The following is a 56,579-nucleotide window of genomic DNA, read 5'->3' on the forward strand; positions in this document are numbered from 1 at the left end:
ACTTCATCCCAACGACTTACGTCAGCAATCGTAACCGCCAACTCCGCCACCCATTCCTGGGCTCCAGGGACAAAAAACCGCGACCAACCTCAACTCCGTGTTACCGGAGCCAGTCCGTCGCGACAGGCCGGTTTTTAGGCCGATGGCCGCGGGATGTCAAACCCTTTTTTTCACATTTGTGAAACAGGCAACGATCTTTTAACAAACTGGCGGATACTCTTGATTTTTCGGGAATATTTTGGCACTAAAGGAGCCTGAATATGGATATGACCAGAAAAAAAATATATCGGGCGGATCGGTTTTTAAAACCGTCACTGCCCCGATACGGGTGAAGCTATACACCCATGCTCTTTAAAGGGGATTTTGAGCGAATGATGTTGCGCGGAATCGCAGTCGCCACGGTTTTGATCGCGGGCGCGGTTATCAATTTGAAGTACACCGACGGCATCGCCGCCGTACCGTCCCCCGACGAAACCGTCGTGGATGGAGGATACGGCCCTGGCAGCCTCGCACCGGATGTGCGCCTGGGCACCGCGCCGATGTCGATCGGCAATGCGGCCGCCGCCGCCGCGCTCGATGCGTTGAAAAGCGCGCGCCCGTCTGCCCTTGCCCTTGCCGCCCCTTCTTTAGATGACGCCGACATCCAGGTTGCGCCGTCTACCTATCAAACCCAAATCAGCATCAAGTCCGGCGACACCTTGAGCAAAGCTTTGCGCCGCGCCGGGGCCCAGCCCCAGGATGCCGAAGCCGCGATCCGCTCGCTCAAAGGCCTCTACGATCCGCGCACGCTGAAAGCCGGGCAGCATATCGATGTAACGTTTGCGCCGTCCGGCGTGGAAGGTGAAGCGGATCGTTTCCGTGGTTTTGAAATTCCCCTCGATTACGCCACGCGTATTGCCGTGGCGCCTGCGCCGCAAGGCGGTTTCCAGGCCCATGAAATCGAGCGCGCTCTCAACACGCAAAACGCCCGTGCCCAAGGGGTGATCGATTGGAGCCTGTTTCAGGCCGGATCGGACGCCGGCGTACCCGCAAGCGTGATGGCCGAATTGGTGCGTGCATTTTCTTGGGACGTCGACTTCCAGCGCGACATCCGCACCAACGACGATTTTGAACTCATGTACGAACGCAAGATCGATGAGGACGGCAAGGTCGTGCACAACGGTAAGATCGTCTATGCCGCACTGACGCTGTCGGGCGAGCGCAAGGCCATCTATATGCATACGCTGAAAGACGGCACCACCGATTACTTCGACGAAAAGGGGCAAAGCGCGAAAAAAGCCTTGATGCGCACGCCCATTGACGGTGCGCGCCTATCATCGTCGTTCGGCAAACGCAAACATCCGATCTTGGGCTACACCAAGCTGCACACCGGCACCGATTTCGCCGCGCCGCCGGGCACGCCCATCTATGCGGCGGGCGATGGCACCATCGACACGGCCGGTTGGAACGGCGGGTACGGCAAGTACGTGCGCATTCGCCACAATTCCGAATATTCCACCGCCTACGCTCATATGAAAGCCATCAAGTCCGGCATCGGCAAAGGCAAGCGCGTGCGCCAAGGTCAAATCATCGGCTACGTCGGCACCACCGGGCGTTCAACCGGGCCACACCTGCATTATGAAATCATCCGCAACGGCAAGAAGGTCAACCCCATGCGGGTCAAAATGCCGTCGGGGCAAAAGCTCAAGGGGTCCGAACTGGCCCGCTTTGAAGACACCCGCGAAGCCTTGAAAAACCAGTGGGCCTCGCTCGGCACCCAGGATCAACACGTCGCCCAACGTTAACCCTCCTGTTTTCCTTGTCCATCCGGCCAAAAATACTTTTTTTCTTGTTCAAGTCCGTCAATATACTCACATATAATACAAAATGATGTGAGAGACGGCTTGTACACGCCTATGATGGCGTAGTTTTCATACTCTACTCTGGAATATAATTCCCACCGGTGACTAGGAGTTCGACAATGCAATTCACCATCAAGCAGAAACTTATCGGCATCGGTGTTGTATCCGTTTTGTCGCTGATCATTTTGGCTGGGATTGCGTTTTATGCCCAAACCCAGGTGTCGAATGCCTCTGGTCTGAACGAGATCCGCCAAGCGCAAATCCGCAACGTCAACGAGATGCGCCGGGCGACGCAGGGAATCATGCTCGCCGCCATGGACACGTTGGTGGACAAAGCCGAGGGCACGATCATGCCCGAGCGGCGCGAAATCATGGAAACCAATATCAAGTTCCTCCGCGAACGCGTGCGACAGATTATCGACGATGCCGACACCCAAGAAGAACGCGACATCGCAGCTGGACTCGGCACTTTGATCGACGGACTCGAAAAGGGTGTTCTGGGTGATTTGCAGGACCTCTTGGTGCGCAATGCCTCCGATGACGAATTCGCCATGTTGGATGACGTGCTCGACGAAAACGGCGTCGGCCTCGATGAAAAGCTTGGTCTGTTCGCCAAATCGGTCGAGGACGAAGTCGCCGAAGCGACCGCGCAAATGCACGATGCCTTGTCCTTTTCACAGATGCTGATCACCATCGCCATCATCATCGGCATTGTTGCATTGGGGGTTTTGCTCTTTGTCATCACCCGTTCAATCACCGGGGCATTGTACGGGATGACGGACGCCATGCTTCAATTGGCCGATGGCAATAAAGGCATCGAAATTCCCGCCGTCGGCCAAACCGATGAAATCGGCCAAATGGCCGATGCGGTGCAAGTCTTCAAAGACAACATGATCAAGGCCGATCGCTTGGCCGAGGAACAAGCCCAAGCCCAAGCCCAACGCGAACAACGCGCCAAGAACATCGAACAGATGACCCAAGATTTCGATGCTAACATCAGCGGCATGCTGAATATGGTTTCGTCTGCTTCGACCGAACTGCAATCCACCGCACAGACCATGAGTTCCACCGCCGACCAAACCAGCCATCAGGCCACCAACGTGGCGGCTGCGGCGGAAGAAGCCTCTACCAATGTTCAGACCGTGGCCTCGGCGGCGGAAGAGCTGTCGAGCTCGATTTCCGAGATCTCGCGTCAGGTGTCTCAGTCCACCCAGGTTGCGGGCGCGGCGGTGGCCGAAGTCGACGGCGCCAATCAAAAGGTCCAAGGCCTGGCCGAAGCCGCCAACAAAATCGGCGAGGTGGTGGCGTTGATCACCGACATCGCCGACCAGACCAACCTGCTGGCGCTCAACGCCACCATCGAAGCGGCGCGCGCGGGCGAAGCGGGCAAAGGCTTCGCCGTGGTGGCGTCCGAGGTCAAGAACCTCGCCAACCAGACCGCCAAGGCGACCGAGGAAATCTCCAACCAGATCGGCGGCATCCAAGGCGCAACCCAGGACGCGGTGCAGGCCATCGGCTCGATCGGCGGCATCATCAACCAGATCAACGAGATCACCTCGGCGATCGCGGCGGCGGTCGAAGAACAAGGCGCGGCCACCCAGGAAATCGCCCGCAACGTCGAACAGGCCTCCAGCGGCACATCGGAAGTCAGCTCCAACATTACGTTGGTCACACAGGCGGCTTCCGAAACCGGGGCATCGTCAACAGAAGTCCTGGATGCGGCCGCGGAGCTGTCTCGTCAGGCGGAGACCTTGCGTTCTCAGGTCGACACCTTCATCACCGACATCAAAAACGCTTAAGCCATCGTTTGATGCACAATTGAAAAGCGAGGGGCGTTCCCCTCGCTTTTTTTATGCACATGCCCCCGCTTGCAATTTCAACGCCCAGCACGTACCACCAGACAGACGTAATTTGACCGGGGTAACACCATGAGCGTCCAACTTTCATACCAAGATCTGGGCAGCGGCGAGCCGATCGTTATTTTGCATGGCCTGTTCGGATCCAAACGCAATTGGAGCGCCATCGCCAAGCGCTTAAGCGCGCACAACCGGGTGCTGACGGTGGATATGCGAAACCACGGCGAATCGCCCTGGATAGACGGCATGGATTATCGCGACATGAGCGCGGACGTCGCCGACTTCATCAAGCGCCACGCCCTTGGCTCCTGCACCGTGATCGGCCATTCCATGGGTGGTAAGGCGGCGATGACGTTGGCACTCACCCACCCGGAGTTGGTGGCACGCTTGGTGGTCGTCGACATCGCCCCGGTGGAACGAGAAACCGGATTCGGTGCGTATATCGAGGCCATGGCCGAGGTGCCGCTGGCCATGTGCGACAGCCGCAACGATATCGAAGAACATCTCGCCGACGTGGTCCGCGACAAGATGGTGCGCAGTTTTCTGGTGCAGAACGTGGTGCGCGAAGAAACCGGATTTCGCTGGCGCATCAATCTGGCGGCGCTGGACGCAGGCATGGACCAGATCGCCGACTTCCCCGCGCCGGATCATCATCAAAGCTACAACAACCGAACGCTGTTCGTCGCCGGGGCGCGGTCGGATTACATCCAACCCCACCACCTGGCCGACATCACCCGCCTGTTTCCCAAAGCCGACATCGCCCACATTCCCGATGCGGGCCACTGGCTGCACGCGGAAGCGCCGGAAGTATTCTTGCGAGAGCTAACGGCGTTTTTAGGCGCTTAATGACAACGATCCGAAACCGCTTGGGAAGCGGCGAGGATCGAATTGACCGAAATTTGCAGGAATGGATACAGCTTTTCGTCCGGGTCATAGCCGGAACCGACTTGCAGCCGATGGCGATTCGGTCCCAGTTCCTTGGTCTGCGGCACCGGATTGTGGAGGTGGGTCGTCAAGGTGTAGCCGCCTTGATCGACACTGTAGGTGTATTCCTCCGCCAAGGCGGAGAAACGGCGAACGCCTTCGGCACCCAAGACGCGCTGAAGTTCGTCGTAAAACGCGTCGTCGAGGGAAACGTCCGCCGGTTCGCCGTCGCTCTGAAACGGATAGTGGTCTTCCTGGTCGTGGTAATCCTCGATCATCTGGGCGATGGCGAACAGGTTTTCCGTGCGCGTGGCGTCAGTGCATTTTTGGCGGCTTGCTTGCGTCCACCAATACAATGCACCGCTGCCCGCGACGATCAAAACCAAGGCCGCCAGCCCATATACGCTCGACCGTTTCACACCGCCCCCCTGCGCTTAAACTATGCCGCCCACGCGCCGACATCCTCGCCGTTGATGATCAGCCCGTCCGATCCGGCGGAAACCGTGACCGTGTCGCCATCTTGGATTTTACCTTCCAAGATCATGCCCGCCAGCGGGTTTTGCAGAGCGCGCTGGATGGTGCGTTTCAGCGGCCGTGCGCCGTAGACAGGATCGTAGCCTTTGTCCGCCAACCAAGCATGTGCGGCATCGTCCAACTGCAACGCGATGTTCTTATCGCGAAGCAGGTCAAGCAACCGCGCCAACTGAATGTCGACGATGCCCGCCATGTGATCGCGGAACAGGCGGTGGAACAGCACCACTTCGTCGAGGCGGTTCAAGAACTCCGGCCGGAACGCCGCACGGACGATTTCCATCACCGGCTCGCGCAACTCGGCGCTGTCGTGGCCGTCTTCTTGGTGGGCGAGAATTTCCCCACCGAGGTTCGAGGTCAGCACAATCAAGGTGTTGCGAAAATCCACCGTGCGCCCTTGGCCATCGGTCAACCGCCCGTCGTCGAGCACTTGCAGCAACACATTGAACACATCGGGATGCGCCTTCTCGACCTCGTCGAACAAGATGACCTGGTAGGGACGACGGCGCACCGCTTCGGTCAACGCCCCGCCTTCATCATAGCCGACGTAGCCCGGCGGCGCACCGATCAACCGCGCCACGGCATGTTTCTCCATGTATTCCGACATGTCGATGCGCAACAGCGCGCTTTCGTCGTCGAACAGAAACCCGGCCAGCGCCTTGGTCAGCTCGGTCTTGCCCACGCCCGTGGGGCCGAGGAACAAGAACGAACCGATGGGACGGTTTTGGTCTTGCAACCCGGCGCGGGCGCGACGCACGGCGTTGGAAACGGCGGTCAGCGCCTCTTCCTGGCCTATGACGCGGGCGCGCAGGCCTTCTTCCATGTGCACCAGTTTGTCACGTTCCGATTCCAGCATCTTGTCGACGGGAATGCCGGTCCAGCGCGACACCACCGTGGCGATATCGGCGTCGGTGACGACTTCGTCCAACATGCGGTGGCTTTCCGCTTCGTCGGCCTGGGCCAGTTGCGCTTCCAAGGCGGGGATGCGTTGATATTGTAGCTCGCCCACCGCTTCGTATTGGCCTTCGCGCATGGCCTTGTCCAAATCGATGCGCGCCTGGTCGAGCTGCTCCTTCAACCGCGTGGTGCCCGCCAGGGCGTTTTTTTCGCCTTCCCACTCAGCGGTGAGTGCGGCGGAACGCAATTCCAGATCGCTCAGTTCGGCCTCCAACGTCACCATGCGTTTTTTCGACGCGTCGTCGTCTTCTTTTTTGATCGCTTCGCGTTCGATTTTAAGCTGAATGATCTTGCGGTCCAATTCGTCCAGTTCTTCTGGTTTGGAATCCACCTGCATGCGCACGCGCGACGCCGCCTCGTCCATCAGGTCGATGGCCTTGTCGGGCAAGAAGCGATCGGTGATATAACGGTTCGACAACGTCGCAGCGGAAATCAGCGCGCCGTCATGAATGCGCACGCCGTGGTGCAACTCGTACTTTTCTTTGATGCCGCGCAGGATCGAAATGGTGTCTTCGACCGTCGGCTCGGATACGAACACCGGCTGGAAACGCCGCGCCAAGGCGGCATCCTTTTCCACGTATTTGCGATATTCGTTGAGCGTCGTCGCGCCGACGCAATGCAGTTCGCCGCGCGCCAAAGCGGGTTTGATGAGGTTCGACGCATCCATCGAGCCTTCGGCCGCGCCCGCGCCGACCAGAGTGTGCATTTCGTCGATGAACAAAATGATCTGCCCCGCCGCCGCTTCGACGTCCTTGAGAACGGCTTTGAGGCGTTCTTCGAACTCGCCGCGGAACTTGGCGCCCGCCACCAGTGCGCCCAAATCCAAGACCATCAAGGTTTTGGTTTTTAAGTTTTCCGGCACGTCGCCTTGCACGATGCGCGACGCCAAGCCCTCGATGATGGCCGTTTTGCCGACGCCGGGCTCACCGATCAACACCGGGTTGTTCTTGGTGCGGCGGCTGAGCACCTGAATGGTGCGGCGGATTTCCTCGTCACGGCCGATCACCGGATCGATCTTGCCTTCCGCCGCCGCCGCCGTCAGATCGCGGGCATATTTTTTCAACGCATCGTACTGGTCTTCGGCGGTGGGGCTGTCGGCGGTGCGGCCTTTGCGGATGTTTTCAATCGCGCCGTTCAGCGCTTGAGGTGTAACACCCGCGTCTTGCAGAACCTTCTGCGCGCTGGTGCCTGCCGCCAACGCCAGGGCGAGCAGAATTTTTTCCACCGTCACGAAGCTGTCGCCGGATTTTTCCGCGACCTGTTCGGCTTGTTCCATCACCCGGGAAAGTTCCTGGGATAGATATATCTGCCCCGCCCCGGATCCTTCGACCTTGGGCAAGGCCTTCAGCGCTTTGTCGGATTCGTTCAGCGCCTTTTTGGCGTCGCCGCCGGCGGCGTTGATCAGGTTGGCGCACAGCCCTTCTTTGTCTTCCAACAAAACGTGAAGCAGGTGAATGGGCAGCAGTTGTTGGTGTGCGCGGCGTTGCGCCAAGGTTTGCGCAGATTGCATGAAGCCCTTGGAGCGTTCGGAGTATTTTTCAAAATCCATGGTCCACATTCCTTGTTCGCGACAGCGCCGTCCAGCCCCTGAATGTGATGGCGACCGGACCCGGCCTCGCGGTTTGCGGTTGTTTGCAAATGATATGTCCTGAAATCTAGTCGTCGCAACCTTACGCGTGCATAATGGCCGCAAAAATGGGAGTCGACAAACATGCACCTCGCCCAAATTCTACGCTACCCCGTCAAAAGCCTCTCCAAAGAAGAGCTGAGAACGTGTCGCTTGAGCCCGGGACAAGGCCTGCCCTTTGACCGCCACTGGGCCTTGGCGCGACCCGACGGCGATGCGCTGAACAATCCCGGCTGGATGCCCAAATCGCATTTTCTGGTGCTGGTCAGAGAGCACGCCATGGCGCTGGCCAAAAGCCGTTTCGACGAAGCCTCGGGCCGGTTTTGCTTTGAAGCGCCGAACGGTCTGCATGCCGAGGGAAAGCTCAGCACCGAGGACGGTCGCAAGGCCATTGCCAGCGCAATGGCAAAACATTTAGGCCTCGACCAAAGCGGCGTGCCGACTTTGGTCGAGGCCCAAGACATCGGCTACTTCGACACCACCAAAGGGCCGATCTCGATCCTGAACTTGGAATCGCTACGCGCCTTGGAAAAACTGGTCAGCCAGACAATCGACCCGGTTCGCTTTCGCATGAACCTGATAGTCGAAGGCTGCGAGGCGTGGTCGGAAACCCATTGGCCGGGTAAGCGCTTGAAAATCGGCGAATGCGTGCTGGAAATCACGGAAAACACCGGGCGCTGCAAAGCCACCCATGTCAATCCCGACACCGGCGAGCTCGACGTCAAAATCCTGCACGCACTGAAGGAACATTACGGCCACACGCAAATGGGCGTTTACGCGGTGGTGGTCGAAGGCGGCGCCATCAAAGTCGGCGACACGATGAGCCTGGTGGACTGATCGCCCATGCAAAACATTTTGGCGGAAGGCTATCAACTGCACCGCGCAGGAAAGCTCAAACAAGCCGCCCAACGCTACCAATCGGTCCTCAAGTCGGCTCCCAACCAACCCGATGCGTTGATGCTGTTGGGCATCGTGCGCTATGAGCAAGGCGACCTGACGCAAGCGATCAAGCACCTTGCCAAAGCCATCAAAGCCGCGCCGACCAACCCCGGCGCGCACTTCAACTTAGGCCTTGCCCAACAGGCCCGCGGCCGTTTGCAAGACGCCGCCGACGCGTTCGCCCAGGCTTTGGCCCTGGCGCCCAGCGACATGAATGCCGCATATTGCCTAGGCGCGGTTTTGGTGCAGATGGGTCGTTTGGACGAAGGCAAGGCCTACTTGAGCCAAGCACTGCCCGCCATGCCCGACAATCCAGGCGTTCACGGTTGGCTCGGCGTCGTCCAACAGGCCCAAGGCGACTTGAAAGCCGCGCTGCAATCGTTCAACCTCGCTTTGCAGCTCGATCCCGAAAACATCGAAGCGCTGTGCGGACTGGCCAACATGCCGGCCACATCCGTACGCCCCCAGGCAGCTTTCGATTACAGCGCAAAAGCCGCCAAGCTGGCACCGAACAATCAACAAGCCTTGCTCGCCCACGCCACGTGGCTGGAAAAGCGCCGCCGCCTCGAGGAGGCCGATCAACTGCTTGCATCTTGCCTGAAGATCGCCCCGCGCCAGCCCATGGCACATCTGGTCAAGGCCCGGGTGGAATTGTCGCAAGGCAAGTCTGATAAGGCCCGCGAGCGACTGGAAAATTTGCTCGAGCGCGACGATGTTCCCGCTGCCGTTCAGCATGGCGGGTATGCGGTTTTGGGCAAAGCCCTGGACAAGTTGGGTGCCTATGAACAGGCGTTTCAGGCATTCGATCGCAAGAATGCTGCCATGCTCGCCATGCCCGAATCGCAGCGTCTGCGCACTGACTTGGTCCCGGACGTGATCCGCAAGACCCACGCATGGCTGGACAATGATGGCCCCCAAACCCTACCCGACACGCCGGTAAGCGAACACACGCCGATCTTTTTCATCGCCTTCCCCCGCTCGGGCACCACGTTGATGGAAATGATCCTCGGTTCTCATCCGGCACTGCAAACGTCCGGCGAATTGGCCGCCATGGGCGCGGTCATGGACAGCCTGAACAAGGTGATCGGTTGCCAGTTCGACTATCCATTGCAATTGGACACGCTCACCGATGCGGAACGGCGTGCACTCGGCGACATTTACTGGCGCTGCTTCGAGGGTGAATTGAGTGCTCCGCCGGGTGAACGCACGCTCATCGACAAGAACCCGCTCAATTTGCTTTACCTGCCGCTGATCCGCACCGTTTTCCCGACCGCCAAAATCATCATGGCGATCCGCGACCCGCGCGATGTGTGCGTGAGCAATTTCATGCAGGCCTTCAGCCCCAACGTGTTCATGATCCATATGAAAGACATGCCGTCCACCGCGCAGTTGTACGCCGACTACATGGCGCTGTGGCGTGCGGCTCGCGGCACTATCGGGTTGGACGTTTTTGAATACCGCTACGAAGACCTAATCGATGATTTCACCACCACGGTTGGTGGCGTCGTGTCTTTTCTCAACCTGCCGTGGGACGATGCGGTCCACGACTACCAACGCACCGCGCACAATACCATCGTCTCGACGCCAAGTTATACCGACGTTTCGGGGCGCTTAAGCCGCAAGGCCATCGGCCAGTGGAAAAACTACGCGTCCTTGATGGCCGATGCGTTGGACATTCTGGCCGCCGATATAGAGGCATTTGGCTACGCCGACACATGAACGGCCGTCATCCATGAAAAAGGCCCCACACGCCGTGCGGGGCCTTTTTCATAAAATTCGAGATCAGTTCACGCCGTTGCGGCTTTGCTTTTGGCGTCATCCGTCAACTCGACGACTTCTGCGTCCACCGTCTTTTTGACAGGCTTGCGGGCCGGTTTTTTAACTTGCGCCGCTTTCAACGCCGCTTCGTTCGCTGCCGCGGCCTCAGCCGCCAACGTCGCTTCGTTCTTGGCACCACCGAGTGGGCTCATAGTGGAACCGACATTGGTCGTATTGGCGTTTTGCGAACGTCCCCGCCCACGTCCCCGGGGGGGGCGCTCCTTGGCGGGACGCTCGTTCGCCTGTTCACTGGGCTGATCGCCTTCCGCATCGCTGAGCTGTACGTACCCATCATCCATAGGCGACTGCGCGTCGAACGATGGCTGGACCTCAGCCGCTTGAGCGTCCACCTGCTGCGGGCGTTCCGAGGGCTGCTGTTGTTGCTGATTCTGTTGCTGGCGTTCCGATGACTGCTGGCGATCGGAACGGCCCTGATCGCCGTCTTGATCGGCGTTCACGATGCGGTAGTAATGCTCGGCAAACTGTAGATAGGCCTCTGCCTTGACACGGTCGCCGCCGGATTGGCAATCGCGGGCCAATTGCAGATATTTGTCGAGAACCTGCTGAGCGCTACCGCGAACCTTAATATCGGGTCCGTTGCTCTCGTACGTCTGATTGCGTGAATTGCGGCGGCCACCACCATTGTTGTTGGGGTTATTGCCACGGCCTCGGGAACGTCTTTGATTGGGAGCTTGCTTCATGATTTCGATTTTTTAGTTGTGCAAAAAAGTGCTGACCTTTCGTCCCAAAATCCATTTGGGTACGCGCCGATATAATTTTCCCGCGACAGTGTTCGTGGGTATGTGCGGCAGCAATTGAAAGGGATGGATGAGTTTACTCGGCGCCTTGTCGTTAGAATCTCAAACATTAACTCTAAGGCGCGGAACCTGTGGCCTCATCCGGCCACCCGTTAAAATTAACCCTAGTCGTATTGGGGCGGCTTTCCAACCCTTTATTTATCTCATTCTGCATTTATTTTTTCGCCACCGTCTTGCAAAAATCATACTTTGCGGGCGATCACGGCGCGCGCGACACCGCCCAAATCCGTACGACTTTCCAAAAATTCAAAACCCGCCGCGCCCATCAACGCCGCGACCTGTTCGGCTTGGCCGATTCCGACCTCGAATCCGGCCACACCGCCATCGCTCAACAGCACGTTAAGCTGGGCAATAATCGTGCGATAGGCATCCAGGCCATCTTCGCCGCCATCGAGCGCGCGGCGCGGTTCGAAATCGCGCACATCGGCTTCAAGCGTTTCGATGTCGCTGGCCGGGATATATGGGGGATTGGACACCACCACATCGAAAGGACCGTCCAGCGCATCCATCCACTGGGATTCGTTCCAATCGGCGCACACGAAGCGTGCGCGCGTCTCCATATCTAACGCCCGTGCATTTTCCTGGGCGACGAGCAAAGCCTCTTCGCTGGCGTCAACGCCAACCCCGGTGGCGCGGGGCCACTCGCTGAGCAGCGCCAACAAAATGCACCCCGTGCCGGTCCCCAGGTCGAGCACCCGAGCGGGCGCGGCGGCATGGTCCAATATCGCCTCGATCAAAGTTTCGGTGTCGGGGCGCGGGCTCAGGGTTGCAGACGTGACCTTGAACGGTAGCGACCAAAATTCCCGCACGCCGATGATTTGCGCCATCGGAACGCGACGGCAGCGCTGGGCCAAAGCCGCTTTCAAGGTTGCGGCTTGTTGATCGGTGAGAACCTCATCGCGGTCCGCCAACACCCGTTCCGGACCGCCGTCCAACACGAACCCAACCAACAGGCGGGCCTCCATGACCGGCGCGTCGATGCCCGCGACTTTCAGCGGCTCGACGCAGGCGCGTTGGGCCGCGCCAACGGTTAGGTTTTCAAACTGGGGGATCGAACTCACGAAAGTTCCGCCAGACGCTCCGCCTGGTCTTCGGACGTGAGCGCATCAATCAGTTCATCGAGTTCGCCTTCGAGCACCCGGTCGAGCTTATGCAAGGTCAAATTGATGCGATGGTCCGTAACCCGACCTTGGGGGAAGTTGTATGTACGGATACGCTCGGATCGATCACCCGAACCCACCTGCCCCTTTCGCGAGGCGGAACGTTCGCGGTCGAGCTCTTGACGTTGATGGTCGTAGAGTTTGGCGCGCAGCATGGTCATCGCTTTTTCTTTGTTCTTGTGCTGTGAACGACCGTCTTGGCATTGCACCACGATGCCCGACGGTTCGTGTACGATGCGCACCGCGCTGTCGGTGGTATTGACGTGCTGGCCGCCAGCGCCTTGGGCGCGATAGGTGTCGATACGTAGGTCTTCGTTGCGAATTTGAATGTCCACGTCCTCGGCTTGCGGCAACACCGCGACGGTCGCCGCCGAGGTGTGAATGCGCCCGCCCGATTCCGTTTCCGGCACGCGCTGAACGCGATGCACGCCGCTTTCGAATTTCAATTTGGCGAACACCCCGCGTCCCGACACGTTGGCGACGGCTTCCTTGTAACCGCCAATGCCCGTTTCGTTGACGTCCATCAGTTCGAACTTCCACTCCTGGCGTTCGGCAAAGCGTTGATACATGCGCATGATGTCGGCGGCGAACAGCGCGGCCTCGTCGCCACCGGTGCCCGCACGAACTTCCAAAATGGCGTTTTTATCGTCAGCTTCGTCTTTCGGCAGCAACAACACCTGAACACGGCGTTCCAGTTCCGGCAGTTGCGTCTTCAGCTCTTGCACTTCGGCCTGAGCCAGTTCGCGCATATCCGCATCGCCGGCACTGTCGGCAAGCAGGCTTTTAGCTCCCTCGTAATCCGCACGCACTTTTTCCAGTTCCTGGATCGCTTCGACCACCGGGGTGAGGTCGGAGTATTCCTTGGACATTTTCTGAAACGCGTCCGCAGCCAGTTCGCCCGTCGCCATTAAGGCGCCCAACTCTTCGTGGCGATCTTGTACGCGCTTGAGATTTTCGCTGAGGCTCACGATGTGCTCTCGTCTTCGTCGGTGGGGTCGTTCAAGTCGAACAGGCGTTCCAGGGCGAATTCCAATCGCGCCCAGGCGGTTTCATCGTCTGCGGCGATGCGGCGCATGGCCTCGGATGGATCGTGCAGCATCCGCCCCACCAGCAAGCGGGTGGCTTTTTCGGCATCGCCACCCGCGTCGTGCAAGGCTTGTTCGCGGGCGCGCTCGAACTTGGCGCGCAACCGCGTCAACGCGGGCACGGCGACGCGCTCGGCACGGGTGTGCAGATAGCGTTTGACGTCTTGCTTAATGATATCACTGGCGCGTGCGGCTTCCTGTTCGCGCCCGGCACGGCCTTTCAGAGCCACCTGTTCCAGATCGCCCAAGCTGTAGACGAAGGCATCGTCCAGTTCATCCACCTGCGGTTCGACGTCGCCGGGCACACCGGCATCGACGATGAACATCGGCTTATGCCGGCGCGCTTTAAGGGCTGCTTTCACCGGCGCTTGGTCGAGGCTGAAGCGACGCGTGCCGACCGCACTCAACACGATGTCGCTGTCGGCCAAAAGATTTTCGAAATCATCGAAATCCGCAACATGAGACTCCAGATCCCGCGCCAAGGCGTCGGCGCGCCCGGCGCGCGGATGGGTGACGGTCAGGCTTGCCAACCCATTGGCGACGAGATCGCGAGCGATCATTTCGCCCATGTCGCCGGTGCCGACCAACAGCGCCTTGCAGCGACTGAGATCGCCGAACACGTCACGCGCAATCTGCACCGCACTGGCGGCCATACTGACCGGGCCTTCGCCGATTTTCGTTTCCGTGCGCACCCGCTTGGCGGCGGCGTAGGATGCCTGCATCCAGGTTTCCAGTTCGGCACGCACATGATCGGTTTCGGTGGCTTGGCGATGGGCATGTTTGACTTGCCCCAGAACTTGAGGCTCGCCGACCATCAAACTGTCGAGTGACGCGGTGACGCGAAACATGTGTTCCACCGCCTCTTCGTCGGTCAGGGTGTAGGTCTGCTCTTGCAGCTCGGCCAATTCGCATTCGCCTTCACGCGCGAAGGTTTCCAACACCGCTTGCTGAAACGCGGCGGGGTCGTGGGTGATGCCGATGGCTTCGACCCGGTCGCAGGTGGACAGCAATATGACTTGAGCCACACCCTTTTCCGACAATTCCTGCAGCACCGCCGGGACGCGCGGTTCTTCGACGAAGATCCGGTCGCGCATCATCATGGTCGAGGAACGATGGTTCGCTCCCACCACGATCGGACGGCCTTTGGGTAGCTCAGTGTCGGTCATGCCCCACCATAGCGTTTTTGTACGTAATCTTCGACCATCACTTGAAACTGCTGCGCCAAGTCGTCGCCCTTGAGCGTTGCGACCTTTTCGCCGTCGACGAACACCGGGGCAGAGGGTGTTTCACCTGTGCCGGGCAAAGAAATGCCGATGTCGGCCTGCTTGCTTTCGCCGGGACCGTTGACGATACAGCCCATCACCGCCAGCTTGAGATTTTCCGCGCCGGGATAGAGGCTTTGCCATTCGGGCATGCGGGCGCGCACGTAATCTTGAATGTCCATCGCCAATTCCTGAAACAACGTCGAGGTGGTGCGCCCGCAACCGGGGCACGCGGTGACTTGCGGCATGAAACTGCGCAGATGAAGGCTTTGTAGAATTTCTTGAGCCACGCGCACTTCGCGTTCGCGCGCCGCGCCGGGTTCGGGCGTCAACGAAACGCGGATGGTGTCGCCGATGCCTTCCGTCAACAAAACCGCCAGCGCGGCGGTCGATGCGACCACGCCCTTATCGCCCATGCCCGCCTCGGTCAGGCCGAGATGCAAGGCGTAATTGCTTCGCGCAGCCAATAGGCGGTAGACGTTTATGAGTTCCGGCGCTTCGCTGACTTTGCACGAAATGATGATGCGATCGGCACCCAGCCCCAGCTCTTCGGCCCGTGCGGCGCTGTCGAGCGCGCTGCGTACCAAGGCCTCGCGGGTCACCTCTTCGGGAGAACGCGGTTCGGCGAGTTTGGCGTTTTCATCCATTAACGCCACCGCCAAATCTTGATCGAGGCTGCCCCAATTGACGCCGATGCGCACCGCCTTGCCGAGCTTGGCGGCCAATTCGATCATAGCAGAAAACTGTTGGTCGCGTTTTTCGCGAAAACCGACGTTGCCGGGATTGATGCGGAACTTGGCCAGCGCGTCGGCGCACGCGGGATGATCGGTCAACAATTTGTGGCCGATGTAATGGAAATCGCCGACCAACGGCACGTTCACGCCTTGGGCCAATAGTTTTTCACGAATACGGGGTACCGCCTTGGCGGATTCGTCGCGGTCAACGGTGATGCGCACCAGTTCGGATCCAGCCTGAGCCAGCGTCGCCACCTGAGCCACCGTCGCGTCAATGTCGGCGGTGTCGGTATTGGTCATCGACTGCACCACCACCGGATGCCCGCCGCCGATTTTCACGCCATCGATGTCGACGACGCGCGTGGGGTGACGTGTGGCAAAAGCGTTCAAGGTGTTGGGGCTCATGGTCGCTGGTTCCTGAGGATGCCTCTATGGGAGCTATATAGCGTCCCCAGCCCGATTTCGAAAGCCATCTTACAAACAGAGGTTGGCTGCGCGGCGCGTCGACGCTACTCGGTCACGGCCGATCCGCTTTGCAGTTTGTCCACATCCAGATCGACATTGCGGCGAACTTCGCCGACCTCGCCGATCGCCGGAACGGCTTGGCCATCGACCAACAGCTCCAACGCACCCGCGTTGCCGGTCATCAATCGCAAGCCCGGACGGTTAGGCACTTGATATTCCTGACCTTCGCGCAACAGGCGTGTGAACAACAGGCGGTCTGCTATTTCGTCACGCACTTGAATCCAGCTGTTGGACTTGGCGCGCACCGTGATGCGGCTGGGGCCATCGTCGGGGCGTTGCGCCGCAACCGTCGGCGCGACGGCTGCAACGGCGGCGGCTTCCGTTTGCGGTTGGGCCTCAGCCTGGGCGGTGGGTTCGTCTTGTGTAGCCGCTTCTGCGACGGTCTCGGCATCGGGTTCACTGACCGGTTCGGCTGGCTGTTCGACCGTCGGTGCGACGCTCGGCTCATCAGGTTGTTCGGCGGCTTGCTCGACGACCTGCGCGGCACCCCGCTCTGGGGCGTCCTGTTGCGTAACTGGTTCTGTAACTGGTTCTGGAGCCTCTGTAACAGGCGCGGGCGTCTCGACGGCGCTCACAGCCGTTTCGTGCGCCGTATCGGCCGAAGATGTCGCGCCTCCCCCCTCTTCTTGGACCGGAGCCTCGACAGCAGGAGCATCCGCAAGCGGACCGGAGCTTGAAACCACCTCGTCCGCCGCCGTCACCGGCTCCGCGACCTGTTCCTCGGCTGTCGCCTGGACCTCGGTTTCGGGCATCGTCTCAGGTGTCGTCTCGGGTGCGGGCATTGCCTCGGCAGCAGGCTTTGAACCAGCTGCCTGTTCGCTCCCCGCCATGTATTCGGGCACCGCCTCGACGCGCGCGACTTCAACCTCGGCCTTGTTGGAATTCCAGTACCACACCCCGTAAGCAACGGCGGCAACCATGACGCCGAGGCCTAGAACCGCACCGCCAGGCACGCCGCCATCGACGATCGGCTTGGGGAACACCAAGTCGTTCTTGCCGCCGGCCCCGGCGGCCTCGTCTTTATAGCGCCGCACGATTTCATTGCTATCTAAGTGCAGGTGTTCGGCGTAGCTGCGCACGAAGCCGATGGCGTAAGGCGTGCCCGGCAGATCGGCATGTCGGCCGTCTTCCAAGGCTTCAAGATATTTTTGACTGATGCGCAAAGCCCGCGCCGCATCGGCGATGTTGAGGCCCGCGTTTTCACGGCTTTGGCGCAACAAACCACCAACGGCGGCTGGCGCGGCGCTGTCTGCGGCGGCGTTTGACGAAGTCGATTGGCTGTCAGTCACGAAATAAAAACCCCTATGTGGGGCCATTGTTGAATATCCGCCCCACAGCTTGGGGGGTATTTTGCCCGAAGCGCAAGAAATTGCAAGGACTTGACCGAAATCTTAGCGCAAACACTGGTTCAAATCTTGATGCCGTGGTCCTTGGCGAAGGCTTTGAGACGCTGGCGGACGCTGGCGCGCGGCATTTCGAGCACCGAATGAAGGAACTGCGCCACTTGGCGTTCCGACATGGTGCGGATCATTTCCTTCACCGGCCCCAATGCAGGCGGCGGCATGGACAGACGGCGAAAGCCGATTCCCACCAATGCCATGGCCTCCAAGGCATGTCCTGCGGCTTCACCGCAAACGCTGACCGGCACGCCCGCCTGATCGCAGCGATCACGCACCGATTTCAAGAACCCCAAGGCGAACGGCGACAGAATGTCGTAGCGGTCGGAAACATGCGGGTTGCCGCGATCGGTGGCGTACAGAAACTGCATCAAATCGTTGGAACCGATGGAAATGAAATCCACCCGCTGCACCAGCTTATCCAATTGCAGCGCCAACGCCGGAACTTCCAGCATCACCCCGGCATAAACGTGTTCGGGCAAAATGCCGCCGCGATTCTTTTCGCGTTGCAACTCACGTTCCAGCAACCCCTTGGCGGCATCGAATTCCTCGACCTCGGCGATCATCGGAAACATGACGTGAATGTCGCGCCCGCGAGAGGCGCGTATCAAGGCGCGCAATTGCTGGCGCAAAATCGCCGGACGGTCCAAACAGATACGGATGGCGCGCCACCCCATGGCCGGATTTTCCTCGTCGAATTCGTCCCAGTAGGGCAACACCTTGTCGCCGCCCGCGTCGATGGTGCGAAACACCACCGGCTTGCCTGCGGCCCGATCGAGGACTTTTTCATACAGCGTTCGTTGCGCCTCGACATCGGGGAACTGGGTGCGCACCATGAACGGCACTTCGGTGCGGTACAACCCCACGCCATCGGCCCCGGTGGCTTCGATCTGGTCGAAGTCGAACAGCAGACCTGCGTTGATGTTGAGGCTGACCTCGACGCCATCCAGCGTGCGCGCCGGCAGGTCCTTGAGCTGCGCGTACTGGGCCTTGATCTGTTCGAGATGCTTACGCGTCTCATGAAACGCCTGCTGCACGTCTTCGCCGGGGCGGATCAGAACTTGCGCGTTTTGGCCGTCGACGACGATGCTTTCGCCGGTGTCGATCTTCGACAGCACGTCGCGCACCTGGCCCATGACGGGAATGTCCAGGGCGCGCGCGACGATCGCCACGTGCGAGGTGGCGGATCCTTCTTCGAGCACCAGACCGCGCAGCCGGGTGTGGTCGTAATCCAGCAGTTCCGCCGGCCCCATGTTGCGGGCCACCAAAATCATGTGCTCGGGCTGATAGAGCTTGTCTTGCGCCCCGGTGCCCAACAAATGCTTGAGCACCCGGTTGGCCAGATCTTCCAGATCATGCACACGTTCGCGCAAATAGGGATCGGATGCCTGACCGAGGCGCGCGCGCATTTCGTTTTTGACCTTCAGCACGGCGGCTTCCGCCGTCAGGCCGGAGGTCACGGCCTCTTCGGTGCGGCGCAGCCACCCGGCATCTTCGGCCACCATACGAAAGGCTTCCAGCACGTCTTCGTGCTCGCCGCCTTCGGCAGACGACAGCGGGCTTTGGCTCAAAATGGTGTCGAGCTGACCCAGCATCGCGCTGAACGCTTCGTGCAGGCGCGCCATTTCGTGTTCTGGATCATCGGCAACCAGATTGCCGATATCGAAATTCGGTTCGTGCAGCACCGCTTGTCCGATCCCCAGGCCGCGGCTGAAGCACGTACCTTCCAGGCGCAACGGCTTGAGCGCGATGCCGTCCGTGGGCATCAGTTCCTGACGGCTGATCAGTTCGCCGCCCGCAACCATTTCCGCCAACACCATGGCGACGGTTTGCAGGGTTTCGGTTTCTTCTTCGGTGTATTGGCGCTCGGTCTTATTTTGCACCGCGACGACGCCGACGACGCGCCCGGAGCGCAACACCGGCACACCAAGCATGGAGCGGAACTCGTCTTCACCCGTTTCCGGACGGAATGCGAAATTGGGATGCGCGGGGGCGTCGGACAATGCCAGTGGACCGCCGCGCGCCGCGATTTCACCGATCAAGCCTTCGCCGAACCGCAACCGCGTGACGTGCACGGCACTTGGGCTCAACCCGCGGGTGGAGAACAACTCCAACACATCGCCGGGGCGACGGACGTAGATGGAGCAGACTTCCGTGACCAAGTCAGCCGCAATGATCGAGGTAATTTTATCCAGCCGCGACTGCGCGGAGCCTTCGCCCGCCATAACGTCGCGTACCCGAGCGAGCAATCGCCGGGGAGCCGTTGATAAACTGGCCGGATTCATGGCCAAACCCCGTTTTACATGTTGCGTGACTTAAGTGGTGTTAGCGCTCCCGCACATCGAGAGAAGCGTAGGCTTGTTCCATCAGTTCGGCGAAAATTTCCGCCATCGGCTGTTCGCGTTTTACCATACCGACGATTTGCCCCGCCATCAACGAGCCGCCCTCGACATCGCCGTCGATCACCGCGCGTTTCAAAGCGCCGGCCCAGTAATGTTCAATCTCCAACTGGGCGGCATTCTGGTCCAATTCGCCCGCATTGAACTTTTCAATCACCTTGCGCTGCGTTTCCATGAACTCTTGCGTGCCCTTGTTGGTGATGGCGCGCACCGGAATCACCGGAAAGCGTGGATCGATTTGCACGGTCGGCATCGCATCGCGGGCCGAAGCACGGATAAAGGCCTGCTTGAAGTTCTCGTGCGCGATGGATTCCGTCGCGCACACCAACCGCGTGCCCAGCTGCACGCCGGCGGCGCCCAGCTCGAGATAATTCACGATCGTTTCACCGCGACCGATCCCACCGGCGACGAACACCGGAATCTCGGTGATGTGCGGCAAAATTTCCTGCGCCAACACCGATGTCGAAACCGGACCAATATGGCCGCCGGCTTCAGAGCCCTCGATCACCAACGCATCCGCGCCGCTACGCACCAGACGTTTGGCGAGCACCAACGCCGGCGCGAAGCAAATCACCTTAGCACCGCCATCTTTCACTTTTTTGATGGCCGCGCCGGACGGCAAGCCGCCGGCCAAAACCACGTGAGTGACGTTCAGCTCGAGACACACGTCGATCAGTCGGTCGAGGTCCGGGTGCATGGTGATCAGATTGACGCCGAACGGCTTGTCGGTCAGCACCTTGGTGGCGACGATTTCCGCGTGCAGCAAATCCGGTGACATGGACCCACAAGCGATAACACCAAAGCCACCGGCGTTGGAAATGGCCGACACCAGATTGCGCTCAGATACCCAAGACATCGCCCCGCCCAAAATGGCGTAACGAGTGCCGAGAAATTCGCGGCCACGCGCCCACAGTTGATCAAGGCGTTGTTCGGGTGAGACGCTCATATCAAATTCCGTTCAATCCGGCTGGATGACAACGTGTCAGTCTTCAGCGTCCAGGCCATAGGCCGTGTGCAAGGCGCGCAGCGCCAATTCGGTATATTCCTCGGCCACCAACACGCTGACTTTGATTTCGGAGGTCGAAATCACCTGAATGTTGATGCCCTTGTCGGCCAGCGCCTGGAACATCCGCTGGGCGATGCCCGCGTGCGACCGCATGCCGACGCCGATGACGGAAATCTTCACCACGTTCGGGTCCGACAACAGGTCTTTGTAGGCGACTTCCTCGGTGTGCTTGCGCACGGTTTCGACGGCGCGGTTCATGTCCGCCTTGGTGACCGTAAAAGTCATGTCGGTGGATTTGCCGTCCTCGGACACGTTTTGCACGATCATATCGACGTTGATGTTGGCATCCGCCAACGGGCCGAACAGTTTGGCCGCGATGCCCGGATGATCGGCCACGCCGATCAGGGTGATTTTTGCTTCGTCGCGGCTATAGGCGATGCCGCTGATGAGTTCTTGTTCCACGATCTCGTCCTCGTCCACAACCATGGTGCCCGGTTCGTCCGAAAAACTCGAACGCACTTGCAGGCGCACCCCATGTTTCATTGCCACTTCAACGGAGCGGGTCTGCAAGACCTTCGCCCCCAATGAAGCCATTTCAAGCATTTCCTCGAAGGTGATTTTTTCGAGCTTCCGGGCCTTTTTCACGATCCTGGGATCGGTGGTGTAAACCCCGTCCACATCGGTATAGATATCGCAACGATCCGCGTTCAACGCAGCGGCCAGCGCCACCGCCGAGGTATCGGACCCGCCGCGCCCCAAAGTGGTGATGCGATTGTCGCTGCCCACACCTTGGAAACCCGGCACCACGGCCACTTCGCCCTTGGCGAGGCGCTTCAGCACCTCTTCGCTGTCAATGCCCACAATGCGCGCCTTGCCGTGCGCGCTGTCGGTGCGTACCGGCAACTGCCAGCCCATCCACGAGCGCGCGGTGACGCCCAAATCTTGCAGCGCCAGCGCCAACAGTCCCGACGTGACCTGTTCGCCACTGGACACCACCGCGTCATATTCGCGGGTGTCGTAGAGCGGCGAAATCGATGTCACGTAATCGACCAGCTGGTTAGTCACGCCCGACATGGCTGAAACCACCACGGCGACCTGATTGCCGGCGTCGACCTCGCGCTTCACGCGCTTGGCGACATTCTGAATGCGTTCGATGTCGCCCACCGAAGTGCCGCCGAATTTTTGTACGATGAGAGCCATATGCGTCTAAGCCTGTACGTCATCCATTCCTTAGGTTCCGACTGTCCACACCAACTTCAAGGGCTTTCAAAAGCTGGAAAATTACTGGAAAAGGCACCAGATTCAGCTTATGACAACCGCGTGCTGGGGGGGACAGGCGCGTATACATACTCGGAATGCCCCCGCCTCGCAAGTATGCCCACGCGCACGGGGCTTGAAAAAACGCGATTTGAAAAGGCTTGCTGTCATGTCAGACCTCTCTGCGGAACGAAACGACGCTGGCGCGCCCACCAACGGCACCGCCAACCCCGACGAAATCGCCCGTTTCACCGCCATGGCGGACGCATGGTGGGATCCCACCGGCAAGTTCCGCCCGCTGCACCAGCTCAACCCGGCCCGCATTCAATTCATCAAAGACAACGTCTGCCGCCATTTCGGTTTGGACGCCAATGCCGCCCAACCGTTCTCGGGCCTGGACGTCCTCGACGTCGGCTGCGGCGGGGGGTTGCTTTCGGAACCGATGGCGCGCTTGGGCGCGAACATGACCAGTATCGACGCGGGTGAAAAGAACGTCGAAATCGCCAAGATCCACGCCCAGCAAAGCGGCCTCGCCATCGATTACCGCAACGCCCTGCCCGAAGATCTGGCCGCCGAAGGCAAACGCTTTGACGTGGTGCTGAACATGGAAGTGATTGAGCACGTGGCCGATCCCGAACTGTTCATGGCCGCGTCCAGCGCGCTGCTCAAAGACGACGGCGTCATGGTGCTGTCGACCATGAACCGCAACATCAAGTCGCTGCTGCTGGGCAAGGTCGCGGCGGAATACCTGCTGCGCTGGCTGCCGGTCGGCACGCACGATTGGAAAAAATTCATGAAACCCAGCGAACTGGCGCGCTTGGTGCGCCCGCATGGGCTGGAGTTCACCGACCTGCAAGGCATGGTCTATAACCCGTTCAAGGACATTTGGTCCTTGTCGAAAACGGATTTGGATGTGAATTACTTGGCGTTTGCCGAGAAAAAGTAAGGCTTAGCCGCTGCGCGCTTAGCTGTTGCGCCGGGGAGCCCCGGGAAGACGCACGAAATCGATGCCTTCTTCTTCCAGTTCGGCGACGTCTTGTTCCGTCGCCTTGCCGTAGATGCCCCGTTCGGGCTCGTCGCCGTAGTGGATTTTGCGCGCTTCGTCGGCAAAGTCATCGCCGACATTTTCGAAGTTCTGCTCAGCGTATTCACGAATGCGGCCCACGGCGTCGAGAATCTGCTGGGCGACTTCGCTGGCGCGGCGCTCATCGACCTCTTGAGGGGCGTCGGCGCTGACTTCACGGGATTTGGAAGAGCCGATATGCGGTGCCATCGGCGCTTTTGAGACGTTTGTGGAACCGCAATACGGACACTCCACATCCCCGGAACGGGCTTGCAGATCGTAAGACGCGCTGTCGCGAAACCAAGCCTCGAAGCTGTGTTCGTCGGCGCAACGGAGTTGGTACAGGATCATCCAAGCAAACCTGTTATCAATTCAAAGTACAGACCATTATAGTATGATCGCCACGAAACCAAAGTTTCATCTCGACCGCATGTGGCTGAGAGTACGCTCCAAGGGTTAACAAATGTCCAACACCGACACGCCTTTACCGCAATCCGACAAGTCCGTTCGGCACCTGAGAATCACTCAGCCCTCGCCGTGGGTTAGCCGTTGGGCACATCTGATCGAGACCAGCGGAACGGTCTTGGATCTCGCCGCGGGCGGCGGGCGTCATGGGCGATTGTTTTTGGACCGCGGTCACACCGTCACGTTCGTCGACCGCACCGCCGAGCCCTTGGCGGATTTGCGCGGCCATGAACGGGCGGAAGTGATCGAGGCCGACTTGGAAGACGGCTCACCCTGGCCGTTGGCAGAGCGGCGCTTCGACGCCGTGGTGGTGGTGAATTACCTGCACCGCGAGCTGTTCGAGCGCATCATTGCCAGCCTGAAACCCGGTGGGGTGCTGATCTACGAGACGTTCGCGCGCGGCAACGAAGACTTCACCCGCCCGCGCAATCCCGACCATCTGTTGAAATCCGGCGAGCTTTTGCAGATCGTGCACGGACAATTGCAGGTGGTCGCCTACGAGCACGGCCTGGTCCAGGGTGCGGACATCACCGGCGTCAAGCAACGGCTGTGCGCGATCAACGACTTGTCGGCATCAATCCGCGAAGACGGCGAACCGCCCGCTCACGAAATATCGCGGGTGTGAGTTAACGACGGCACCATGGCGCGGGCTTGCAGCACGCGGGCCGGGTCGATATCGGCGATGATGATGCCGGGGGCCTCGCCGGCGTCTTCCAACACCTCGCCCCACGGATCGATGATCAGGGAATGACCGTAGGTTTGCCGCCCGCCGGCATGGGTGCCGGTTTGTCCGGGGGCGAACACGTAGCAACCGTTTTCGATGGCGCGCGCACGCAACAAAACGTGCCAGTGCGCCTGGCCGGTCGGCACCGTGAACGCCGCCGGAACCGCCAGCATCGTTGCGCCGCGGTTGGCCAAGGCGCGATAGAGATACGGAAAGCGCACGTCGTAACACGTGCTCAACCCCAGACCGCCCCACGGCAATTGTGCCATCACCGTCTCGGAACCGGGACTGAAGGTCGCCGATTCGCGATAGCTTTCCCCACCTTCCAAATCGACGTCGAACATGTGGATCTTGTCGTAGGTCGCAGCAATTTCCCCGTCGGGGGAAAAGACGAAGGCGCGGTTGGCGATTTTGTCGCCGACCTTGATCGCCAACGTGCCGCCGTGCAGCCAGATGTCGAGTTCCCGGGCCAAGGCGCTGAACGCGGGAATGGCCGGGTGCTCGCCCTGCACCCGCGCATTGGCACGGATCGCCTCGGCGCCGAACGTCATCATCGCGACGTTTTCGGGAAACAGAACCAATTCCGCGCCCAGCATCGCCGCCATGCGCGCTTGCTGACAGGCCTCTTCGATGTTTTCGGCCATGTCGTCGCTGGTGTTGACCTGAACGCAGGCGGCTTTAAAGGGCGGGTAAAATTCGCTCACGCGTTTATCCTCGAAACGGGATTACTCCACGCCGATCATGGTGTCCAATTCGCCGTCGAAGTCGAGTTCGAACATGTCGTCGCAGCCGCCGATCGGCTTGCCGTCGATGATGATCTGCGGCACCGTGTGCCCACCGGTGCGCTGTTCCATTTCCTTGCGCAAGTTGCGATCCATCATCACGTTGAATTCTTCGTACTTAACGCCCTTCTTATTCAACAGCGCCTTGGCGCGGATGCAATAGGGACAAACGGGGGTGGTGTAGATTTCGATTTTAGCCATGAATGCCGTCCAACTGGTCGGGTCAACGGGTTGTGTGTGCGCCCGACGTACATAAAAGGTTTCTTATATATAGCCTTTCATGGTCTTCAAACAAAGCCCCGAACCACGCGCGCCAGGACCAGCACGTCGACTCCCGCGCAGCCCGCGCGTTTCAAGACCTTGGCCGCCGCGCGCAAGGTCGCCCCGGTGGTGTAGACGTCATCGATCAGCAGGGCCCGTTTGCCTTTCAGTTTGTCGCGATGGCGTGGATTCACGCCGAACGCACCTTGCACGTTGCGCGCCCGGGCGATACGTCCGAGCCGCCCCTGACTGGGAGTTTGGCGTTTGCGCACCATGGCGTCGGCGAGCACCGCCTTCCCCCCCAACTTGCCGAGCCCATGGGCGAGCAAGGCGGATTGGTTGTATCGCCGCGCAAACAGCCGCGTCCAATGCAACGGCACCGGCACGATCACGTCGGCATCCGCCACCAGGTCGCGACCGGCCGCGAACATCCATTTGGCGTACAGCTGCGCCGCTTCGGTACGGTCGGCGTGTTTGAAACCCAACACCAGATCGCGGGAACGATCGTCGTAGAGCACCGCTGCGCGGGCGCGGTCGAACGGCGGCGCATTTTGCACGCACGCCCCGCACAGCGTCTGCGCCGGAACCTCATAATCAAACGGATGCGCGCAGGCGTCGCAGCATGCCGCGCCCAAGAACGTCAGTTGCGCCCAGCACGTTGCGCACAGGGTTTGCGCCTCCGCCACCTGCGCGCCGCAGCCCTGACACGTCGGCGGCAGCACCAGATCTATGATGCGTCGGAACGGTGAAAACACGCCTTGATGCAAGATAACCCCAAAATCTCAACCTATGAGCTAACACTTTAACAGCCATCCGCGCTGTGTCATATAGGGGCCTTAAGCAAATAGGATGGATCGTCATGGCCACACCGCCACATATGTCATTGTTCGAACGCAGCGCCGTGCGCCTGCATCGCGAACGTGCGGCCGCCATGTTGGACGATCACGATTTCCTGTTCAACGAGGTCGCCGACCGCCTGACCGACCGCCTGGACGACGTCAAACGCAGCTTTCCGCTGGCATTGGACATCGGCTGTCACGGCGGCGAAGTGGCGAAGAACTTAGGCTCGCGCGGCGGCATCGAAACCTTGATCCAGTGCGATCCGTCCCCCGCCATGACGGTCAAAGCGGATCGGGAAACCCGCGGCGTCAGCTTCGCGGCGGACGAAGAATTCCTGCCCGTCAAACCCGGCAGCTTCGATCTGGTGATGTCCAACCTGTCGCTGCACTGGGCCAACGACCTGCCCGGCGCGTTGGTGCAGATCCGCCAGGCGCTCAAGCCCGACGGATTGTTTCTCGCCGCGATGCTCGGCGAAGGCACCTTGCAAGAACTGCGCGCGGCGCTGATGGCCGCTGAAATCGAAATCGAAATGGGCATGAGCCCGCGCGTATCGCCTTACGCCACGGTGCAGGATCTGGGCGCGCTGTTGCAACGCGCCGGCTTTGCGATGCCGGTGGTCGACACCGAAACCATCACCGTTTCGTATCCCGATATGTTCAAGCTGATGCGCGACCTGCGCGGCATGGGCGAAGCGGGCGCGGTCAGCGGGCGGCGCAAGACCTTCACCCGCCGCGACACATTGATGCGCGCCGCCGAAATCTATTTCGAAAAATTCGCCGGACAGGACGACTGCGGTGAAGGCCGCATCCCGGCGACTTTCGACATCATCTATCTGACCGCCTGGAGCCCGCACCCCGACCAGCAAAAACCGCTGACACCCGGCAGCGCGCAGACGTCGTTGAAAGACGCGCTCGAAAGTTAATGCGCCTTCATCCCGGTTTGCAACGGACGGCGCGGCCCATCCATGGGCCAGCCTTGCGCCTTGGCCAAGGTGCGCAGCGCCATCAGCCGGTTGGGCGTCAACGGATGGCTGGTGAACAGTTCGGTATTGCGCACGGTTCCGGTTTCGCGTTCCACGGCCTTGAAGACCTCGAACAAGTCCACCGCCCCGCCGCAGTGACCGAAGACCTTCACCACGGCACTCATGGCGTCCAAATCGGCGCGGCGTTCCTTGGCGCGGGAAAAATGCAGCATCGCGAACAGCATTTCGTGGCCCAGCAGATCGCTCACCCCGCCGCCGTCGCCGAGCACGAAGGTGCTGGCGATGGACACCAAAACCCCGCTGCCCAACGCCGCCAAAACGTCGCGGTGTTTGACATGTGCGATTTCATGGGCCAGGACCATGGCCAAGGCATCTTGGGTTTGCAGGCGTTCCAGCAAGCCCCGATAGACGAAGATATTGCCACCGACGGTCGCCAACGCGTTGACCATGTCGTCATCGACGAACCGCACGGTCAGCACCACGTCGTCGGCCAAATCCATTTCCGCGCCAAGGTTGTCGACCAGCGCTTGCAGTCGAGCCTGAATGCCCGGACTGACCGGCTTGTCGTTTTGAAATTTTTCGACGAACGGACCTTCCAGGCGCTTTTCCCACGCAAACGGAACGTGCGGCGCAACCCATTCGCCGAACCGAAACACCATCGCCAGGACCACCCCGACGATCACCGCCAGCGTCGCCCCCAACACGAAAAACTCGCGCCCCGGGCGGTAGCCGCCTGAATTGATGCCTTCCGGCGGCTTTGGATTGGCGTACTTGATCACTCAGGTCACCCGCGAAACACCGGGGCTTTGAGCGCCGTGCCATACGCCATCACCTCGATCGAGCGGGTGGTGTTCTGGCCGCCCGAGGCGAACACCGGGCAGGTTTCCAAACGCACGTTGAAGATTACGTCTGCGCCCAGATCGCGCGCGCTCTGCTTCATGCGCAAGATTGCTTCGCGGCGCGATCGTTCCAGCAGGGTTTCGTAGCTGGACATGGTGCCGCCGAAGATGCCACGCAGCGATGCCAGAAAGGTCTTGAAGTAATCGACCGAAATCACCGCCGAACCGATCACAAGGTGCGGATCGCCGACCTCGATGCCCTGCGGGATGTGACGCGAGGAAAACGCCATCAAGGGGCGCAGTTCGGCTTCGCGCCGCACGATCGATTTATAGTGGCGCTTTTCATTCCATTGGCCGAACACGAAGCCCAACAACAGCGGCACCACGACCAGTCCGATATTGAACAGAAACTCGTTATCCACGGGCGCTGTCCTCCAACACCACGGCGGAACCGTAGACGAGAATTTCCGCGGCGCCCGCGGCGATGGACGAGGTCGAAAAGCGCACGTTGACCACCGCGTTCGCGCCCAGCGCCTTGGCTTCCTTGAGCATGCGGTCCATCGCTTCGGCGCGCGACGTTTCCAAAAGCTCGGTATAGCCCTTGAGCTCGCCGCCGAAGATGTTCTTGATGCCGGCCATGAAATCGGAACCGATGTGCTTGGCCTGCACGGTGCTGCCGTGAACCAGGCCGAGGTGTTCGGCAATCTGCTTGCCGGGAATGATTTCGACGTTGGAAACGAGCATTGTACCCCCTGACTGAAATGCGTTAAGAGCGCAATCGCAAACCGTGTTTATGGCTGCGCGCCGTCCACCGAAGGTTAGCACGCCCCCTTTCCCAGCGACAATCGACATCCGCAAAAACGAGAAACGGTCTTGAACCATTCCAATTCGATGCTTAGGTTGCGCCTATGAAATTTGAAACACCCCTGATTCCCGGCAAGCTGATCAAGCGCTACAAGCGCTTTCTCACCGACGTCGAACTGGCGGACGGCACCGTGGTGGTCGCGCATTGCGCCAATTCCGGTTCCATGCTGTCGGTCAACGATGCCGGCGCGGACGTGTGGCTGAGCCCGGCGAACGATCCCAAACGCAAACTCAAATACACCTGGGAGCTGATTAAAATCGGCGATGCCCCCAATTCAGCCATGGTCGGCATCAACACCCAGCACCCCAACCGCATCGTTTACGAAGCCATCGAAGCGGGCAAGATCGCGGAACTGAGCGGTTATGAAAGCCAGCGCCGAGAAGTCAAATACGGCAAGAACTCGCGCATCGACGTGCTGCTGGAAAGTGTCGATAAGCCGATGTGCTACGTCGAGGTCAAGAACACCACCATGCGCCGCGACTTAAGCCCCGGCGCGCCCGCCGAATTCCCCGATGCCGTCACCGCGCGCGGCGCGAAGCATTTGGAAGAACTGGGCGACATGGTCGAACAAGGCCACCGCGCGGTGATGTTCTATCTGGTTCAGCGCGACGACGCCGATACGTTCACCGTCGCCGCCGACATCGACCCGACCTACGCCCAGGGTTTGCAAGCCGCCATCAAGCGCGGCGTCGAGGTGGTCGCCTATGGCTGCCGCGTCACGCCCGAAGAAATCGAAATCGACCGCCCCGTGACCATTCAATTGGCTTGAGGGCTATGATTTTTTCATCCACATGCCATAATCGCCTCACACAAAAGCAGATCAGCAGCCCATGAGTCAGTCAAAAAGCATCAAGATCCACGGCCCCGAAGATTTCGAAGGCATGCGCAAGGCCGGTCGCCTCGCCGCCCAGACCATCGACATCGTCACCCCGCACGTCAAGCCGGGCGTGACAACCGACGAGCTGAACCAGATCTGCCACGATTTCATCGTCGCCCACGGCGCGCAGCCCGCACCGCTGAACTATCGCGGCTTTCCCAAATCCATCTGCGCGTCGGTCAATCACGTGGTGTGCCATGGCATCCCCGGCGACAAGAAGCTGCACGAAGGCGACATCATCAACCTCGACATCACCACCATCTTGGACGGCTGGTACGGCGACACGTCGCGCATGTTCACGGTCGGCGAGGTCTCGCTCAAAGCCAAGCGCCTGATCGACATCACCTTCGAAGCCATGTGGGAAGGCATCCGCGTGGTCAAACCGGGCGCCACCACCGGCGACATCGGCCACGCCATCCAGACGTTCGCGGAAAAGCAGCGCTGCTCGGTGGTGCGCGATTTCTGCGGCCACGGCCTCGGCCGGGTATTCCACGACGCGCCCAACATCATGCACTTCGGCGAACCCAGCACCGGCTACAGGCTGGAAGAAGGCATGTTCTTCACCATCGAACCGATGATCAACCTGGGCAAATACGACGTCAAAATCCTTGGCGACGGCTGGACCGCCGTGACCAAGGACCGCTCGTTGTCGGCGCAGTTCGAGCATTCCATCGGCGTCACCGCCGACGGCTATGAGGTGTTCACCCTGTCGCCGGAAGGCCTGGACAAACCGCCCTATGCTTGAGACACTTGAGCCGTTTTCAGGCTTAAGTGGTTTTTCAAGATGCACGACCCCCAAAAAATTACGATCCACGCGCGCGCCGACTATGAAGCGATGCACAAGGCCGGGCGTCTGGCGGCACAAACCTTGGATATGATTGCGGCCCATGTCGCGCCAGGCGTCACCACCGATGCGTTGGACGCGTTGTGCCACGATTTCATCGTCGACCATGGGGCCGTGCCCGCGCCGTTGAATTATCACGGCTTTCCCAAGTCCGTGTGCACCTCGGTCAATCATGTGGTTTGCCACGGCATTCCCGGCGACAAAGTTTTACGCGATGGCGATATTCTCAACATCGACGTCACCACCATTGTCGATGGTTGGTTTGGCGACACGTCGCGCATGTTCACGGTCGGCGAGGTGTCGGTCAAAGCCAAGCGCCTGATCGATATCACCTTCGAGACCATGTGGGCGGGCATCCGCACCGTCAAGCCGGGCGCCACCGTGGGCGATATCGGCCACGCCATGCAGACCTATGCGGAACGCCACCGCTGTTCCGTGGTCGAAGAATTCTGCGGCCATGGGATCGGCCAGATGTTTCAAACCGTGCCCAGCATCATGAACTTCGGCATCCCCGGCACCGGCGCCGTGTTGCAAGAAGGCATGTTTTTCACGGTCGAGCCGATGGTCAACCTCGGCAAGGCGGGCGTGAAAATCCTCGGCGACGGCTGGACCGCCGTGACCAAGGACCGTTCGCTTTCGGCGCAGTTCGAACATTCCATCGGCGTCACCGCCGATGGCTTTGAGGTGTTCACCCTGTCGCCGCAAGGCCTGGACAAGCCCCCCTATACTTAGGCCCTGTTTTAAGGCAGTCTACGGGCAACCCTTGGATGTGTGGCGATGGATCGCCCGCGTTTTGAGTGAGCCCGCATGCCCGACAGCCCAATCAAATCAGACCCCCACCACGCCGGACACCGCCAGCGCCTGCGCGCGCGGTTCCTGAAATCCAAGGGCGACGCCCTGGCCGATTACGAATTGATCGAACTGCTGTTGTTCGCCGCCATGCCACGGCGCGACGTCAAACCCATCGCCAAGGCATTGCTCAAACGTTTCGGCAGTTTCGCGGGCGTGCTCAACGCCGATCCGAACGAGCTGCAAAAAACCGACGGCATCGGCGAGGTCGCGGCGGTGAGCCTGCTGGCGGTGCGCCAGGCCGCGGTGCGCTTGCTGCAAGACAACGTGATGAACCAGCCGGTGCTCGGCAACTGGCAAAGCCTGATGGATTATTGCCGGGTGTCCATGGGCCACAACAAGACCGAACAGTTCCGGGTGCTGTTCCTCAACCGCAAAAACGTCCTGATCGCCGACGAACTGCAACAAGAAGGCACCATCGACCACACCCCGGTGTATCCCCGCGAAGTCATCAAGCGCGCCCTCGACCTCGGCGCCAGCGCCTTGATCTTGGTCCACAACCACCCCTCGGGCGACCCCACCCCCAGCCAGGCCGACATCGACATGACCCGCGAACTGCAAGGCGCCGGCGTCAAGCTCGGCATCCAACTGCATGACCACGTGGTGGTGAGCAGGAGTGGGAATACGTCGTTTAAGACGTTGGGGTTGTTGTGAGGGCTTTTTACGCATACGCCCTTGGCGTATAGTCTTGTTTCTGTCTGTTTGACCTCAGAGTGCACAGAGGACACAGCGTTATAGGATAATGTCTTGCCCGGACTTGATCCGGGCATCCACGTCTTTCGAAAGGGAGGACCAAACCATGACCACCGCGCTCAACAAAATCATGGCCGGTCTCGAAGACGCACTGGCCCATGCCAAGGGCAACGACGCCACCGCCACCCCGAAGGCCCCGCCATCGCCCTGCTGCACATCATCGACAAAGAACCGCAAACGGCGGTGCGGGCGTTGCATGGGTGAGGGTTAAGAATTCCACGAGCACCTTAATCAATTCATTGAGGATTGAAGTAAACTGTCACCGCAATTCTCATTTGGCACCTGAAATGGGAAATTAGCCTTCCTAAAGAATGTTAGAACTCATCCAGCTCATCGAGAAATCAAGCAAAACGGTTCATTCTGACTTTCGTCGTTGGTTTGCAAGCGTACCTGCGGCGGTTGCCTGGAATATCATCTCAGACTATAGCGTAGGCGACAAAAACAAGCAGAATGATGCTTTCTCGTTTGTCGTCCTGCTGAACCACGACAGGTTCGAAAACATTGCATCTTATGTCTCAATGGCCGCGCCCAAGGATATCAAGGCTTCACGAAACCCATCCAATGGGCTTCTGGACTATCTCAGCTGCCCTGTTTCCTTTAGCCTTAATTTTGTGGTGGAGCGCAAAAGTAGCTATCTGAGAAACGCCATTGGTGTGGAAGAGATGAAAGGCCTGACAGGCGCTTTGCAAAACGTTGTTACGGAATGGGCTACGGTAGAACCGCCGAACGTGGCCTACTATGACACCCTAAATCAACGATTGAGCCGTCTTGCCAACGAACTTGCGGGCAAGAATCCATCACTCAAGCTATTACGCCAAATTTTCCTTGTTGCGTCCTTCGCTGCAGTCGTTCTGGGCATGGTCAATGACGCGAAATCCCCGCTAGCCATCCGATGGATTAGTGACAGGGATGCGATGTTTGACCGACACGGTGGTATCGCATTCGATCTTGCTTGGATCTTTTTTCAGATGATGCGGCGAAGCAAGGGCGGCGTGATTGACCTTCGTCGACCGCAGCTCACCTGTGCGACCCCAGGCATGGACGGGGTGACAGAATATGCGGAGTTCGTACGATTGCCAGACTACTTGGCAGGAACGCTGGCAGACATGAAGCTGCCTCAGATGATGTTTACCCACCCAAAATTTCCACCTGTGTTCAATCGTCTTTTTGTCGATACGCTGAACAACGCGGTAATTGAGATTGTTACGGCACCTGACCGTGTGACATCGCGGCGTATCTGCTTCGGGGAGCCGCCCGTTGGCGCGTCTAGTCTGCGCTGAAGCAGAGAGTATAGCTCGTCAGAGTTTTGAGATTTACAGATTACGGTAACAGTTTATTTTACCTCCCACTTCTCACCCTCACGGGCACGAAAGATAAATACAGCTCTGTGTCCTCTATGGTTGGATCACGGATAGAGGCGGGACAACCTCCCCCTTGACCTCCCCCACCTCCATCCCCCACAACTAAGCCTATGAAAACGACCTCCCCCTCTGCGTCCGCGATGACGACGGCTGTTGCCCTGCGTGTGTTCCTGCCGTTCGCGTTGGGCTATTTTTTGTCGTACCTCTACCGCGTGGTGAACGCGGTGATCGCGCCGGATCTGGTGGCGGATTTGGGCTTGGATGCGTCGACGTTGGGGTTGTTGACGGCGGTGTTTTTTCTCACCTTTGCCGCGTTTCAGTTGCCGCTGGGCATTTTGTTGGATCATTACGGACCGCGCCGGGTCGAGGCTGCATTGCTGCTGTTCGCCGCCATCGGCGCGGTGCTGTTCGCGATTGCGCCCAACACGCCGGTTTTGATCGTCGCGCGCGGCTTGATCGGCTTTGGCGTTTCGGCGTGCTTGATGGCGGCGTTCAAGGCCTATGTGATGTGGTTCCCGCGCGAGCGCCTGGCGCTGATCAACGGCTTTCAGATGATGTCCGGCGGACTGGGCGCGTTGGCCGCGACCCAGCCGGTCGAGCTTGCGCTGGGCTTCACCGATTGGCGCGGGGTGTTTTTGATCTTGGCGGGCTTGACGGTGGTTTCCGCCGTGATGGTCTACGCCGTGGTGCCGGAACACGGCGGTGGGCGCCACCCCGAAGCGAAAATCAGCGATACCTTTGCCGGGGTCAAAGAGATCTTCGTCAGCGCCCAGTTTTGGCGCGTCGCCCCGCACTGCGTGATGTCGCAAGCGGTGTTCACGTCGGTGGTGTCGCTGTGGTCGGGACCGTGGTTGCGCGACGTCGCGGGGTTGCAGCGCGATGTCGTCGCCCATCATCTGTTTTGGATCGCGGCGGCGATGATCGCGGGCTTTTTATCGTGGGGTTTGTTGGCGGAACGTCTGCAACGCCTGTTCGGCGTACGGCCGATGACCGTCGCCGCCGTCGGCATGAGCGGTTTTATGGTCGTTCAAGCCACGGTCGCCTTTGAGCTGCCGGTCGCGCACCCATCGCTGACGTTGATGGTGTGGATGGCGTTTGGATTTTTCGGCACCGCGGGCATCGTGCCGTTTGCCGCACTTTCCCAAGCGTTTCCGGCGCACTTGGCCGGGCGGGTCAATACGGCATTGAATCTGTTGATCTTCGTGATGGCCTTCGCCGCGCAATGGGCGGTCGGCCTGGTGATCGATTTGTGGCCGCAAACCGCCAGCGGCGGCTATGCGCCCCAAGGTTATCAAGTCGCCTTTGCGGTGATGCTGGCGCTGCAAGTCTTGGCGTTGGCGTGGTTCGTGGCGCGGCGCGCAGTGCGCATTTAACGCGCCCCTTTTCTTTCGGTCACTTTTGGCTATGATCCGGGCCATCAAAGCCAACGGAGACCGAGCCTATGATTCCGCGCTATTCCCGCCCCGAGATGACCGCCATCTGGGACCCCGCCAACAAATTCAAGATCTGGTTCCAGATCGAAGCCCACGCCTGCGACGCGCTGGCCGAGTTGGGCGTGATCCCCAAGGACGCGGCCAAGGCCGTGTGGGAAAAGGGCGACAAGCCCTACACCGACGCGCGCATCCAGCGCATCGACGAGATCGAGATGGAAACCAAGCACGATGTGATCGCGTTCCTGACCGAGTTAGCCGAACACGTCGGCGAGGAATCGCGCTTCGTGCACCAGGGCATGACCAGCTCCGACGTGTTGGACACGTGCCTGGCGGTGCAGATGACCCAGGCTGCGGATATCTTGCTCGACAACCTCGATGAGCTGTTGGCCGCGCTGAAAACCCGCGCCGAGGAAACCAAGCACATGGCGTGCATCGGCCGCAGCCACGGCATCCACGCCGAGCCGACCACCATGGGCCTGAAGTTCGCGCGCTTTTACGCCGAATTCGCCCGTGGCAAAGAGCGCCTGTTGGCCGCGCGCCGCGACATCGCCACCTGCGCCATTTCCGGCGCGGTCGGCACCTTCGCCAACATCGACCCGCGCGTCGAAGAGTACGTCGCCGAAAAGCTCGGCCTGAGCCCGGAGCCGGTGTCCACCCAGGTGATCCCGCGCGACCGCCACGCGATGTTCTTCGCCACGCTCGGCGTGATCGCCAGCTCGATGGAAAACATCGCCACCGAAATCCGCCACCTGCAACGCACCGAAGTGCGCGAGGCGCAGGAATACTTCGCCCCCGGTCAAAAGGGCAGCTCGGCGATGCCGCACAAGCGCAACCCGATCCTGACCGAAAACCTCACCGGCATGGCGCGCATCGTGCGCATGGCGGTGACCCCGGCGCTGGAAAACGTGGCGCTGTGGCACGAACGCGACATCTCGCACTCGTCGGTCGAACGCATGATCGGCCCCGACGCGACGGTGACGCTCAACTTCGCGCTCAAGCGCCTGATCGGCACGGTGGCCAAGCTGGTGGTGTATCCCGACAACATGATGGACCAGCTCAACAACTTCGGCGGCATCCACGACGCCCAGCGGGTGCTGCTGTTCCTCACGCAAAACGACGTGTCGCGCGAAGCGGCCTACAAAATCGTGCAGCGCAACGCGATGCTGGTATGGAAAAGCTTCGGCATCGACCCCGACAACCCCGACCGCACCCCGGAACTCAACGACGTCGAAAAAGGCGCGGTGGACCACGACAACCGCCTGTTCTACTTCCTGTCCCATGACGAGGATTTGAAAGCAGCGCTGGATGTCGAAGACCTCAAACGCCTGTTGGATGAAGACAGCATCAGCTATCACACCAAACGCGTCGACGACATCTTCAAGCGCGTGTTCGGCTAAGCCGCACCCGCCTTAACCACCGACCCAAAACGCCGCCCCGCCACACTGGCCGGGCGGCTTTTTTTGTGGGAGCACGCCCATTATAGGAATATTGTCTTGACAATCATAGGGTGCTGTGATAGACACAAACTCGCACCTAAAATTGATGCAGGGACAATCGGCATGCATCGCATCACGGCTTTTGCACAGTTTATCTTCCGCCACAAAGGGTGGACGGTATTGGCGGTGTTTTCCACCGTTTTGTTTGGTGCCGAGTGGTATTTTCTGTCTCAGCCATCCCCCGAACCCGCAATTCGCGTTTATCGCCACTTTCTCGCTCAAGTTGGTGACCGGACGTATCTCATTCATCGTGAGTACGCCAAGATGGAAGACGGGGTCTATGACGCCATTAACTTACATGCGTCCATGCCGGATTTGGAGCCATGGACATTTGAGGACGAAAAAAATAGGAAGCCGGGCTATCCGCGCCAGATCGATTTCGGCATTACAGACAGATCTGTTGAAGTCGCAGGTGCCCCGGACCTCGGTTATATCGAATGGACACTCGACAGAATTATCCGCATCAACGAACGCGATAAGACCCACTTTCCAGATGAAGGGCCACTTCTTGATTTCCCCAAGGCTTGGAAAACCTTCATTGCGAAAAATGAGCATCGCGAAAATACACTCATCGATGCCAGCCATCTGCTGAATTGGGCATTCAGTTCCCCCGATCAATCGTCTGACAGCACCTACATCATGTTTCGGGCCAAAAGGCTGGTGCTGCGGATGAACTGCCACAAACCGGTAGAGGGCAAATCTCCCCAGTGCTCCCTCTCATTCCATGAGCCAGGGGTGCCTTACAGCATCCACGCCCAGTTCAACGCGATCCATCTGCAGGACACACTCGTCATTCTTGAAAAAATTAAAATGAAACTCGCTGAGTTCGACCGCAAGGCGGCCCCCTACCTCCCCCTAAACGCTCCCCTTGGAGATAACAAATGAGCTACGACAAGAGCCACTTCTCAGATCGAAAAGTTTCCCGGAAAGCTTTGCAAAAAGCCTATGAACTGCATCATCAAGGACGAATTGCAGAAGCATATGCGGTCTTGGCCCGCGAAGGCGACGAGTATGCCGCCGACGCGGCTCAAATCCTCGGGTCAGAGCCTTCATTTTTTAAATCTGTTGTTGAAAATTATTGGGACTTGGCGGTCGGTGCAAAAATCCGAAAAGACAAATGGATACCGACGGCGCGACAACATCAAAAACAGTATTTAGATGGGATGCGAGAAAACCAAGCACACCTGCCTAAATCGAATTTTATTGAAGAAAGCTACAAGACTGCTGCTGAGCTTAACGAATTACCAGAAACTGTCTCTGTCGATCTGGTGCTCAATAACTTCACCCGCAATCAGTCATTCCTAGATTCGATGGTTGACGCCACGAAAGCACAATCACGCATTTTCAATGCCGATTCCCGATACGGCATCCAAGAAGCTGCCGAATACTTGCCCAATTGGGATTCCGTTATCTTAAAAGCGGACCGACGCGCCCCTGGCTGGACCGAAACCAGCCTACCCAGTTACGACGCACTGTCCCTAACCCTCAATGCTGGACTGGGGGCCATGACCGATTACCCTCAAGACGTGATCAATTACAAACGAGCAAACGCCAATTATCTCACCTCCAAACAACGCCAACTGGCGAAGCAGGGAAAACTGAGGCGGGAAGCCCCGGCATCTGCACAGGTCTCTCAACCCCAGAGCTTTGGTCAGCGCTACGGTTTGTCACCCTCACTGTCAAACAAAGACATCGTGTCGATGCTAGAAACGAAGCTGAACAGACCTTCGCTTCTCAAAGAACCTACTGTAAAAACCATAACACCCACCGCCCCCACTTCCGACGTCATCACCGCCGAAGACGGTCATTTGATCGGCTTTGCCGAGCGACATGGTTTGGGCTGGCGCGATGTTTGGGAGCTGAACAAGGAGACTATCCCCAATCCGAACGCAGTACAGGCCGGCACCACCTTGAACTTGCCGAACAAGCGGAGCGTCAACAAGGCCCAGGCCCCTGACGCCAACGCATTCATGACCACGCAGGCCGCCCCCACAAGGCGGGCGCAGACGCAACCGCGCTTGGCTGCGGGCGGATATGTCAAAGACTATGTGTCCGCGGGGCCGCAACCTGCTGCCAAGCGGACAGCAACCCGCAACGCCAACACGGCGGGTTTCAATATGGACTTGCTGAGCACGTCGGCGCACAAAGCCGCGCGAGGCGATTACAGCGTTACTTTGGGGGGGCTGGTCTGCGGTGGAGAAAACACGCGCCGGATCACCTAGGTCACAACGTAATGACGGACTGCTCGGCAGCACCAATGATGCGCAATCCGTCGATGCCCGCACCGACCGCCAACTGGCTCAACAAGCGCGCCAAGCTGCCGCCGCGAAGGTTCAGACAAACCAGGATCAGGCCCCGCGCGCGGCGGATGAAGAAGAGGCTCTGGTGAGCACACCATCGCCGGCGCGTCGTGCGCGCGTGGAAAAGCTCGGCGAGAGTGCCGCCACAACGAGCTTGGCGAACCAAAATGATCTGACATCCGATTCCGCTAATGCCGCACCCGGGTCCGCCAATCAAAGTGCGCGCGCCGCCAATGCAAACGCACACGCACGCGCCAACGCCGCCACCACGGCGAAAGAACGCGGTGCAGCACGTCACGAAGCAGCGACCAGAACCGCGAATGGCCAAGACACGGCTCGGTATGGAGAAAAGGGCAACGTTTTAGATAGCAACGGCGACACGGTCGGTGTCAGCTTCGATCGCTTTGGCCGTGCGACCAGTGTGGGCGGTCAAAAGGTCAACGCGAACCAGACCAACCAAGCGCGCAACAAAGACGGCACGTATTCATTCGATGCCGATGGAAACGGTGCGGGCGACGCGGGCGGCACGGTGATTTGCACCGAACTCTATCGCCAAGGTTTGATCGATAAGCATGTGTACAGGGCAGATCAACGTTTCGGCCTGCGGCTGCTGCGCAACGACCCGGACGTCATCGCCGGCTATCATTTTTGGGCCCAGTCGGTCGTTCATCTGATGCGGAAATCGCGGCTGTTTACGCAGATCGTCTACAAAAGCGTCGGCGAGGCCTGGGCCCGGGAAATGGCGCTGCGTGAAGGCTTGAACGGCATCGGCACCGTGCGCGGAAAGTTGGTGATCGCGATTGGCATTCCCGTCTGCCGGGCGATTGGGCGGGCTTTGACTGCCCTGCGCAAGGGGGCCTCACAACTGGCATAAATGAAAAAACCCGGCGAGGTTTGACCTCGCCGGGTTTTCAATGCATTAAGCGAAAGCTGGAAAGCTTAGCCGTGGTCACCGCCCAGCGGTTCGAAATCGTCTTTGACTTGATCCATGGCGACGCCCATCAGGCGTTCGAGTTCGGTGCGCACGTCGTCTTCACTGACGGTTGTACCGTGGGTCTTGAAATCGCCCATGACTTTGCGGATGACGTCTTCGTCGCCCGGCTCTTCCAGGTCGGCGAGCACCACGGTCTTGGCGTAGGCGTCGACTTCCGCGCCGCTCATCCCCATTTTGGCCGCCGCCCATTGGCCGAGCAGCTTGTTGCGGCGGGATTGCGCCTTGAACTTCAACTCCTCGTCCAATTTGTTCTTGGCTTCGAAGCTCATTTCGCGGTCATGAAACTTGTCAGACATGCAACCGTGTCCCTTTAGTCACGTGGCGGACGTCACAAGGTGTCGACGTGCGGCGCCAGAGTAAATACGTGGGCTTCCTATGGATCTGGGAAGCGCCTGCTTAAATGTATGGGGGTCCGCGCCAAAGCGCAACCACATCCCATGAAACTCGGCCGCAATGTGCCATTTCACATAACAAAGGGAAAGGGTTTTTTACTCGAAAATCCGCTATAAACTCGGCCTTATGTGCACCGTTGTCATTTTACGCCGCCCCAACCACCCCTGGCCCCTGATTTTAGCCGCGAACCGCGATGAAAACCGCGGCCGCCCGTGGCGGACGCCCGCGCGCCATTGGCCGGACCGCACCGACGTCACCGCCGGATTGGATGTTCTGGCCGGTGGCACCTGGCTGGGGGTCAACGATTACGGCGTGGTGGCGAGCGTGCTCAACCGCCCCGGCACCCTGGGCCCCGCGCCGGACAAACGCTCGCGTGGGGAACTGCCGCTCGAAGCCTTGGATCACGCCGAAGCCAGCGCCGCGGCCGAAGCCCTGGCGCACCTGGACCCGGCGGCCTACCGCCCGTTCAACATGTTGATCGCCGATGCCCGCGAAGCGTTCTGGATCGCGGCCCGGGCGGGCGAACGCCGCGTTCACGTCGCCGAGGTGGGCGAAGGCCTTTCGATGCTCACCGCGCACGACCTCAACGACGACGCGGGGTCCGCCCGCCAACGCCACCACCGCCCGAAATTCACTGCTGCCACCCCACCGGATCCCGACTCGAGGGACTGGGAAAGCTGGCGCATGCTGATCGAAAGTCGCGAGACCGCGCCAGACGGCGGACCCGACAGCGCCATGCTGATCGAAATGGACGATGGCTTCGCCACCTCGTCGAGTTCGCTGATCGCCCTGAGCAAACCCCGCCCGCACCGCCAAGACCACGAACCTTCGATCATTTGGCGGTTTCGCGGCGGCCTGCCGGAAGATACGTCCTGGACCACGATCGGTGGCCTGTGATCCCCAAAACACCCCTTGCCGCAGTTCTACAGGCGCTTTACTGTTTAATATGACTTTTATTCGATCTCAACCGTCCTCCTTGGATGGCAGAAATCCCCCCCGGGTCATTTCGCGCCACGAAACGTCATGACGTCGTATTTCCAATTTCTCACGTCGGCACAGGACCCATCCATCGCATATTTGGGCACATACGATCCCGTGCTGGTGGTCGTATCTATTTTGACCGCCATATTCGCTTCGTTTATGGCGCTGCAATTGTCCGGGCGCATCTCGCACGCGTCATCGTTTGCGAAAAAAACGATTTGGCTGGCGCCCGGCGCCTTGGCGATGGGCGGCGGGGTCTGGGCCATGCACTTCATCGGCATGTTGGCCTTCAGCCTGCCGTGCGGAATTTCATACGACCCTCTCATCACCCTGGCGTCCATGGTGCCCGGCATCTTGGCCAGCGCGGTGGCGCTGTGGGTGATCAGCCACACGCAGATATCGGCCATGACACTGGCGTTGGGCGGCACGCTCATGGGCGGGGGCATCGGCACCATGCACTATTCGGGCATGGCCGCGATGCGTTTGGACGCGGTCATTTATTACTCTCCCACACTGTTCGCACTCTCCATATGCGTCGCCGTGCTGCTCGCCATCTTGGCCCTTCACGCCAAATTCGCCTTGCACAACCGTGACACGGGCCTTCCGGAATGGGCGCTGACCTTGCTCAGCGCCGTGTTCATGGGCGGCGCGGTTTCGGGCATGCACTACATCGCAATGGAAGCGGCATTCTTCATCCCCGCTGGGGACACCTCGACGGCCGCTCCGGGGCTGGCGCCCACCGTGTTGGCCGTCGGCATAGGCACGGTGACCGTCATGGTGGTCGCGCTGACGCTTGCCGCGACCATTTTGGCCCAGCACATGGAAACCATCGCCAAGCTGGAAACCGAAATTCAAGAACGCAAGCGTGCCGAAGATCAGATCCAGCGCCTTTCGCGCGCCGTCGAGCAAAGCCCCGCCGGGGTGGTGATGACCGATTTGAACGGCACCATCGTGTACGTGAACTCGCGGTTCACCGAAATGAACGGCTACACCCTCGCAGACGTGATCGGAAAATCGCCGCGCATTCTCAAATCCGGGCGCACCTCGAACCAGGAATACGCCAACATGTGGGCGACGATATCGCAGGGCCATGAATGGCGGGGCGAACTGTACAACAAACGCAAAGACGGCAGCTTTTATTGGGAATTCCTGTCCATCAGCACCATCCGCGACGCGAACGGCGAACCGATCAATTACTTAGGGATTCAAGAGGACATCACCGAAACCAAGTCCGCGATGAGCGCGCTTCAACACGCAAAAGAGGACGCGGAATACGCCAACCACGTCAAATCGCAATTTCTCGCCTCCATGAGCCACGAACTGCGCACACCGTTGAACGCCATCATCGGCTTTTCCGAAATGGTGATGAGCGAACTGTTCGGCCCGGTGGGCAGCCCCAAATACCTTGAATACACCAAGGACATTCACGATTCGGGGGAACATCTCTTGGAACTGATCACCGACATCTTGGACATGTCGAAGATCGAAAGCGGCAATCTGCAGCTCAATGAAAGCCAAGTGGAAATTTCACGCATCGCGGAAACCTGCCGAAAACTGGTGAACAGCCGCGCCAACGACAAGGACATCACCCTGCTGGCCGACCTGCCCAACCCGTCGCCGGTGGTGATGGGTGATTCGGTCCGCTTGAAGCAAATTTTCATCAATCTACTGACCAACGCGGTCAAATACACGCCGCGTGGCGGCGACATCGCCATGGACATCGGCATCGATGAGCGCGGCGGCTTGAAGATCACCATCGCGGACACGGGAATCGGCATGTCCGAAGAGGATATTCCCCGTGCGCTGGAGCCGTTTTCGCAAATTGGCGACATTATGTCGGCACCCAGCGAAGGGGTCGGCCTGGGCCTGTATCTAACGCGTTCATTGGTGGAAATGCATGGCGGAATACTGCATATAGACAGCAGTCTGGGCCACGGCACGACCGTAACCGTAAGCCTTCCGCGCAGCAGGGTGCTCGATACCGGCGGCAGCGTGCCCATTTAACCGCCCGGCCATGCGGGGAAAAGCGCCTCAAAATAGCTTTGAAACATTGTTTTGCCGCCGTCCAAGTGCTATATCACCCCCTTCTTAAAGGCGCGATGGGCTCACGGTGAAAGTGCGCTCCCGGGCCACCAACGGAAAGCAGATATCATGGCCAAACGCAGGCAGCTTTATGAAGGCAAGGCAAAGGTGATCTTCGAAGGTCCCGAGCCCGGCACCGTGGTCCAATATTTCAAGGACGACGCCACCGCTTTCAACAACAAAAAGCAGGGCACCATCACCGGCAAAGGTGTGCTGAACAACCGCATCTCCGAGTACTTGATGACCAAGATCGCGGATATCGGCATTCCCACCCATTTCGTGCGTCGCCTCAATATGCGCGAACAGTTGGTGCGCGAAGTTGAAATCATCCCCATCGAGGTGGTGGTGCGCAACATCGTCGCAGGCTCGCTGGCGAAGCGTTTTGACATGCCCGAAGGCACGCCGCTGCCGCGTTCCATCGTCGAGTACTATTACAAGTCCGACGCGCTGGACGATCCGATGATTTCCGAAGAGCACATCACCGCGTTCGGCTGGGCCACCCCGCCCGATATGGATGAAATCATGTCCATGTCGCTGCGCATCAACGATTTCCTCACCGGCCTGTTTTTGGGCATCGGCATCCGTTTGGTGGATTTCAAGCTGGAATTCGGCCGCGTTTGGGATGAAGAGCAAATGCGCATCATCCTCGCCGACGAAATCAGCCCCGACAATTGCCGCCTGTGGGACATGAACACCAACGAGAAGCTGGACAAAGACCGCTTCCGCCGCGACCTGGGCAATGTCGAAGAGGCCTACCAGGAAGTCGCACGGCGTCTCGGCATTTTGCCGGAATCGGGCCCTGGCGATCTCGCCGGACCGGACACCCTGCAGTAACGTCTCAACTCACTCAGGCCGAGGCAACCCTCGGCCTGAGTTCGTTTCTACGATCAATCAGAGAGCATCTCAGAGAGCACCCATGAAAGCCAAAGTTCACGTCACCTTGAAAAACGGCGTCCTCGACCCCCAGGGCAAGGCCATCGAACACACCCTCTCCTCGCTCGGCTTTGGCGGCGTCAACGAAGCACGCCAAGGCAAGTTCATCGAACTGGAACTGGCCGAGACCGACGCGGACAAAGCCCGCGCCCAAGTGGACGAGATGTGCAAAAAGCTGCTCGCCAACACGGTTATCGAGAACTACACCATCGACATCGAAGGCTGAGTCCCATGAAAGCCTGCGTCATCGTATTCCCCGCCTCCAACTGCGACCGCGACATGCAGGTTGCGCTGGAGCAATCCCTTGGCTCCCCCGTCGACATGGTCTGGCACCGCGAGACCGATTTGTCCGGCTACGATCTGGTCGCCATTCCGGGTGGCTTTTCCTACGGCGATTATCTGCGCTGCGGCGCCATGGCGGCGCGTTCGCCGATCATGGCCGAAGTGGTCAAGCACGCGAACCGCGGCGCACCGGTGCTCGGCGTGTGCAACGGATTCCAGGTGCTGTGCGAAAGCGGCCTGCTGCCGGGCGTGCTGATGCGCAACGCAAACCTTAAGTTCATCTGCAAAGATGTGAAACTGAAGGTCGAGCGCAACGACACCGTGTTCACCAGCGGCTACGATGCCGGCGAGATCGTCACCTATCCGGTGGCGCACCACGACGGCAACTACTTCACCGACGCTGAAACCTTGAAAGCCATCGAAGGCAACGGCCAAGTGGCGTTCCGCTACGTTAAGAACCCCAATGGTTCGATCAACGACATCGCCGGCGTGCTCAACGAGGCCGGCAACGTGCTGGGCCTGATGCCGCACCCCGAACGTCTGGTCGACCCGTTGCTGGGCGGCACCGACGGACGGCCGATGTTCGACGGCCTGATCAAAAGCATTGCGGCCTAAGGGGGAGCAACAGACATGACCACCATCACCCCCGAAATCGTCAAGGAACACGGTCTCAGCGAAGACGAGTACCAAATGGTGCTCGACATCATGGGCCGCGAACCGAACCTCAACGAATTGGGCATTTTCTCCGTCATGTGGTCGGAGCATTGTTCCTACAAGTCGTCGAAAAAGTGGCTTAAGACCCTGCCGACCAAAGCGCCGTGGGTGATTTGCGGCCCGGGCGAAAACGCCGGCATCATCGACATCGGCGACGACGACGCGATCGTCTTTAAGATGGAAAGCCACAACCACCCCAGCTACATCGAACCGTACCAAGGTGCGGCGACGGGCGTCGGCGGCATCATGCGCGACGTGTTCACCATGGGCGCGCGGCCCATCGCCAACTTGAACGCCCTGCGTTTCGGCGTACCGGATCATCCGAAAACCCGTCACCTCGTGCATGGCGTGGTCGAAGGCATCGGCGGCTACGGCAACTGCATGGGCGTGCCCACGGTGGGCGGCGAATGCGAGTTTGATGCCAGCTACGACGGCAACATCTTGGTCAACGCCATGTGCGTCGGCCTGGCGGACGCCAAGAACATCTTCTATTGCGCCGCTGCGGGCATCGGCAATCCGGTGGTTTACGTCGGTTCCAAGACCGGCCGCGACGGCATCCACGGCGCGACCATGGCGTCGGCCGAATTCACCGAGGATTCGGAAGAAAAACGCCCCACGGTTCAAGTCGGCGACCCGTTCACCGAAAAGCTGCTGTTGGAAGCATGCCTGGAATTGATGCAGACCGACGCCATCGTCGCCATTCAAGACATGGGCGCGGCGGGTTTGACCTCTTCGAGCTTCGAAATGGCGTCCCAAGGCGGTGTCGGCATCGACATGAACCTGGACAACGTGCCGCAGCGCGAACAGAACATGACGCCTTACGAGATGATGCTGTCGGAATCTCAAGAGCGCATGCTGATGGTGCTGAAACCCGGCAAAGAAGAGATGGCCAAAGCCATCTTCGAAAAGTGGGAATTGGACTTCGCCATCATCGGCGAGCTTACCGACACCGGGCGCATGCGTCTGTTCCACAAGGGCGAAATGGTCGGTGATCTGCCCATCGACCCGCTGGCCGAAGCCAGCCCCGAGTACGACCGTCCGCACGTGCCGACCCCCAAGCGCCCCGATATCAAACCTGAAGACGTCGCTGCGCCGGCCGACATCATGGCCACGATCAAGACCTTGGTCAGCACCCCGAACGGCTGTTCCAAGCGCTGGATCTGGGAACAGTACGACCACATGGTCATGGGCGACACCACGGGTTTGGGCCGTCCCGGCGGCGACGCCGCGATGGTGCGCATTCACGGATCGAACAAGGCCGTCGCCATGTCGTCCGACGTGACGCCGCGCTATTGCGTCGCCGATCCCATCGAGGGTGGGCGTCAAGCGGTTGCAGAAACCTATCGCAACATCACCGCTACCGGCGCGTTGCCGTTGGCGATCACCGACAACATGAATTTCGGCAACCCGCAGCGTCCGGAAATCATGGGCCAATTCGTCGGCGCGGTTCAGGGCATCGGCGAAGCGTGCATTGCGCTCGACTATCCGGTCGTGTCCGGCAACGTGTCGCTCTATAACGAAACCAACGGCCAAGGCATTCTGCCCACCCCGACCATCGGTGGCGTGGGGCTGATCAAGGACGTCAGCAAGGCCGTAGGCATGGGCTTTGTCGCCGAAGGCGAAGCGATCGTGCTGATCGGTGAGACCGCCGGACATATGGGCGCGACCCAGTACCTGGCGGAAATCGAAGGCCGCAACGAAGGTTCCGCCCCGCACGTCGATTTGGTGGCGGAACGCAAGAACGGCGATTTCGTGCGCAGCCAGATCCTCGACGGCCACATCACTGCCTGTCATGATCTGTCCGATGGCGGCCTTGGTGTCGCCCTGGCGGAAATGGCGATGAAGTCCGGTCTTGGCGCCAACGTCGAAGACCAAAGCGGCGCGTTGCCTTTGCATGCGTGGTTGTTCGGTGAAGATCAGGCTCGCTACCTCGCCACCACCCGCGACGCCGATGCCCTGTTGTCCGCGGCGGCACGCGCCGGCGTGGTTGCCAGTAAAATCGGCGTGGTCCAAAGTGATGCCTTGACCATTGCAAACGCAGGGACCATATCCGTTAGCAACTTGTCTGAGGCCCACGAAGCCTGGATGCCGGACTACATGGCCCACCCGGATTACGAATAAGTCCGGTTTTAATTTAGAGGAGATACCCCATGGCGATGGAAGCCGCTGAGATCGAACGCCTGATCAAGGAAGGTTTGCCCGATGCCGAGGTTTACATCGAAGACCTGCGCGGCGACGGCGATCACTACGCCGCGCGCGTGGTGTCGAAAGCCTTCATCGGCAAATCCCGTGTGCAACAGCATCAAATGGTCTACGCCGCACTGAAAGGCAGCATGGATCAAGCCCTGCACGCATTGGGCCTTCAGACCTCAGCTCCCGAAGACGCTTAAGCGCCGCGCAGAGTGCAATTCAAAAGGATTTATGAAAACATGAGTGACAATCCCGTATTCGACCGCATCAAATCTGAAATCGACAGCACCGACGTGGTGCTGTTCATGAAGGGCAACCCGATGTTCCCGCAGTGCGGTTTTTCCGCCGCAGTCGTCGGTGCGCTGAGCACCATGCAGGTCAAATTCAAAGGCATCGACGTGCTGCAAGACATGGAAATCCGTGAAGGCATCAAAGCCTATTCCAATTGGCCGACCATTCCGCAGCTCTACGTCAAAGGCGAATTCATCGGCGGTTGCGACATCGTCAAGGAAATGTACCAAACCGGCGAACTGCAAAAGCTGTTCGACGACAAGGGCATCGCCTACCAAGCCGCTTAATTCGGCTGACGCCCACCGCACTTCTGAAAGGCCGCTCCTCACCGGGGCGGCCTTTTTCATGGGCAGATTTGTATTTTGTCATATTTTTGTAGCATTTCCTGCTCGGGCAATTGTAAAAGGACGAAATTGCTCGTGCGCGGGCCTGTCAGTCGGGGGGCTGCTCTGTGACATCATCGACTTGGACCAATTTTTTGGCACGCACATTTGTGCCTATTGTTGCGCTCTTATCGACCATTGGCCTCCATTACCTGGTCGCCAACATCTCGCTCCTGCCCGCATCGTGGGAAATTCCTGCATCACAAGCAGCGCAAACACTCGTTTGGCTGAGTGGGGCATATCTATTCAACCGACTGATCGTTTTGATCATTTGGCAGGGGTTCGTCACAAAAACGCTCGGTCGAAACCCACCCCGCCTGATCGTACAGCTCAGCGGCGTGGTGGTTTTCTTCCTGGCCCTATCGGGCATCCTCGCCAATGTTTACGATCAGTCCGTAACCGCCCTGTGGGCGACATCCGGCGCACTCGGCTTGATCATCGGCTTTGCTTTACGCAACCTGATCTTAGACACGTTTTCGGGGCTGGCAATCCATATGGAGCGGCCCTTCAAGGTCGGCGATTTCATCAACTGCCACACCCGCTTTGGCGAATATGTCGGACGCGTCGAAGAAACAAACTGGCGCACCACCCGGTTGTGGACCACATCGCGCACCATGGTGATCATCCCCAACAGCTTCCTCACCACGACCATTGTCACCAATTTCGACATGCCCGACTTGGTCGGACGCTTTCAAATCGATGTGGTCTTGGACTTTAGCGTCCCCACCGATAGGGCTTTGCGTATTCTGGGTGCAGCGCTTACGCAATCCATCGGTAATGCCGGACCGCTGGCCCACCCGGCACCCAAAGTACGCGCCAATGGCATATCGCCACACGGCATCGAATACCGTCTACGTTATTTCCTCAACCCCACAAAGGTCACCCCCAGCAAAGCCCGCAATACGATCATCGCCAACATCGCCTCGCACCTCAATCACGCAGGGCTGAGTTTGACGCCGCCGCGGCGCGATGTGTTCTTGGCGCGCATGCCGTGGCGCCAACGCAACTGGAACTACGACAAAGACCAGGTGCATCAACTCGGTCGCCTGTCGCTATTTTCATCCCTGGCCGAAGAAGACCTCATCTTTATCGCCGAACGCATGACCGTCAAATCCATGTCACGTGGAGATGTGGTGGTGCGCGAAGGCGAGATGGGGGATTCGATGTTCATTCTGGCCGAAGGTCTTCTTGAAGTGTTCATCGACCAAGACGACGGCAGCCGTTTGCAGGTTGCCGACCTCGGACCTGGGACGTTCTTTGGTGAAAAATCCATGCTCACCGGCGAAAAACGATCCGCCACCATCGTCTGCGCCGCGGACAGCGTGTTGTGCGAAATCACCAAGGCCAACATGTCGGAATTGATGGAAAGCAACCCAGAAGTGGCGCCGCTGCTCAGTCACGCCATCGCCGAACGCGAAATTCATAACATCGCGGTGCTCAGCGACACGGCCCAGGCCGACCTCAGCCTGCAAGTCGATGAAGCCGCTGGAGCTTTCTTAACCAAAATCCGCGCTTTCTTCGCGCGTGCATCGTAAGCCGAAATTTACACAACGAACGCACCCTCGCCATCGCCGCGAGGTTCATCTTGGTAATCGATGCTTTGCAGAAAACTTTTAAAGCCCATATCCGACTTGATGAAGACCGTCAATAAGAGCCCCGAAACTTCACGCAACAATTCGTCCAAATCAGCACCTTCGCGGCACTGATCCAAAAGTTGATTGAGCCGCTTCATGCCGTCGACATGCTCGTTTCGCTCCACCTCCATGTCCGGGTAGCCGAGATCCCGCATGATGGTTTCTTCTTCGTCGATGTGCCGCACGAACATGTCTCTCAGCTCAATGAGGACCGTGTGGAGTTCTGCCGCAGCGACCGAATTCCCGACTAAATCAACGCACTTGTTCACAAGTCCGACGAGTGCAGCATGCCCGGCATCGATTTGCCGGTGCCCGACCAGCATCGATTCGTTCAACGTCAAATGATCCATTCCCTGCTGCCCGCCCGCTTTACGTTTGCCCAAGGGGAATGTAACTCAAACCCATAAGTTGTACAAATTATTTTTGGATAATATAGGCGCAAAAAAGGCCACTCCCTGAGGAGTGGCCTTTTGAATGCGCTTCTGGCGCGAATTCCGTGTTCGGCGCGGTTAGCGCGAATAGAATTCGATAACCAGGTTCGGTTCCATCTGAACCGGGTACGGCACGTCTTCCAGCTTCGGGACGCGAACGAAGGAACCTTTGCCCTTTTTCACGTCGACGTCCATGTAATCGGGAATTTCGCGTTCGGACGAGTTCATCGCTTCGATGACCATCGGGATCACTTCGGAACCGCTTTTGATCTCGACCACGTCACCTTCCTTGACCATGTAGGACGGAATGTTGACGCGCTTGCCGTTGACCAGAACGTGGCCGTGGTTGACGAACTGACGGGACGCAAACACGGTCGGCACGAACTTCATGCGGTAGACCACGGCGTCCAGACGGCTTTCCAAAATACCGATCAGGTTCTCGGAGGTATCGCCTTTACGACGCACGGCTTCGGCGTAGTACTTGCGGAACTGCTTTTCGGAGATGTTGCCGTAGTAGCCCTTGAGCTTCTGTTTGGCCATCAACTGGGTGCCGTAATCGGTCGGCTTGGAACGGCGGCGACCGTGCTGGCCGGGGCCGTATTCACGGGCGTTGACCGGAGACTTGGGGCGACCCCAGAGGTTCACGCCCAAACGGCGGTTAATCTTGTATTTCGAGCGAATACGCTTCGACATGGTAAATCTACCTTATTTTTCAGTACGTTGTTTGTTGTTCCAGTAGTCCCAGTCAGCCCCCGAAAGGAGGGTTGAAGGGCGGGAAGACTGCCAACGAAGGGCACCATCCACATTCCCGGAAAGCTCTAAAGCGCGCACTATACGCACAAAAGTACTGAACGCAAGGGTTTTTAAGGCGATTTCGGGTGTATCAACCAGGGCATGAAACCGGGTTGAGCGGTATCCTAAAGTTCGAGTTCGCTGTCCCAATACAGATAATCGAGCCAGCTGTGATGCATATCCGAAGGCGGCAGGCGGCGCGCCACCTGATTGAGCCTGCGGATCGATGGCTCCAGGGCATCTTGGATCAGCGGCATACCCGCTTCTTCGGGTGTATGATTGGCCTTTTTCAAGTTGCACGGCGAACATGCCGCGACAACGTTCGACCATTCGGTCAAGCCCCCCCGCGAACGCGGCATGACGTGATCAAAGGTCAATTCGCGCGCCGAAAAAGCATGGCCGCAATATTGACAGGTGAAATCGTCGCGCAGGTAGATGTTGTAACGGGTAAACGCGGGTCGGCCGTTGAAGGTGACGTAGCGTTTCAACGCCACCACTGACGGCACCTTGAATTCGAGGCTGGGAGAGCGCACCACCTTGTCGTAACTCTCGACCAGATTGACCCGTTCCATGAACAGCGCCGAAACCGCATCCTTCCACGACCACAACGACAGGGGATGGTAAGACAGGGGACGATAGTCGGCGTTAAGCACCAAGGTTTGCAAGCCGCTCATGCGCCCACCTCCGCCGAAAATTCACGCACAAAAAAGCCCGCGAAAACGCGGGCGGCGGCAATTATGCTGGTGGGAGTCGAAGGCCGATGAGAGACCACGGTCCGTGCCGAAATCGGTTCATGGCCCGAAAACGACGATTGAGACCTGCCCACGAGGGAGCAGGCTTGCTTGATCGGCGAAATGCGGTGAGGCGAATTCACAAAACGTCTCCTGATGCGTCCCCTAACGATACTCTATATGGTTTCCGTTACCAAAACTTTACACCAAATACGGTTTTACCACCGTTTTTTTTCATGCCTTGAGATCCTCTTCCGGATCTGGGTCAGGGGCTTGAGGGTCTTCGTCTTCCCGCATAACCCATTCCAATACCAAGGGATAAATGGTTCTGGGTGGAATCATGTGAACCAAGGTGGCGATACCGACCAGCACCAAACACCCCGGCAAAATGGGCACGAACAGAAAGCTCCAACCAGGATCGGACAAGAAAATCACCACCGGATCTGCGCCCGCGGGTGGATGGGTGATACGCAACATCGCCATCAATGCGATGGCCGCGCCAACGGCCAACGAAATCGCCCACCATTCCGGCGGTAAAAAGCCCCGCAATGCGATCGACAAGGCGCTCGCGGCCAAATGCCCGCCAATCACGTTCACGGGCTGCGACAGCGGACTTTTGGGCACGGAAAACAGCAACACGCACGACGCGCCAAACGGCGCGATCAAAAACGGTTGATGGCTCAATTCGCCAAACAGACCGACAGCGCCCAACCCAATAGCCGCGCCAAAGCCAGACTTTAGCCAGCATATGGCCGAATTTCCGGGTTGGTGGCGATGTATAAAACGTTTCACCATACCACAGCCTTCAAATCTAATTCCCACCACATGGATAAAACCGAAGCCTCAAAAAGGCAATTGCCTTGCACGAATTTGGCTTTGCTTTCATTTTGAGAACATGAGCGACCTTCAAACGCCAATTCGTTCGGAAAATCTCCCCGTGGTGACCCGTTTCGCCCCCAGCCCCACGGGTTTTCTGCATCTGGGCCACGCCTATGCGGCGTTGTTCGCCTACCGTGCCGCCAAGGGCCCAAACCTTGATGGTTCGGGGCGTTTCATCTTGCGCATCGAAGACATTGATGCCGGGCGCTGCCGTCCAGAATTCGAAACCGCCATTTATGAAGATCTGGCCTGGCTGGGCTTGGAATGGGAACAGCCCGTGCGTCGCCAATCGGACAATTTGGCGGATTTCGAAAGCGCCCTCGACCGCTTGAACCGTATGGGGCTTTTGTATCCCTGTTTTTGCACCCGCGCCGATATCAAGGCTGAAATCGAAGCGGCGAACGGCGCACCGCATCTGGTTGCCTCCGGGCCCGACGGCCCCATCTACCCCGGCACCTGCCTGATGCTGAGCGACGCAGAACGCAAGGCCCGCGCCGACAGCGGCACGCCGTTCGCCCTCCGCCTGGATATGGCGCGTGCCATCCAAGCGGCGGGTGCACTGCATTGGATCGACGCCGTTCAAGGCCGGGTGTCGGCGCGGCCGGAGATTTTTGGCGACGTGGTGCTGGCGCGCAAGGACATCCCGACCAGTTATCACCTTTCCGTCACCATCGACGATCACCTGCAAGGGGTAACCTTGGTCACGCGCGGCGAAGACTTGTTTCCCGCCACCCATATCCACCGCTTGCTGCAAAAGCTGCTCGGTCTCGACACTCCGGCTTATCATCACCACGGATTGTTGGTCGCAGCCGATGGACGGCGCTTGGCCAAACGCGATAAAGCCGAAACCATCCGTGACTTACGCCAAAACGGCTACAGCCCCTCGGATGTTCGGCGCATGGCCGGTTTTCCTTAACGCACGGACTTCATGCTTATTTCCTTAGATTACAGGCGATGTGCAGATTCGGCTTGCGAATTCAGGGGCTTTGCCCTTTATTAAGAGTGGGGTGCGACAAAGTATGACTAAACATTAGGCCTTCGCCAAAAGGCCAAAGCTTCGTGGTATGGAAAGATCTCGCAATCTGACCTTACCGTTTAATCCAAGGGAACTCCTGGAAAGAAGATTCTATAGCAATGAAAACCTGTCTCATTGTTGATGATTCCAAGGTCATTCGCATGGTCGCCCGCAAGATATTGCAGGAACTGGAATTCGCAACCGAGGAAGCCGCGGACGGCCAACAAGCATTGGACGCCTGCATGGCGAAAATGCCTGAAGCCGTTCTGCTTGATTGGAACATGCCCGTCATGGACGGCATCACCTTTCTGCGTGAGCTGCGCAAAGCCCCCGGCGGCGACAAGCCCATCGTGGTCTTTTGCACGACGGAAAATGATCTCGATCACATCCAAGAAGCTATGACCGCTGGCGCGAACGAGTACATCATGAAACCGTTCGATTCCGACATTATTCAGGCCAAGTTCCAGCAAGTGGGCTTGATCTAACTGCCTGCCACGGAGTACTCGACGTGAGCCCCGAAGATTTTGAGTTCATCAGCACGCTGATCAAAGGCCGTTCCGGCCTGGTGCTGACACCCGACAAAGCGTACCTGCTGGAAAGCCGGTTGATGCCGGTCGCGCGCAAGCACGGTCTGAAAGGTCTTGAAGACCTGATCGGTCACTTGCGCTCGCGCAAGGAAGAAGCTTTGATCGTTGAAGTCACCGAAGCGATGACAACCAACGAATCGTTCTTCTTTCGCGATGTTAAGCCGTTCGACTTGCTGCGCGACGAAGTGCTGCCGCCGATTCTCGAAAAGCGACAGGCGCAGAAGCATCTGCGCATCTGGTGCGCGGCCGCCTCGTCCGGCCAGGAACCTTATTCCATCGCCATCATTCTCAAAGAGTTGGGCGTAAAACTGGCCGGTTGGAAAATCGATATCGTGGGCACCGATATTTCCCACGATATCCTCAAAAAAGCCGCAGGCGGGATGTATTCGCAGTTTGAAGTACAGCGCGGAATGCCCATCCAACTGCTGCTGAAATATTTCGACAAAAAAGATGAGACCTGGGAAATCAAACCCGAAATCAAGACCATGGTTCAGTACAAGTACTGGAACCTTCTTGACGATCTAAAACAACTTGGCGGCTTTGACATCGTGTTTTGCCGAAACGTGTTGATCTATTTCGATGCGGAAACCAAGGGCAAGGTTTTGGATAACATTTCCCGGCTGATGCCCAAAGACGGCATGCTTTTCCTCGGCGGCGCAGAAACCGTCCTGGGCGTGACCGATAAATTCAAACCTGTCCAAGGACAGAGAGGTGTCTACGCCCTATCTTAGGGGTGTGGAAACAGTTGACGCATAGAGATTGAGTGCCATGTCCGACGACAAAAAATACCGTCTTGTGACCCGTGCAGACTTCGATGGCGTAGTCGCAGGGGGCCTGCTGATCGAGTTGGGCCTCATTGACGACGTTGTGTTTGCCGAACCCAAAGCCATGCAAGATGGCTTGGTGCAGATCACGGCAAACGACATCACCACCAACCTGCCCTACGTGGAAGGCGTGCATCTGTGTTTCGATCACCACATCAGTGAAACGGAACGCGTCGGCAAGCGCGACAACCACATCATCGAGGCCGATGCGCCGTCGGCGGCCCGCGTGGTTTACAATTATTTCGGCGGTAAAGACAAATTCCCGGCCATTCCCGACGACCTGATGGACGCCGTCGATCGGGCCGACAGCGCGCAGTTCACCGAAGAGGACATCCTCGCCCCGGAACCGTGGACGCTCCTGAACTACATCTTGGACCCGCGCACCGGGCTGTCGCGTTTTGAAGATTTCGAGATTAGCCACGAACAGCTGATGAAAGACATGATGGTGTATGTACGCCATCACCCCGTAGAAGAAATCCTCGCCATTCCCGATGTCGAGGAACGCACCCATCTGTACCTCGAACACGAAGAAAAGTTCGAGCTTCAGCTGCGTGCTTGCAGCACGGTTCAAGACAACGTCGTGGTTGTTGATTTGCGCAATGAAAAAACGGTCTATGCCGGCAATCGCTTCACGATCTACGCCCTTTTCCCTGAGTGTAACGTCTCGATCCAGTTGACCAACACGTCGGACGGCACAAAAACCATTATGGCGGTCGGTAAATCGATCCTGAACCGCACCAATCCGGTGAACATCGGCTCGGTGATGTTGGAATACGGCGGCGGCGGCCATGCCAATGCTGGTACCTGCCAAATCGAAACCGGGCGGGCCGAGACGGTTCTCAAGGAACTTGTGAACCGCCTGAACTGACCCCAGCGACGGCGCGAAACAGTCTAACCATCAAAAAAAGCGGTGCCCCTGGCCCCGCTTTTTTACGTCGTTTTTACGCCATCAGGCAGGCGTTACAGCGTACCCTTAATGGTGTAAGTCAACAGACGAACCACCTGCTCAGGCGTTTCGGCCACTGCCAGCGCCGCGGCATCGACTTCCTTCAGCGCGTGTGTCAGTTCCCGATCATGCAACGTGATCATCGGCGTCCCGATGGCGGCGGCGTAACCGGCATCGAAAGCGGCATTCCATTGGCGGTACTTATCGCCAAAACGCACCACCACGATATCGGCTTCTTCAAGCAACACCCGGGTGCGCAACGCATTCACCTTGGCCCCCTTGTGATCGGTCCAAAATCCTGTTGCCTCGACACCTAAGATCTCAACGCCACATTTATCGGAAACATCGTGATCGGTGACCGCCGAAACGAACTCCACAGGCAACCCGGCCTCTTCGGCGCCTTGGGCGATACGCTCGCGCCAATCGCTATGAATTTCGCCCGACAGGTAGATGGTCCAGATACGGTTCGACATCATGTTCTCACTTTTCTCATATTATATGTACTTAGGGGCTTGCTTGGCAGCGACTCTGCGGTGGCCCATGACACTTGTCAATCCGCCTCAGCTATGAGAGGGTTTAGCATTCTTAGGGGCGATTTGAGAACCACATCCAGGCATGAAGATCAGC

General features: G+C 58.9%; 57 protein-coding genes (1 of these 57 running past the window's edge). 33 read left to right on the forward strand and 24 right to left on the reverse strand.

Annotated elements, in window-relative coordinates:
* The first annotated feature begins 371 nt into the window (after positions 1 to 371).
* The 3 genes from VIN96_RS01865 to VIN96_RS01875 all read left to right on the forward strand — a co-directional run bounded on the left by VIN96_RS01865 (position 372) and on the right by VIN96_RS01875 (position 4,543).
* Complete coding sequence (locus tag VIN96_RS01865) at positions 372 to 1,784, forward strand: M23 family metallopeptidase (protein ID WP_331893726.1); 1,413 nt, start codon at positions 372 to 374, stop codon at positions 1,782 to 1,784.
* Between the two features lie 176 nt (positions 1,785 to 1,960).
* Positions 1,961 to 3,640: a methyl-accepting chemotaxis protein gene (locus VIN96_RS01870; RefSeq protein WP_331893727.1), complete on the forward strand. Its 1,680-nt coding sequence runs from the start codon at positions 1,961 to 1,963 to the stop codon at positions 3,638 to 3,640.
* Between the two features lie 129 nt (positions 3,641 to 3,769).
* Positions 3,770 to 4,543, forward strand: a complete 774-nt coding sequence (locus VIN96_RS01875) for an alpha/beta fold hydrolase (protein ID WP_331893728.1) — start codon at positions 3,770 to 3,772, stop codon at positions 4,541 to 4,543.
* On the opposite strand, the gene VIN96_RS01880 is transcribed toward VIN96_RS01875, so the two are convergent.
* Together VIN96_RS01880 and clpB are read right to left on the reverse strand one after the other, a co-directional pair.
* Positions 4,540 to 5,040 (reverse strand): hypothetical protein, encoded by a 501-nt coding sequence (locus VIN96_RS01880; protein ID WP_331893729.1) that lies wholly within the window; start codon positions 5,038 to 5,040, stop codon positions 4,540 to 4,542. The two genes, VIN96_RS01875 and VIN96_RS01880, sit on opposite strands and share 4 nt — an antisense overlap.
* Positions 5,041 to 5,060: 20 nt before the next feature.
* On the reverse strand, positions 5,061 to 7,658 hold the full coding sequence (gene clpB / locus VIN96_RS01885) for an ATP-dependent chaperone ClpB (protein ID WP_331893730.1): 2,598 nt from the start codon (positions 7,656 to 7,658) through the stop codon (positions 5,061 to 5,063).
* 162 nt (positions 7,659 to 7,820) lie between these two features.
* Between clpB and VIN96_RS01890 the strand changes: the two genes are divergently transcribed.
* Positions 7,821 to 8,573, forward strand: a complete 753-nt coding sequence (locus VIN96_RS01890) for an MOSC domain-containing protein (RefSeq protein WP_331893731.1) — start codon at positions 7,821 to 7,823, stop codon at positions 8,571 to 8,573.
* Positions 8,574 to 8,579: 6 nt separating this feature from the next.
* Positions 8,580 to 10,394, forward strand: coding sequence for a tetratricopeptide repeat-containing sulfotransferase family protein (locus VIN96_RS01895; RefSeq protein ID WP_331893732.1), 1,815 nt, complete (start codon positions 8,580 to 8,582; stop codon positions 10,392 to 10,394).
* A gap of 68 nt (positions 10,395 to 10,462) precedes the next feature.
* Here the strand turns inward: VIN96_RS01895 and VIN96_RS01900 are convergent, their stop codons facing one another.
* The 9 genes from VIN96_RS01900 to VIN96_RS01940 form a co-directional block, all read right to left on the reverse strand.
* Positions 10,463 to 11,194, reverse strand: coding sequence for a DUF4167 domain-containing protein (locus VIN96_RS01900; protein ID WP_331893733.1), 732 nt, complete (start codon positions 11,192 to 11,194; stop codon positions 10,463 to 10,465).
* A 299-nt stretch (positions 11,195 to 11,493) separates the two neighbouring features.
* Positions 11,494 to 12,372, reverse strand: coding sequence for a peptide chain release factor N(5)-glutamine methyltransferase (prmC, locus tag VIN96_RS01905; RefSeq protein WP_331893734.1), 879 nt, complete (start codon positions 12,370 to 12,372; stop codon positions 11,494 to 11,496).
* A complete protein-coding gene (gene prfA / locus VIN96_RS01910) occupies positions 12,369 to 13,439 on the reverse strand; it encodes a peptide chain release factor 1 (RefSeq protein WP_331893735.1) in 1,071 nt (356 codons plus the stop codon). The genes prmC and prfA overlap by 4 nt, the downstream gene beginning before the upstream one ends.
* Positions 13,436 to 14,722 (reverse strand): glutamyl-tRNA reductase, encoded by a 1,287-nt coding sequence (hemA, locus tag VIN96_RS01915; protein ID WP_331893736.1) that lies wholly within the window; start codon positions 14,720 to 14,722, stop codon positions 13,436 to 13,438. The genes prfA and hemA overlap by 4 nt, the downstream gene beginning before the upstream one ends.
* Positions 14,719 to 15,957: a flavodoxin-dependent (E)-4-hydroxy-3-methylbut-2-enyl-diphosphate synthase gene (gene ispG, locus VIN96_RS01920; RefSeq protein WP_331893737.1), complete on the reverse strand. Its 1,239-nt coding sequence runs from the start codon at positions 15,955 to 15,957 to the stop codon at positions 14,719 to 14,721. Before ispG ends, hemA begins: the two co-directional genes overlap by 4 nt.
* A 104-nt stretch (positions 15,958 to 16,061) precedes the next feature.
* A complete protein-coding gene (locus tag VIN96_RS01925) occupies positions 16,062 to 17,366 on the reverse strand; it encodes a helix-turn-helix domain-containing protein (protein WP_331893738.1) in 1,305 nt (434 codons plus the stop codon).
* A 119-nt stretch (positions 17,367 to 17,485) separates the two neighbouring features.
* Positions 17,486 to 19,759: a phosphoenolpyruvate--protein phosphotransferase gene (gene ptsP, locus VIN96_RS01930; RefSeq protein ID WP_331893739.1), complete on the reverse strand. Its 2,274-nt coding sequence runs from the start codon at positions 19,757 to 19,759 to the stop codon at positions 17,486 to 17,488.
* 40 nt (positions 19,760 to 19,799) lie between these two features.
* The gene (locus tag VIN96_RS01935; RefSeq protein WP_331893740.1) at positions 19,800 to 20,819 is read right to left on the reverse strand and encodes an NAD(P)H-dependent flavin oxidoreductase; all 1,020 of its coding nucleotides are present in this window, start codon (positions 20,817 to 20,819) and stop codon (positions 19,800 to 19,802) included.
* A gap of 36 nt (positions 20,820 to 20,855) precedes the next feature.
* Positions 20,856 to 22,079, reverse strand: coding sequence for an aspartate kinase (locus tag VIN96_RS01940; RefSeq protein ID WP_331893741.1), 1,224 nt, complete (start codon positions 22,077 to 22,079; stop codon positions 20,856 to 20,858).
* A gap of 226 nt (positions 22,080 to 22,305) precedes the next feature.
* On the opposite strand from VIN96_RS01940, the gene ubiG reads away from it, so the two are divergent.
* Positions 22,306 to 23,082: a bifunctional 2-polyprenyl-6-hydroxyphenol methylase/3-demethylubiquinol 3-O-methyltransferase UbiG gene (ubiG, locus tag VIN96_RS01945; RefSeq protein WP_331893742.1), complete on the forward strand. Its 777-nt coding sequence runs from the start codon at positions 22,306 to 22,308 to the stop codon at positions 23,080 to 23,082.
* An 18-nt stretch (positions 23,083 to 23,100) separates the two neighbouring features.
* Here ubiG and VIN96_RS01950 read toward each other — a convergent pair whose 3' ends face one another.
* Entirely contained in the window at positions 23,101 to 23,550 is a 450-nt protein-coding gene (locus tag VIN96_RS01950; protein ID WP_331893743.1) for a DUF1178 family protein, read from the reverse strand.
* A 112-nt stretch (positions 23,551 to 23,662) separates the two neighbouring features.
* Between VIN96_RS01950 and VIN96_RS01955 the strand changes: the two genes are divergently transcribed.
* Positions 23,663 to 24,289 (forward strand): class I SAM-dependent methyltransferase, encoded by a 627-nt coding sequence (locus tag VIN96_RS01955; RefSeq protein WP_331893744.1) that lies wholly within the window; start codon positions 23,663 to 23,665, stop codon positions 24,287 to 24,289.
* On the opposite strand, the gene VIN96_RS01960 is transcribed toward VIN96_RS01955, so the two are convergent.
* From VIN96_RS01960 to VIN96_RS01970, 3 genes are all read right to left on the reverse strand, one after another.
* A complete protein-coding gene (locus VIN96_RS01960) occupies positions 24,268 to 25,092 on the reverse strand; it encodes a carbon-nitrogen hydrolase family protein (RefSeq protein ID WP_331893745.1) in 825 nt (274 codons plus the stop codon). The genes VIN96_RS01955 and VIN96_RS01960 overlap by 22 nt on opposite strands.
* Before the next feature lie 21 nt (positions 25,093 to 25,113).
* Positions 25,114 to 25,371: a glutaredoxin 3 gene (gene grxC / locus VIN96_RS01965; RefSeq protein ID WP_331893746.1), complete on the reverse strand. Its 258-nt coding sequence runs from the start codon at positions 25,369 to 25,371 to the stop codon at positions 25,114 to 25,116.
* 86 nt (positions 25,372 to 25,457) lie between these two features.
* Positions 25,458 to 26,186 carry a ComF family protein gene (locus VIN96_RS01970; RefSeq protein WP_331893747.1) on the reverse strand — a complete coding sequence of 243 codons (729 nt, stop codon included), beginning with the start codon at positions 26,184 to 26,186 and terminating at the stop codon, positions 25,458 to 25,460.
* Positions 26,187 to 26,290: 104 nt separating this feature from the next.
* On the opposite strand from VIN96_RS01970, the gene VIN96_RS01975 reads away from it, so the two are divergent.
* Positions 26,291 to 27,193 (forward strand): methyltransferase domain-containing protein, encoded by a 903-nt coding sequence (locus VIN96_RS01975; RefSeq protein WP_331893748.1) that lies wholly within the window; start codon positions 26,291 to 26,293, stop codon positions 27,191 to 27,193.
* On the opposite strand, the gene VIN96_RS01980 is transcribed toward VIN96_RS01975, so the two are convergent.
* Genes VIN96_RS01980 through VIN96_RS01990 form a run of 3 tightly spaced genes read right to left on the reverse strand, consistent with a single transcriptional unit; the run spans position 27,190 to position 28,836 of the window.
* On the reverse strand, positions 27,190 to 28,032 hold the full coding sequence (locus VIN96_RS01980) for a M48 family metallopeptidase (RefSeq protein WP_331893749.1): 843 nt from the start codon (positions 28,030 to 28,032) through the stop codon (positions 27,190 to 27,192). The two genes, VIN96_RS01975 and VIN96_RS01980, sit on opposite strands and share 4 nt — an antisense overlap.
* Positions 28,033 to 28,037: 5 nt before the next feature.
* A complete protein-coding gene (locus VIN96_RS01985; RefSeq protein ID WP_331893750.1) occupies positions 28,038 to 28,514 on the reverse strand; it encodes a YbjQ family protein in 477 nt (158 codons plus the stop codon).
* On the reverse strand, positions 28,507 to 28,836 hold the full coding sequence (locus VIN96_RS01990) for a YbjQ family protein (RefSeq protein WP_331893751.1): 330 nt from the start codon (positions 28,834 to 28,836) through the stop codon (positions 28,507 to 28,509). Before VIN96_RS01990 ends, VIN96_RS01985 begins: the two co-directional genes overlap by 8 nt.
* Positions 28,837 to 29,000: 164 nt before the next feature.
* On the opposite strand from VIN96_RS01990, the gene sfsA reads away from it, so the two are divergent.
* From sfsA to VIN96_RS02045, 11 genes are all read left to right on the forward strand, one after another.
* Positions 29,001 to 29,726 carry a DNA/RNA nuclease SfsA gene (sfsA, locus tag VIN96_RS01995; protein WP_331893752.1) on the forward strand — a complete coding sequence of 242 codons (726 nt, stop codon included), beginning with the start codon at positions 29,001 to 29,003 and terminating at the stop codon, positions 29,724 to 29,726.
* A gap of 61 nt (positions 29,727 to 29,787) precedes the next feature.
* Positions 29,788 to 30,579, forward strand: coding sequence for a type I methionyl aminopeptidase (map, locus tag VIN96_RS02000; RefSeq protein ID WP_331893753.1), 792 nt, complete (start codon positions 29,788 to 29,790; stop codon positions 30,577 to 30,579).
* 39 nt (positions 30,580 to 30,618) lie between these two features.
* Positions 30,619 to 31,410: a type I methionyl aminopeptidase gene (gene map / locus VIN96_RS02005; RefSeq protein ID WP_331893754.1), complete on the forward strand. Its 792-nt coding sequence runs from the start codon at positions 30,619 to 30,621 to the stop codon at positions 31,408 to 31,410.
* 75 nt (positions 31,411 to 31,485) lie between these two features.
* Positions 31,486 to 32,181, forward strand: coding sequence for a RadC family protein (gene radC / locus VIN96_RS02010; protein ID WP_331893755.1), 696 nt, complete (start codon positions 31,486 to 31,488; stop codon positions 32,179 to 32,181).
* Between the two features lie 145 nt (positions 32,182 to 32,326).
* Positions 32,327 to 32,491 carry a hypothetical protein gene (locus VIN96_RS02015; RefSeq protein ID WP_331893756.1) on the forward strand — a complete coding sequence of 55 codons (165 nt, stop codon included), beginning with the start codon at positions 32,327 to 32,329 and terminating at the stop codon, positions 32,489 to 32,491.
* Between the two features lie 100 nt (positions 32,492 to 32,591).
* On the forward strand, positions 32,592 to 33,560 hold the full coding sequence (locus VIN96_RS02020; protein ID WP_331893757.1) for a hypothetical protein: 969 nt from the start codon (positions 32,592 to 32,594) through the stop codon (positions 33,558 to 33,560).
* Between the two features lie 221 nt (positions 33,561 to 33,781).
* Positions 33,782 to 35,014 (forward strand): MFS transporter, encoded by a 1,233-nt coding sequence (locus VIN96_RS02025; protein WP_331893758.1) that lies wholly within the window; start codon positions 33,782 to 33,784, stop codon positions 35,012 to 35,014.
* Positions 35,015 to 35,082: 68 nt separating this feature from the next.
* A complete protein-coding gene (purB, locus tag VIN96_RS02030) occupies positions 35,083 to 36,471 on the forward strand; it encodes an adenylosuccinate lyase (RefSeq protein ID WP_331893759.1) in 1,389 nt (462 codons plus the stop codon).
* A gap of 162 nt (positions 36,472 to 36,633) precedes the next feature.
* Positions 36,634 to 37,455, forward strand: a complete 822-nt coding sequence (locus tag VIN96_RS02035; protein WP_331893760.1) for a hypothetical protein — start codon at positions 36,634 to 36,636, stop codon at positions 37,453 to 37,455.
* Positions 37,452 to 38,792: a hypothetical protein gene (locus VIN96_RS02040; protein ID WP_331893761.1), complete on the forward strand. Its 1,341-nt coding sequence runs from the start codon at positions 37,452 to 37,454 to the stop codon at positions 38,790 to 38,792. The genes VIN96_RS02035 and VIN96_RS02040 overlap by 4 nt, the downstream gene beginning before the upstream one ends.
* Positions 38,764 to 39,744, forward strand: a complete 981-nt coding sequence (locus VIN96_RS02045) for a hypothetical protein (protein ID WP_331893762.1) — start codon at positions 38,764 to 38,766, stop codon at positions 39,742 to 39,744. Before VIN96_RS02040 ends, VIN96_RS02045 begins: the two co-directional genes overlap by 29 nt.
* Positions 39,745 to 39,809: 65 nt before the next feature.
* Here VIN96_RS02045 and VIN96_RS02050 read toward each other — a convergent pair whose 3' ends face one another.
* Positions 39,810 to 40,160 carry a DUF1476 domain-containing protein gene (locus VIN96_RS02050; RefSeq protein ID WP_331893763.1) on the reverse strand — a complete coding sequence of 117 codons (351 nt, stop codon included), beginning with the start codon at positions 40,158 to 40,160 and terminating at the stop codon, positions 39,810 to 39,812.
* A gap of 223 nt (positions 40,161 to 40,383) precedes the next feature.
* Here VIN96_RS02050 and VIN96_RS02055 point away from each other — a divergent pair, with 223 nt between their 5' ends.
* From VIN96_RS02055 to VIN96_RS02095, 9 genes are all read left to right on the forward strand, one after another.
* On the forward strand, positions 40,384 to 41,154 hold the full coding sequence (locus VIN96_RS02055) for an NRDE family protein (RefSeq protein ID WP_331893764.1): 771 nt from the start codon (positions 40,384 to 40,386) through the stop codon (positions 41,152 to 41,154).
* A gap of 126 nt (positions 41,155 to 41,280) precedes the next feature.
* The gene (locus VIN96_RS02060; protein ID WP_331893765.1) at positions 41,281 to 43,242 is read left to right on the forward strand and encodes an MHYT domain-containing protein; all 1,962 of its coding nucleotides are present in this window, start codon (positions 41,281 to 41,283) and stop codon (positions 43,240 to 43,242) included.
* 147 nt (positions 43,243 to 43,389) lie between these two features.
* Positions 43,390 to 44,154 (forward strand): phosphoribosylaminoimidazolesuccinocarboxamide synthase, encoded by a 765-nt coding sequence (gene purC, locus VIN96_RS02065; RefSeq protein ID WP_331893766.1) that lies wholly within the window; start codon positions 43,390 to 43,392, stop codon positions 44,152 to 44,154.
* An 82-nt stretch (positions 44,155 to 44,236) separates the two neighbouring features.
* Positions 44,237 to 44,479, forward strand: a complete 243-nt coding sequence (gene purS, locus VIN96_RS02070; RefSeq protein WP_331893767.1) for a phosphoribosylformylglycinamidine synthase subunit PurS — start codon at positions 44,237 to 44,239, stop codon at positions 44,477 to 44,479.
* A gap of 5 nt (positions 44,480 to 44,484) precedes the next feature.
* Positions 44,485 to 45,150: a phosphoribosylformylglycinamidine synthase subunit PurQ gene (gene purQ, locus VIN96_RS02075; RefSeq protein ID WP_331893768.1), complete on the forward strand. Its 666-nt coding sequence runs from the start codon at positions 44,485 to 44,487 to the stop codon at positions 45,148 to 45,150.
* A 15-nt stretch (positions 45,151 to 45,165) separates the two neighbouring features.
* Complete coding sequence (gene purL, locus VIN96_RS02080) at positions 45,166 to 47,370, forward strand: phosphoribosylformylglycinamidine synthase subunit PurL (protein ID WP_331893769.1); 2,205 nt, start codon at positions 45,166 to 45,168, stop codon at positions 47,368 to 47,370.
* A 29-nt stretch (positions 47,371 to 47,399) separates the two neighbouring features.
* Positions 47,400 to 47,639, forward strand: coding sequence for a BolA family transcriptional regulator (locus VIN96_RS02085; protein WP_331893770.1), 240 nt, complete (start codon positions 47,400 to 47,402; stop codon positions 47,637 to 47,639).
* 39 nt (positions 47,640 to 47,678) lie between these two features.
* Positions 47,679 to 48,017 carry a Grx4 family monothiol glutaredoxin gene (grxD, locus tag VIN96_RS02090; protein WP_331893771.1) on the forward strand — a complete coding sequence of 113 codons (339 nt, stop codon included), beginning with the start codon at positions 47,679 to 47,681 and terminating at the stop codon, positions 48,015 to 48,017.
* Between the two features lie 191 nt (positions 48,018 to 48,208).
* The gene (locus VIN96_RS02095; RefSeq protein ID WP_331893772.1) at positions 48,209 to 49,648 is read left to right on the forward strand and encodes a mechanosensitive ion channel family protein; all 1,440 of its coding nucleotides are present in this window, start codon (positions 48,209 to 48,211) and stop codon (positions 49,646 to 49,648) included.
* An 8-nt stretch (positions 49,649 to 49,656) separates the two neighbouring features.
* Here VIN96_RS02095 and VIN96_RS02100 read toward each other — a convergent pair whose 3' ends face one another.
* The 4 genes from VIN96_RS02100 to VIN96_RS02115 form a co-directional block, all read right to left on the reverse strand.
* Positions 49,657 to 50,130, reverse strand: a complete 474-nt coding sequence (locus VIN96_RS02100; RefSeq protein WP_331893773.1) for a hemerythrin domain-containing protein — start codon at positions 50,128 to 50,130, stop codon at positions 49,657 to 49,659.
* 126 nt (positions 50,131 to 50,256) lie between these two features.
* Positions 50,257 to 50,871, reverse strand: coding sequence for a 30S ribosomal protein S4 (gene rpsD, locus VIN96_RS02105; protein WP_331893774.1), 615 nt, complete (start codon positions 50,869 to 50,871; stop codon positions 50,257 to 50,259).
* Between the two features lie 224 nt (positions 50,872 to 51,095).
* Positions 51,096 to 51,644 carry an HNH endonuclease gene (locus VIN96_RS02110; RefSeq protein WP_331893775.1) on the reverse strand — a complete coding sequence of 183 codons (549 nt, stop codon included), beginning with the start codon at positions 51,642 to 51,644 and terminating at the stop codon, positions 51,096 to 51,098.
* 291 nt (positions 51,645 to 51,935) lie between these two features.
* Positions 51,936 to 52,496, reverse strand: a complete 561-nt coding sequence (locus VIN96_RS02115) for an HPP family protein (RefSeq protein ID WP_422655642.1) — start codon at positions 52,494 to 52,496, stop codon at positions 51,936 to 51,938.
* 100 nt (positions 52,497 to 52,596) lie between these two features.
* Between VIN96_RS02115 and gluQRS the strand changes: the two genes are divergently transcribed.
* The 4 genes from gluQRS (at position 52,597) to VIN96_RS02135 (ending at position 55,874) form a co-directional block, all read left to right on the forward strand.
* Positions 52,597 to 53,496, forward strand: a complete 900-nt coding sequence (gene gluQRS, locus VIN96_RS02120) for a tRNA glutamyl-Q(34) synthetase GluQRS (RefSeq protein WP_331893777.1) — start codon at positions 52,597 to 52,599, stop codon at positions 53,494 to 53,496.
* A gap of 218 nt (positions 53,497 to 53,714) precedes the next feature.
* Positions 53,715 to 54,080, forward strand: coding sequence for a response regulator (locus VIN96_RS02125; RefSeq protein ID WP_331893778.1), 366 nt, complete (start codon positions 53,715 to 53,717; stop codon positions 54,078 to 54,080).
* 23 nt (positions 54,081 to 54,103) lie between these two features.
* Positions 54,104 to 54,913: a protein-glutamate O-methyltransferase gene (locus VIN96_RS02130; protein WP_331893779.1), complete on the forward strand. Its 810-nt coding sequence runs from the start codon at positions 54,104 to 54,106 to the stop codon at positions 54,911 to 54,913.
* A gap of 37 nt (positions 54,914 to 54,950) precedes the next feature.
* On the forward strand, positions 54,951 to 55,874 hold the full coding sequence (locus VIN96_RS02135) for an exopolyphosphatase (protein ID WP_331893780.1): 924 nt from the start codon (positions 54,951 to 54,953) through the stop codon (positions 55,872 to 55,874).
* A 92-nt stretch (positions 55,875 to 55,966) separates the two neighbouring features.
* Here the strand turns inward: VIN96_RS02135 and VIN96_RS02140 are convergent, their stop codons facing one another.
* Positions 55,967 to 56,428 carry a YtoQ family protein gene (locus VIN96_RS02140; protein ID WP_331893781.1) on the reverse strand — a complete coding sequence of 154 codons (462 nt, stop codon included), beginning with the start codon at positions 56,426 to 56,428 and terminating at the stop codon, positions 55,967 to 55,969.
* A gap of 139 nt (positions 56,429 to 56,567) precedes the next feature.
* Here VIN96_RS02140 and VIN96_RS02145 point away from each other — a divergent pair, with 139 nt between their 5' ends.
* A protein-coding gene (locus tag VIN96_RS02145; RefSeq protein WP_331893782.1) for a FliG C-terminal domain-containing protein crosses the window boundary here: on the forward strand, positions 56,568 to 56,579 show its start. It continues 444 nt past the right edge of the window; 12 of the gene's 456 nt are visible here — the first part of the coding sequence; its start codon is at positions 56,568 to 56,570; the stop codon falls past the right edge of the window.

The organism is Magnetovibrio sp. (genome assembly GCF_036568125.1).
In the GTDB taxonomy this organism is placed as follows: Bacteria; Pseudomonadota; Alphaproteobacteria; order Rhodospirillales; family Magnetovibrionaceae; genus Magnetovibrio.

Excerpts from the sequence above, each read along its gene's own strand:
- VIN96_RS01865 (WP_331893726.1), top strand. The coding sequence starts at position 372 with ATGATGTTGCGCGGAATCGCAGTCGCCACGGTTTTGATCGCGGGCGCG.
- VIN96_RS01870 (WP_331893727.1), top strand. The coding sequence starts at position 1,961 with ATGCAATTCACCATCAAGCAGAAACTTATCGGCATCGGTGTTGTATCC.
- VIN96_RS01875 (WP_331893728.1), top strand. The coding sequence starts at position 3,770 with ATGAGCGTCCAACTTTCATACCAAGATCTGGGCAGCGGCGAGCCGATC.
- clpB (WP_331893730.1), bottom strand. The coding sequence starts at position 7,658 with ATGGATTTTGAAAAATACTCCGAACGCTCCAAGGGCTTCATGCAATCT.
- VIN96_RS01890 (WP_331893731.1), top strand. The coding sequence starts at position 7,821 with ATGCACCTCGCCCAAATTCTACGCTACCCCGTCAAAAGCCTCTCCAAA.
- VIN96_RS01895 (WP_331893732.1), top strand. The coding sequence starts at position 8,580 with ATGCAAAACATTTTGGCGGAAGGCTATCAACTGCACCGCGCAGGAAAG.
- VIN96_RS01900 (WP_331893733.1), bottom strand. The coding sequence starts at position 11,194 with ATGAAGCAAGCTCCCAATCAAAGACGTTCCCGAGGCCGTGGCAATAAC.
- hemA (WP_331893736.1), bottom strand. The coding sequence starts at position 14,722 with ATGACCGACACTGAGCTACCCAAAGGCCGTCCGATCGTGGTGGGAGCG.
- ispG (WP_331893737.1), bottom strand. The coding sequence starts at position 15,957 with ATGAGCCCCAACACCTTGAACGCTTTTGCCACACGTCACCCCACGCGC.
- ptsP (WP_331893739.1), bottom strand. The coding sequence starts at position 19,759 with ATGAATCCGGCCAGTTTATCAACGGCTCCCCGGCGATTGCTCGCTCGG.
- VIN96_RS01935 (WP_331893740.1), bottom strand. The coding sequence starts at position 20,819 with ATGAGCGTCTCACCCGAACAACGCCTTGATCAACTGTGGGCGCGTGGC.
- VIN96_RS01940 (WP_331893741.1), bottom strand. The coding sequence starts at position 22,079 with ATGGCTCTCATCGTACAAAAATTCGGCGGCACTTCGGTGGGCGACATC.
- ubiG (WP_331893742.1), top strand. The coding sequence starts at position 22,306 with ATGTCAGACCTCTCTGCGGAACGAAACGACGCTGGCGCGCCCACCAAC.
- VIN96_RS01950 (WP_331893743.1), bottom strand. The coding sequence starts at position 23,550 with ATGATCCTGTACCAACTCCGTTGCGCCGACGAACACAGCTTCGAGGCT.
- VIN96_RS01955 (WP_331893744.1), top strand. The coding sequence starts at position 23,663 with ATGTCCAACACCGACACGCCTTTACCGCAATCCGACAAGTCCGTTCGG.
- grxC (WP_331893746.1), bottom strand. The coding sequence starts at position 25,371 with ATGGCTAAAATCGAAATCTACACCACCCCCGTTTGTCCCTATTGCATC.
- VIN96_RS01975 (WP_331893748.1), top strand. The coding sequence starts at position 26,291 with ATGGCCACACCGCCACATATGTCATTGTTCGAACGCAGCGCCGTGCGC.
- VIN96_RS01990 (WP_331893751.1), bottom strand. The coding sequence starts at position 28,836 with ATGCTCGTTTCCAACGTCGAAATCATTCCCGGCAAGCAGATTGCCGAA.
- sfsA (WP_331893752.1), top strand. The coding sequence starts at position 29,001 with ATGAAATTTGAAACACCCCTGATTCCCGGCAAGCTGATCAAGCGCTAC.
- map (WP_331893753.1), top strand. The coding sequence starts at position 29,788 with ATGAGTCAGTCAAAAAGCATCAAGATCCACGGCCCCGAAGATTTCGAA.
- map (WP_331893754.1), top strand. The coding sequence starts at position 30,619 with ATGCACGACCCCCAAAAAATTACGATCCACGCGCGCGCCGACTATGAA.
- radC (WP_331893755.1), top strand. The coding sequence starts at position 31,486 with ATGCCCGACAGCCCAATCAAATCAGACCCCCACCACGCCGGACACCGC.
- VIN96_RS02015 (WP_331893756.1), top strand. The coding sequence starts at position 32,327 with ATGACCACCGCGCTCAACAAAATCATGGCCGGTCTCGAAGACGCACTG.
- VIN96_RS02020 (WP_331893757.1), top strand. The coding sequence starts at position 32,592 with ATGTTAGAACTCATCCAGCTCATCGAGAAATCAAGCAAAACGGTTCAT.
- VIN96_RS02025 (WP_331893758.1), top strand. The coding sequence starts at position 33,782 with ATGACGACGGCTGTTGCCCTGCGTGTGTTCCTGCCGTTCGCGTTGGGC.
- purB (WP_331893759.1), top strand. The coding sequence starts at position 35,083 with ATGATTCCGCGCTATTCCCGCCCCGAGATGACCGCCATCTGGGACCCC.
- VIN96_RS02035 (WP_331893760.1), top strand. The coding sequence starts at position 36,634 with ATGCATCGCATCACGGCTTTTGCACAGTTTATCTTCCGCCACAAAGGG.
- VIN96_RS02040 (WP_331893761.1), top strand. The coding sequence starts at position 37,452 with ATGAGCTACGACAAGAGCCACTTCTCAGATCGAAAAGTTTCCCGGAAA.
- VIN96_RS02050 (WP_331893763.1), bottom strand. The coding sequence starts at position 40,160 with ATGTCTGACAAGTTTCATGACCGCGAAATGAGCTTCGAAGCCAAGAAC.
- VIN96_RS02055 (WP_331893764.1), top strand. The coding sequence starts at position 40,384 with ATGTGCACCGTTGTCATTTTACGCCGCCCCAACCACCCCTGGCCCCTG.
- VIN96_RS02060 (WP_331893765.1), top strand. The coding sequence starts at position 41,281 with ATGACGTCGTATTTCCAATTTCTCACGTCGGCACAGGACCCATCCATC.
- purC (WP_331893766.1), top strand. The coding sequence starts at position 43,390 with ATGGCCAAACGCAGGCAGCTTTATGAAGGCAAGGCAAAGGTGATCTTC.
- purS (WP_331893767.1), top strand. The coding sequence starts at position 44,237 with ATGAAAGCCAAAGTTCACGTCACCTTGAAAAACGGCGTCCTCGACCCC.
- purQ (WP_331893768.1), top strand. The coding sequence starts at position 44,485 with ATGAAAGCCTGCGTCATCGTATTCCCCGCCTCCAACTGCGACCGCGAC.
- purL (WP_331893769.1), top strand. The coding sequence starts at position 45,166 with ATGACCACCATCACCCCCGAAATCGTCAAGGAACACGGTCTCAGCGAA.
- VIN96_RS02085 (WP_331893770.1), top strand. The coding sequence starts at position 47,400 with ATGGCGATGGAAGCCGCTGAGATCGAACGCCTGATCAAGGAAGGTTTG.
- grxD (WP_331893771.1), top strand. The coding sequence starts at position 47,679 with ATGAGTGACAATCCCGTATTCGACCGCATCAAATCTGAAATCGACAGC.
- rpsD (WP_331893774.1), bottom strand. The coding sequence starts at position 50,871 with ATGTCGAAGCGTATTCGCTCGAAATACAAGATTAACCGCCGTTTGGGC.
- VIN96_RS02110 (WP_331893775.1), bottom strand. The coding sequence starts at position 51,644 with ATGAGCGGCTTGCAAACCTTGGTGCTTAACGCCGACTATCGTCCCCTG.
- VIN96_RS02115 (WP_422655642.1), bottom strand. The coding sequence starts at position 52,496 with ATGGTGAAACGTTTTATACATCGCCACCAACCCGGAAATTCGGCCATA.
- gluQRS (WP_331893777.1), top strand. The coding sequence starts at position 52,597 with ATGAGCGACCTTCAAACGCCAATTCGTTCGGAAAATCTCCCCGTGGTG.
- VIN96_RS02125 (WP_331893778.1), top strand. The coding sequence starts at position 53,715 with ATGAAAACCTGTCTCATTGTTGATGATTCCAAGGTCATTCGCATGGTC.
- VIN96_RS02135 (WP_331893780.1), top strand. The coding sequence starts at position 54,951 with ATGTCCGACGACAAAAAATACCGTCTTGTGACCCGTGCAGACTTCGAT.
- VIN96_RS02140 (WP_331893781.1), bottom strand. The coding sequence starts at position 56,428 with ATGATGTCGAACCGTATCTGGACCATCTACCTGTCGGGCGAAATTCAT.